Source organism: Streptomyces luteogriseus, from assembly GCF_014205055.1.
GTDB lineage: Bacteria > Actinomycetota > Actinomycetes > Streptomycetales > Streptomycetaceae > Streptomyces > Streptomyces luteogriseus.
Genome location: NZ_JACHMS010000001.1, coordinates 620,962 through 678,632, shown reverse-complemented (window position 1 = coordinate 678,632; position 57,671 = coordinate 620,962). Strand labels below are relative to the sequence as shown.

Genomic DNA, 57,671 nt, shown 5'->3' with positions numbered 1-57,671 from the left:
CACGACCGTCCCGCTCGGACTGCCCAGGCGCAGCTCGACGGTGCCGCCGCCGGTGGCGGAGGCCACGCGCGCAGTGTAGGAGGATGGGCCAGGCCCGAAGGCCGCGCCCTTGACCTTGATGTAGTCGCCGTTTTCGATCCAGCCGACGTTCATTCCGCCGTCGCTGGACCATTCGGTCTCGATCCCGGAACCCCAGGCGATCGTCTCGGCCTCCTGGCGTACGTACGGGTCAAGCGCACCGAGCTGGGGTGCACCGGTGTTCGTCATGTTGATCGTCGGGATCGTTCCGTCAGCGTTGTAGGAGAACTTCTCCACTGCGACCGAGCGGGTGAAGCCGCCGCCGCCCGGGAGGGCACCGTTGTGATAGAAGAAATACGAATTGCCCTGAAAGTCCACGATGCCCGCGTGGTTGGTGAAGCTGTTGCCCTGGGCGGGCATGACTGTTCCACGGTAGGTCCACGGCCCGGTCGGGCTGGGTGCCGTGGAGTAGGCGATGAACTCCGCGCAGCACCTGGCCGCATACACCATGTAGTAGAGGCCGTTCCGCTTGTAGACCCAGGGTGCTTCTTCATACAGCGTGGGACGGTCGGGGTTGTCGGTGCGGGTGCCGAAGCCCTCGGTGGTGAGCGGAATTCTGACGGGGCTGCCTGCGTAGGACGTCATGTCCGCGTTCAGCCTGACATACCACAGGTTCGGGTTACCCCAGTACAGGTAGGCCTGACCGTCGTCGTCGATGAAGACGGTCGGGTCGATCTCACTGTTCTCCACCAGCGGGTGGCCGAGGGCGTCCCGGAACGGTCCGGTGGGGCTGTCCGACACGGCCACGCCGATGGCCATCCGGCCGGTCGCCCGGGCCGTCACCGGCACGTACCAGTAGAACTTGCCGCCCCGTTCGACGGCCTGGCCCGCCCACGCGTCGGCGGACGCCCAGCTGAAGGTGGCCAGGCTGAGCGGTGAGCCGTGGTCGGTCCAGTTGACCATGTCGGCGGAGGACCACACCCGCCAGTCCTTCATCACGAAGGAGGAGGTGGAGCCGTCCTCGTCGTGCCCGGTGTAGAGGTAGACCCGTCCGTTGTGCACCAGTGGGGCAGGGTCGGCGGTGTAGAGGTGCTGCACGATCGGGTTGTCGGCCCTGGCCGCGGTGGGCTGCACCGCGGCGGGAACGACGGCGAACACCAGCAGGAGGCCCACCACCCAGGCGGCTGCCCGGGTGAGTCTCGTACCGGTGGCGGGTGATCTCACTGCGGTCGGGTGAGCCGTTGGCCTGTGGACGGCGGTACTGGCCATGGTGGTCCTTCCTGGTGCTGCGGGTCGGGGACTGAGCAGCTGGTCAGATGCGGGGAAGGGACGTTGCTGCGCTCGGGGTGTGGTCAGCGCGAACCGTGCGATGCGGACGGAGTGGACGTGTTGGGCCAGGCGGCAGCCCGGGCTAGGCACGTGGGCCTGAGGTCCATGGGTGTTCGGTCCTATCCGCCTTCTCCACTAATACATGGGATGAATTAACGGATACGTACGTTGCTGCTGTCTAGTCTTGCGAAAAAATGCCTGGCCCCTTGCGCATGTATGTCCGGCCGGTGCCCTGACACAGAGCCAGACATTGGATGTCCCAAGAAGGCCGTGCACGAGCGGGCGATCGAGCGGGTGCTGCAGTGGATCGAGGACGAGGTGGCGGTGATCCGGTACGGCAAGGACGGCCTCTACCGGGTGCGGCCGCCCGGCGGTCTGGTCGCCGCGCGCTTCCGCCACTACGAGGCGCGCTCCGGTATGCCGCTGCTCCATGACCATCTGCTGCTGTCCGTGAATGGGGCAGCGCCTGGACGGGAAGTGGGGGCTCGATCCACACCCTGCATCACGAGAACACCGTGGCCGCCTCAGCGCTCTACAACGAGCTCGTGGCCGCTGAGGTCTGCGAGGCGCGGAGGCCGACGGCCCGGCGCACACGCCACGGGTGGGTGGCGTTGCTGCCGGGCCGTCAGTCACTCACGCGGTCTCACTTCCCGTGCAAACCCCTGCGGCGACGTCCGCGAAGCACCAGCACGCCGCCGGCAGCGATGACCAGCAGGCCACCGAGGGCGCTGTACGTGACAACAGTGTTGCTCGCCCCGGTGGAGGCCAGGTCGCCGGACGTGCTGCTCGGGGTCGGCTGGCCGACGGGTGCGCCGATCTCCCCCTGCGCACGGCTGCCGATCTTGCCGGCGGCGGAGACAACCGGCGTAGCGGCGGTCGGCGTGGAGGCGGGCGTCGGCCTGTCAGCGACGGCGGTCCCCGACGCGGGCTTCAGCTGAAGAGTCGTGATCGAGTACGGCGGCAGCGTCTGTGCGACCGCCGTGCCCCGCTTCGCCGTCGTCAGGGAGGTGTCTCCCTTGCCATACGAAACGGTCGTGACCGCCCCTGCGGCCGGGGTGAATCCGGCGTACGAGAGCGACACCTGCGCCGCGTCCTTCGGGCTCTTGTTGATCAGCATGACGTTCAGACCGCCGTTGCTGCTCCGCACCGCGTGCACAGCAACCGACGAGTTGCCCGAGGACGACTTGACCATGGTGTCGCCAGGCTTCGCCAGTGCGGTCAGCGAGCGGATGCCCCAGTAGGTGGGGAAGGGCGTCTCGCGCGGCGGTTCGCACTTCCCCCCGGCGCAGGTTCCGGCGGAGAGAATGCCCCCGTCCTGGTAGTCGGTCTCGCCGTGGACGGTGGTGGGTGCTTCGCCCGAGCCGTTGTGCAGGTTCCACCAGTCCACGTGGGTGGCACCCTGCTCGAACCAGGTCATGTAGGTGTCCGGCGCAAACAGGGCCGCGGCCTGGCTGGTCAAGGCGGGCGAGCCGACGGCGTCGGTCTCGGTGACCGCGATCTCCACCGAAGCGGCGTTCGAGCCTGCGTACTTGGCGATCAGCGAGCGCAGCGAGGACCTGGCACCGGCGATCTGGGAAGGGGTGTTCAGCAGGTCGGCCGTGGTTTTGCCGCCCGGATACCAGTGGACGATGACGAAGTCGATCGAGCTTCCCGCGATGGAGAGCACCGTGTTGTTCCAGTCGGCGGTGTCACCGGGAGCCTTCTCCGCATCCGGCCAGAAGCCGGGGGTGGTGAGCACCGCTCCGATCTTCACCTTCGGGTCCACGGCCTTCATCGCCTTCGAGTAGGCTACGAGGTTCTTCCCGTACGCCTTCGGGCTCTTGTCAGCGTGGTTGTCGGTTTCCCAACCCTTGCCGTCGCCGTAGTGCCCGTTGCCGTAGACCTCGTTGCCGATCTCCCAGTACTTCACGCCGTAACCCTTGTCGACGTTGGCGTACTTGACCCAGTCGGCGGCCTCCTGGGGGGTGCCGGAACCGTAGTTCGCGGTCAGGATCGGCTGGGCGCCGACCTTCTTCGCGGTGGCCATGAAGCGGTCGAAGTCGGTGTTGGGTACGATCCAGCCGCCGTTGCCCATGGTGTGGGTCTTCCAGTGGAAGTCGTCCGCGCCGGAGCCGCCGGGATAGCGCAGCTGCCGAACTCCCGCGGCCTTCATCAGCGATGTCACCTTGGCGTCCCCCATGTGCTCGTCGCCGACGCCCGTGTTGAGGCCGACACCACTGCTGGGCACCGTGCCCAAGGAGGTACCGGCATCCACACTGATGCCGACGGTCGCCGCGGCGCCCGCGCCGGGCGCCAGGGCGCCGACACCGGCCGAGGCGGCGAGCACCGCCACCGCCCCCACGACACAACGCCGGAGCATCCGGCTACGGCGGCGGGGCGTGCGACCCCGAGGCATCGGCTGCTCGGCGGATCTCGGGTCGTCTGGTGACACGTAGTGCTCCGATCGGGTGTTGACACAGAGGGCTTAGCGCCGCTGACCACGGCTCGCCCTCGTCGGTACACCCCTATGTGGCCACTCAGAGCGGAAGGGTTGCCATCTCAATCGTTTTTCGCCGAGACCCGGTCGCACCGGGTCACCGGACCCGGTGACCCGGTGACCCGGTGACACGCCCGGGCTCCCTTTCCACCTCGACGGCGCGACCCATCACATGCTTCCGGCCGCACACCGCCCCGCGGTGGCCGAGCGGCTGAAGCCGCACAGGACAGGAAAAGACAGACGGCGGCCGCCGCCACCGCGACGGCCGTATAGCTACCGCCAGGTGGTGTGTAGCGCTGAGTAACTACTTTGAGGGCGCGGTCCAAGCGCGGGGCGCGGGCGGCCAGCAGGCCGACGACTTCCCGCACCCACCGGGTCACGGTGGCGCGGTGTATCCCGTTGCCGCCGGCCAGGTCGCCCGGCCGCCGGTCACAGCGCAGTACCGCGAATACGATGGCGGCGATCTTCCCCGAGGGCAGGGCCCGCCACCGTGATCTGATCTTCTTGCAGTGGCCGCGTATCAGATCGGCGAGCCAGTTCAGGGTGGCACTCGAAAGCGGCAGGCGGACAGTGCAGACAAGGCCGTCAGGGCCCTCGCGGGATGGTTGTCTTTCTTCACACCAAACTCAACTGCCGCCGGGGGAGTGCGAGTTAGGCCTTGTCGGCACCCGCCTCCCTACCCTGCGCGCGTGCGGTGAACCTGCCGTCGGGACGCTTGTGCAGCCAGCCGCGGTCGGCGAGCTTGGTCATCTTCGCCCGCAGCGGCTCCAGCTTGCCGCGCACAGAGGCGTCCGGGCTAGTGCTGTGACAGCGTAGGTTCGCCGGGTTGGTGGTCGTGGCGGTTGGATGTGCGGTGACGTCCGATCCGACCGCTGGAGACGCGGTGGCTGAGCCTGTCCGTGTGCGCAGACTGACCGACCAGGAAGGTCAGCGGCTGCAGCAGATCGTGCGTCGTGGCAGCACGAGTTCGGTGCGATACCGGCGCGCGATGATGCTGCTGGCCTCGGCCGGCGGAACCGCGTGCCGGTGATCGCGCAACTGGTGCAGGCCGACGAGGACACCGTCCGGGACGTGATCCACCGGCTCAACGAGATCGGCCTGGCCTGCCTGGACCCTCAATGGGCGGGAGGCCGTCCCCGCCAACTCAGCCCTGACGACGAGGACTTCGTCATCCAAACGGCCACCACCCGACCCGCCAAGCTCGGCCAGCCCTTCACCCGCTGGTCGATCCGCAAACTCGCCGCCTACCTGCGTAAAATCCACGGCCGGATCATCCGCATCGGCCGCGAAGCATTACGCTGCCTGCTCGCCCGCCGCGGCATCACCTTCCAGCGCACCAAGAGCTGGAAGGAATCACCAGACCCCGAGCGCGACACCAAACTCGACCGCATCGAGCACGTCCTGGACCGCTTCCCGGACCGCGTCTTTGCCTTCGACGAGTTCGGCCCGCTCGGCATCCGCCCCATTGCGGGCTCTGGCTGGGCCGAGCAACGGCGTCCCGACCGGTTGCCCGCCACCTACCATCGCACCCACGGAGTCCGGTACTTCCACGGCTGCTACTCGGTCGGCGACGACCGCTTGTGGGGCGTCAACCGCCGCAAGAAGGGCGCCGCGAACACTCTCGCCGCGCTGAAATCGATCCGCGCCGCACGGCCCGACGGCGCCCCGATCTACGTGATCATGGACAACCTGTCCGCCCACAAGGGCGCCGACATCCGGCGCTGGGCGAAGAAGCACAAGGTCGAGTTGTGCTTCACCCCGACCTACGCCTCGTGGGCAAACCCGATCGAGGCACACTTTGGACCGCTGAGGCAGTTCACCATCGCCAACTCGAACCACCACAACCACACCGTGCAGACCCGCGCCCTGCACGCCTACCTGCGCTGGCGCAACGCCAACGCCCGCCACCCCGACGTGCTCGCCGCCCAGCGCAAGGAACGCGCCCGCATCCGAAGCGAGAGAGGCATCCGCTGGGGAGGCCGACCTCTTCCAGCAGCATCTTGATCAGACAGGAACTTCAAATATGACTTCGAGGCCGTCTTCCTCGTCCCATTGCTCTCCGACCTCCACAAAGCCAAACCCCGAAATCGTGGCCAGGGATGCGGCGTTGTCAGGACTGATCGTCACCCGCACGGTCCCGACTCGGGCTTCGGCAACGGCCCGATGCACCAACGCGGTCAGTATCGCCCTGGCGTAGCCCTGACGACGGTAGACGGGGACCACCGAGTAACCGAGCTCCACCATCCCCGCCTCATCCGGCGGCCCATGGAACCCGGCATACCCCACGACGGCACCTTCCGGCTCGGCCACCACAATCTCAGTGAGCCACCCCGTGTAACCCGGGTCCGAGGTCAGCTGATTGACCCGATACTGCCACACCCACTTTGCCGTGTCGGTGACGAAGTACTCGGTGAGAGCGACACCTGCTTCGGCACTCGCGCGAGCCAGATCGTCCTTCAGCAAGGCCCTCATGGTCGTGCTCGACAACTCAACAAATCGCACGGACTTCGGGCTCGTGGGTGCCGGGGTCCGGCGCTCGACTTTGTCTGTCACAGCTCGAATCGTCGTGGAGAGTCCAGGACGTGTCCAACTGTTTCCACAGTGGCTGATGCATGCCCCGACCAGATCGCGCCCCATCCACTCGTCCCTACCTGCGCCCCGGTGAACCTTCCCGGTCAGAGCACTAGCCGCTAGCCGACCGCCCTGACCTGCACCGGGCCGTCGGCCTCCCGCACGATCGCCAGGACCTTGCGGTAGTCGCCGGGCAGCGCGCCCTCATCGGCCGCGTCGCTGCGGTGCGGGATGAGCAGGACTGCTCGCCCGGGCACTCGCACCCCGCTCGGCGAGTTCTCGACGCCCCCCGGCGCCGCGGACGACCGCCGCAGGCACACGTCGACCGGAGCGGCGTCAGTGAGTGTCACCGGCCCCGCCGCGAGCGCGGGTTGGGCACCGAGCCGAACCGGAGGCTCAGGTGAGTGACCTGGCCGGGGTCCGTAATGATCACCAAGCCCGTGCCCGCACCGCTACCTGCCCCTCAGTCAAAGACCCGCACAACCACGGGACTTGAAGCCGCTGGTTTCAGCTTGCGAACGTTTCTGCCCACGAATTGTGCGAGAAGTATTGACGTCATTCATGGGATGTCTAGCATTCCCACGATCGATACTTCGACCCCTGTTCGACATAACGAACAAGCCGCACTGTACCGGCAGCCGGACAGCCCCTGAGGGGCCAAACCGGAGTCGCTTGCTCAAGGATGACGAGGTCCTTATGCACAGACGTAGTTTCAGCCTCAGACGCGCGTCGGCGGTGCTCGCCGCCGTGGTTGCGGCCCTGGCCGCGTTGGCGGCGCTGCTCGTCGCCGGCCCGGCTCAGGCGGCCACCACCAGCGACGTGCGCGGTGTTGATTCCGGCCGGTGTCTCGATGTGGAGGGCTTCAGCCAGACCGACGGCGCGAACGTGCACATCTGGGACTGCCACGGTGGAGTCAACCAGCGGTGGACGTTGACGGACGGCAACCAGCTGACGGTGTACGGCAACAAGTGCCTGGATGTCCGGGGCGGCGCCACCACGTCCGGGAGCCCGGTGCAGATCTGGACGTGCAACGGCAGTGACAACCAGCAGTGGCGGGTGAACCCCGACGGCACGATCGTCGGCGTGCGGTCGGGGCTGTGCCTGGAGGTCTCGGGCTGGGGTAAGGCCAACGGCACGGGGGTGCAGATCTGGTCGTGCCACGGCGGCACCAACCAGAAGTGGACCGGCCCGTCCGGGACGGGCAACACGTGCGCTCTTCCGTCGACCTACCGCTGGACATCGACCGGCCCGCTGGCGCAGCCGAAGGCGGGGTGGTCCTCGCTCAAGGACTTCACCAGCGTCGTCCACAACGGCAAGCACGTCGTCTATGCCACGACGCACAACAACCTCGCCGGTGACGATGGGCGCTGGGGATTGACGACCTTCAGCCCCTTCACGAACTGGTCCGACATGGCCACCGCCACCCAGCACACGATTCCCTTCGATGGCATCGCGCCGACGCTGTTCTACTTCGCCCCGAAGAACCTCTGGGTGCTCGCCTACAATGGGGGTTGGCCACACAGCTTCTCCTACCGCACCTCGAGCGACCCCACCAACCCCAACGGCTGGTCCGCGCAGCAGGAGTTGTGGACGGGCACCCTCCCGAAGGGTGGCCCCCTCGACGTGACCCTCATCGGCGACGACACGAACATGTACATGTTCTTCGCCAACGACAAGGGCGACATCTACCGGTCCAGCATGCCCATCGGCAACTTCCCGGGCACCTTCGGTTCGGTCACGAAGATTATGAGCGACACGGAGCTCAACCTGTTCGAGGCGCCGGAGGTCTACAAGGTCCAGGGGCAGAACCAGTACCTCATGATCGTCGAGGCCCAGAATTACACAGGATATGGTCGCTTCTTCCGCTCGTTCACGGCCACCAGCCTCGACGGCACGTGGACACCGCAGGCCGACACCGTGACCAGCCCCTTCGCCGGCAGTGCCAACAGCGGCGCGACGGCCTGGACCAAGGACGTCAGCCACGGCGATGTGGTTCGCACCAACCCCGACCAGACCAAGACCATTGACCCCTGCAATCTGCAGTTCCTCTACCAGGGGCGCGACCCCAGCACCGACGGCATGGACTACGGCCTCCTGCCGTACCGGCCGGGGGTACTGACACTGCAGCGCTAGCCGGTGGCGTGACGCAGGTCCTGCTGTTCCTGACGTTCGCGGGCAACGACGCACGCCGAACCGGGTGAGCGTCACAGCGAGCGATCAGGAACAACGGGTGGAGTTGGAGCGGCGGGCTCGGTGCAAGGCCGAGCCCGCCCGTGCACGCGGAGAACCCGGATGGTGGCGGCCTCGTCCCGGTCGACCACGAGACGCGGAACGTCTCAAGCCTGGTGAGTCGGTCGGTTTCAGGGTTTGTCGAGCGAGCCGGGGTCGCCGGCGTCCGAGGACCACCGAACGACGACTGCTGTGGGCGAGCCGCTAACCACCCGTTGATCGCCCGGCGTTGACACCCCCTGCCCCCTCCTGTTTTTCCGTTCGACAGTCAGAACTGATGTCCGATATATCGGTCCCCTTACCCGTGAGGAAGCTGATCTCGCATGTCCTGGCTCCAACACCCCCACAGCCGCCGGAGAGTCATGGTGGTCACCGTAGGCCTGGTCGCGGGCACCACGCTGCCGGCGATGCGCGCGGCGGCGGCCACGACGGCCCAGCAGGAGCGGTTCACCAATCCGGTGATCTGGCAGGACTTCGCCGACCTCGAGGTCATCCGCGTCGGCGACACGTACTACTACACCGGCTCGACCATGCACTTCTCGCCGGGCGCGCCCGTCCTGCGCTCCTACGATCTGGTCAACTGGGAGTTCATCGGCCACTCGGTGCCGGTCCTCGACTTCGGTGACGCGTACGACCTCAAGGGCGGACGGGCGTACGTCCAGGGCATCTATGCGTCCTCGATGCGCTACCGCCCCAGCGACAAGACCTTCTACTGGCTGGGCCAGATCGGCTGGCAGCGGTCGTACGTATACAGGGCCACCGACGCGGCGGGCCCCTGGACCCGGCACGCCGAGATCAGCAGCGGTTACTACGACGCGGGGCTGCTCTTCGACGACGACGGCACCCCGTACGTGGCGTACGGCGTCAACGAAATCCGCGTCGCGCAGCTCTCCGCGGACATGCGCACCGAGGTCAGGTCCGAGCACGTGCTCACCAAGCCCGACGCGTTGCATCTGATGGAGGGCTCCCGCTTCTACAAGATCAACGGGAACTACTACATCTTCGTCACCCGCCCGCCCAACGGCCAGTACATCTGGAAGTCCACCTCAGGCCCCTTCGGCCCGTACGAGATGCGGGAGGTGCTGTTGAACCTGCCCGGCCCGATCCCCGGCGGCGGCATACCGCACCAGGGCTCACTGGTCGACACCCCGAACGGCGACTGGTACTACATGGGCTTCATCGACGCCTATCCCGGCGGCCGCGTCCCCGCCCTGGCCCCGGTCACCTGGAACGCCGCCGGCTGGCCCGAGCTCCAGACCGTCGACGGCGCGTGGGGCGAGACATACCCCTACCCGGTCACCCCGCACCCGCTCCCGCCGATGACCGGCGCCGACACCTTCGAGGGCACGGCGCTGGCGCCGCACTGGGAGTGGAACCACAACCCCGACACCGCCGCGTTCACCGTAAACAACGGGCTCACCCTCAGGACCGCCACCGTCACCGACGACCTCTACAACGCCCGTAACACCCTCACCCGCCGCATCCAGGGCCCCGCCTCCACCGCGACCGTCGTACTCGACTACTCCGAGATGGCGGACGGCGACCGGGCCGGGCTGGCGATGCTGCGGGACTCCTCCGCCTGGATCGGCGTCACGCGGCAGAACGGCGTCAGCAGGCTGGTGATGTTCGACGGCCTGACCATGGACGCCAACTGGAACACCAGCAGCACCGGCACCGAGCAGGCCCGCGCCGACCTCCCCGCGTCCGGCAGCCGCGTCTGGCTGCGCGCCGCCGCCGACATCAGCCCGGGGCCGGGCCGCCAGGCGACGTTCTCCTACAGCACCGACGGCGCCACCTTCACCCGGCTCGGCCCGGCCTTCACCATGAACGAGCGGCCTCATTTCTTCATGGGCTACCGCTTCGCCGTCTTCAACCACGCCACCCGGGCCCTCGGCGGCAAAGTGCGGGTGGAACGCTTCGAGTTGCGCGCGTGCGCGCCGGCGGCGAATCCGGGCGCTGTGGACACGAACGCCTGGTACGTCCTGGTCAACCGCAACAGCGGCAAGGCACTGGACGTGTCGGGCGTGAGCTCCGAGGACGGCGCCGCGGTCACGCAGTGGGCTCGGATCGACGGGACCAACCAGCAGTTCCAGTTCCTGGACTCCGGTGACGGCTACTACCGGTTGAAGGCGAGGCACTCCGGCAAGCTGCTGGACGTCGCCAGCTGGTCGACGGCCGACAACGCCGCCATCCACCAGTGGAGCGACCACGGTGGCGCGAACCAGCAGTTCCGGTTGGCGGACTCACCGGACGGATACGTCCGGTTGATCAACCGCAACAGCGGGAAGGCCGTCGAGGTACCGGGCTTCTCCTCCGAGGACGGGACCGGCATCGTCCAGTACTCGGACTGGGGCGGCGTGAACCAGCAGTGGAAGCTCGTCCGCGTCGGCTTCGTGGGTTTCCCCTCCTGCTGACACCGGTATCCGGTTCAAGCCCACCGAAACTCCCCCTGCCCGCTGGGCAAGGGGGAGTTTCGGTGGGCGCGCGCCCGAGGTCGCACGGCCGACAGCGAGGTCCGAAAAAGACTTGGACCGGGCGGCAATCTTTCCCGAAGAGGATCGAACGCCGGGTTGCCCGGTCCTGACCGCTGCGTGCTGCGCAGCGCGCTCGGGAGACGTGGCGCCGCCCTGAGCCGTGTGACAGGCACGGCAGGCCGCGTTTTCCCCGGAGCGATTGGCCGGCGCACTGCTCGACGGGGTCCGCGAGATCCTGGCCCGGCTCCTGCCGAGACGGCGACGACGCAGCAACCCCCGCGTCGTCAAACGCAAGATGTCCAACTACAAACTCAAACGCATCCCGCACCGGAACTGGCCACAACCCACCCGCGACCCCGCCGAGGCAGTCGGGATCGCACCGCACTGCCGCGCCGTCTCCGCCAACAAGCAGCGCAGACCACTCTAAGTGAGCGTTTGGTTCTCAGTTGTCCGTTTCATTTGGCTTAGCTGTCGCGCCAGTTGGTGGTGTTTTCGTGGGTGAGGCGGCGGGTCATGAGGTTGATGGCGGCGAGTTGGATCATGGCCGCTGAGCGGTGGGGGTGGGTTTCGTAGTCGCGGGCCAGGCGGCGGTGGTGCATGAGCCAGCCGAGGGTGCGTTCGATGACCCAGCGGCGGGGCTGGACGCGGAAGCCGCGGGTGGTGGGGTCGCGTTGGACGATTTCGAGGTCGATGCCGAGGTGGGCGGCTTGTTCGATGGCTTTGGTCTTGTAGCCGTTGTCGCCCCAGGCTTTGGTGATGGTGGGGTGGCGCTCGCGGATTTTGGTCAGGAGTTGGGTGCCGGCGGCGGAGTCGTGGACGCTGGCGGCGGTGACGGCCACGGCCAGTAGGAGGCCGAGCGTGTCGGTGACGATGTGCCGTTTGCGTCCGATGATTTTCTTGGCGGGGTCGATGCCTTGGCTGGTCAGGGGGACGGTGGCGGAGGTTTTGATGCTCTGGCTGTCGATCAGGCAGGCGCTGGGCTCGTTGGTGCGGCCTTCGGCCTGGCGGATTTTGCCGCGTAAGAGGCCGGTGAGCTGGTCAAAGATGCCGTCGGCTTCCCAGTGGGCGAAGTAGCCGTAGACGGTCTGGTGGGGTGGGAAGTCGTGGGGCAGGTAGCGCCAGGGGATGCCGGTGCGGTCGACGTAGAGGATGGCGTTCATCAGGGCGCGTAGGTCGTGGGTGGGTTTGCGGATGCCGTAGCGGGCTTGGCGCCAGGCTTCGAGGGTGGGGCGGATGAGTTCCCAGCGGGCGTCGGACAGGTCGCTGGGGTAGGGCCGTGAGGGCTGCATGATGCCTGGGTATGCGGTGGCGGCCGGTCTGAGCAGGGCGTGGGCGGGGGCGTTGGGTGCATCGGGGCGTGCGTTCTCGATCTCGGGTGAACCGGTAAGTTTCTGAATGAGACAGGAGCTTTGGTAAGGAACCCGGCGCATAACTGGTCTGCTGATTGCCGCAGAAGCCGTATTTCCGGCGGATCGCTTGGTTCGGTGCTCACGCCGGGTCGCTGACAAATCACTATGAACCGCCCAATAGGCGTATCAAACGCTCACTAAGAGAGCATCTGATCAGCGTTCATGTTGTTGTGAGCGGGATGTCCGTTTCGATTCGCCAGGTTGGTGCAGATTCTCCGGTCAGCTCGCGGGACATTTTGTTAGCCATGGCCCAGTGGATCATCGCCCTCGATCTCTGCGGGAGTGCTTCGTAGTCCCGCGCCAGGCGGCGGTGTTGCATCAGCCAGCCGAAGGTCCGCTCGATCACCCACCGTTTCGGCCGCGGCTCAAACCCCTTCGCCCCTGGCCGGTGCACCACCTCGACATCGATGCCCAGTCCGGCGCCGTGGTTGAAGGTGCTGTTCTGGTAACCGCCGTCGGCCCAGACCTTGGTCACGCTGGGATGTGTCGCGGCCAGGTCCTCGAGCAGGAGCTTGCCGGTGGTGTCCTGCACGTTCGCGGCAGTGACGAGGACGGCCAAGACCAGGCCGAGCGTGTCGGTGATCAGGTGCCGCTTGCGCCCTTTGATCTTCTTGCCGGCGTCGATGCCCTGGCTGGTCTCCGCGACGTTTGCCGAGGTCTTCACGCTCTGAGCGTCCACCACAGCCGCGGTCGGCTCAGCACGACGGCCGTGGAATCGGCGGGTCTTGTCGCGTAACAGGTCGTGGACCTGCTGGGTGGTGCCGTGGGCTTCCCACTTCGCGTAGTAGTCGTAGACGGTCTTGTGGAGCGGGAAGTCGTGCGGCAGGTACTCCCACGGAATTCCGGTGCGGTTGACGTAGAGGATCGCGTTGACGATCTCTCGTAGGTCGTGCACCCGAGCTGCCGTGCCGGGTCCGGTCCGTCTCGCCCGCCAAGCGGTGAAGACCGGCTCGATCAAGGCCCAGCGGGCGTCGGACACATCACTGCGGTACGGACGACGAACACTCACGTCCCATGCAACGACCACCCACTGCGCCAGTCACAAAAACATCCCAGAACGCCAACTACCGAGATCAGATGCCCTCTTAGATCGAGGACGGATCCAGACGGACGCCCATGACTTCATGGCGATTGTCCGTGAGTACCGAAACGTCGACGCGGCATCCGCGCGGTCATCCCGCAGCCCGCCGACCAGATCGGCCACCGTCTGCGGCGAGGCCGAGCCGGAGGCCGCCCGCCCGGCTTCGACGCCGAGACATACAAGGAGCGCAATACAGTCGAGCGGTGCATCGCCCGACTCAAGCAGTGGCGCGGCCTCGCAATGCGGACGGACAAGCTCGCCATCGCATACCAGGCCGCACTCCACCTTGCTGCAATCTTCATCTGGACCCGGCGCTGAGCAAGGCGTCCGAAGGATTCGTCAGGCCAGCGCGTGGACGACGAGCCGGTTCTGATCTCCGTCAAAGATGCCGGCCAGAACGTTGTCCTCCCGCCGGTCCCCATTGAAGAGATTCCGCTGGTGGACGTGCACGGCCAGAAGCGTACCCACGATGAGAGTCCACGAACGAGAGGAACCCCAGCCGACGCGCGGCCGGGGTTCCTCAAGGTGGTGAGTATCGGTCAGCGGGTGGAGTTGCGCACGCCGTAGACAGCTCGTCTACGTGTCGGCGGACCGCACCCCATCGCGATCACCGTGGATCAGGCGAGTCAGCGCTGCAGGGTGAGCAGGCCCGGCCGGTACGGCAGTGTCAGGTACTCGGCGCCGTCCGAGGAGGGGTTCCTCCCCTGGTAGAGGAGCTGCAGGTTGCAGGGGTCGATGGTCATGGTCTGGTCGGGGTTGTCGCGCACCAGGTCACCATGGCTGATGTCGTTGGTCCAGGTGGCGTTGCTGTTGGCCTTGCCGGCGAAGGGGTTGCTTTCGGTGGCGGCCTGCGGGGTCCACGGACCGTTCAGGCTGGAGGCCGTGAACGAGCGGAAGAAGCGCTGCTCATTGGCACCCCGAGCCTCGACGATCATGAGGTACTGGTTCTGGCCCTTGACCTTGTAGACCTCCGGCGCCTCGAACAGGTTCTTCTCCGTGTCGCTCATGACCGTCGTGAACGAGGAGCCGAAGCTGCTGGGGAAGTTCCCGATCGGCATGCTCGCCCGGTAGATGCTGCCGTTGTCAGCGGCGAAGAACAGGTACATGTTCTGGTCGTCGGCGATCATGGTCGGGTCGATCGGGGCATCCTTCCGGTTCGGATCGGGGTTCTGGGGGAGGGTGCCGGTGAACAGCGGCTGCTTGGCGGACCAGCCGTTGGGGTTGGTGGGGTCGCTGGACGTGCGGTAGTAGAGCGGCCACTGGCTCCACTGGGACACCATCACCCAGATGTTCTTGGGCGCGAAGTAGAACAGTTCGGGCGCCACCGCGGACTCGTTCATCGGGGTCTGGGTGGCCGACCCCATGTCCGACCAGTTCGTGAAGGGACTGAACATCGTCGAGCCCCACGCCGTTCCGTTGGAGGTGGTCGCATAGACCAGGTGCTTGCCGTTGTACGTGGTGGTGGTGAAGTCCTTCAGTGCGACCTGCCCGTTCGCCGGCTGCGCCAGCGGGCCGGTCGATGTCCAGCGGTAGGTCGACGGAAGAGCGCACGTGTTGCCCGTCCCGGACAGGCCGGTCCACTTCTGGTTGGTGCCGCCGTGGCACGACCAGATCTGCACCCCCGTGCCGTTGGCCTTACCCCAGCCCGAGACCTCCAGGCACAGCCCCGACCGCACGCCGACGATCGTGCCGTCGGGGTTCACCCGCCACTGCTGGTTGTCACTGCCGTTGCACGTCCAGATCTGCACCGGGCTCCCGGACGTGGTGGCGCCGCCCCGGACATCCAGGCACTTGTTGCCGTACACCGTCAGCTGGTTGCCGTCCGTCAACGTCCACCGCTGGTTGACTCCACCGTGGCAGTCCCAGATGTGCACGTTCGCGCCGTCGGTCTGGCTGAAGCCCTCCACATCGAGACACCGGCCGGAATCAACACCGCGCACGTCGCTGGTGGTGGCCGCCTGAGCCGGGCCGGCGACGAGCAGCGCCGCCAACGCGGCCAGGGCCGCAACCACGGCGGCGAGCACCGCCGACGCGCGTCTGAGGCTGAAACTACGTCTGTGCATAAGGACCTCGTCATCCTTGAGCAAGCGACTCCGGTTTGGCCCCTCAGGGGCTGTCCGGCTGCCGGTACAGTGCGGCTTGTTCGTTATGTCGAACAGGGGTCGAAGTATCGATCGTGGGAATGCTAGACATCCCATGAATGACGTCAATACTTCTCGCACAATTCGTGGGCAGAAACGTTCGCAAGCTGAAACCAGCGGCTTCAAGTCCCGTGGTTGTGCGGGTCTTTGACTGAGGGGCAGGTAGCGGTGCGGGCACGGGCTTGGTGATCATTACGGACCCCGGCCAGGTCACTCACCTGAGCCTCCGGTTCGGCTCGGTGCCCAACCCGCGCTCGCGGCGGGGCCGGTGACACTCACTGACGCCGCTCCGGTCGACGTGTGCCTGCGGCGGTCGTCTGCGGCGCCGGGGGGCGTCGAGAACTCGCCGAGCGGGGTGCGAGGGCTTCGGGTGGGCCGTTCACGGGCCCTCGCTGTGGGCCGTCACATGCTCGGGTGGCGGCGTACACCGTCGTCGGCGGCGATCGGGTGTGTGCCGGGGGCTGTTGACGGCGACGTCCCGGACCGGGCGGTGGCTGCCTACCGCGCCGACCGGCACCACGCCACCGACCAGCACCACGGGGGGGGGATCGTCGGCGTCCGCACCCGCAGTGCTGGGCAGGTCGCGCCAGGGTGAGCAGGTGCGGTACTTCCACGCAATAGCCTTAAGGGTCCGGCGATGGTCAGCCCACCGTCGCCCACGGGCCGGATCGGCCGGCATCGGAGGTTCGATCCGGTCCCACATCGCACCGGTGATCACTAATCGGACAGACACATCCGATCAACTGACCAACCTATCAAAGAGACACGCTCTGTCCTGGTCGGCGGCCTCGGCAGCTTCGCCGTCCCCGGCCTGCAGGCACTGTCCGCGTTCGTCGGCGGCGCACTGGCCTTCGCCGCCATCAGCAACACCTGTGCCATGGGCGTGATGCCGTGGAACCGCACCCCGTCGAGTCCTCGCACCGCCGCTACGAGTGCTTTCCCGTTTCCGGTCCTCCGGATCAGCGCAAGACCGAGTGTCTTCACGGGTGGACCGTTCAGCAGATGGCAGACGTGGGTGGGCTACCTGGTCTTGAACCGGTCCGGCCGTACGAAGTCCAGGCCTTCCATGGTCTGTTTGCCGAGCGCCTCGTGTGCGGCGATGTGGCCATAGCCGGTGGCCATTTTGAAGCCCTTTCCGGAGAACCCGGTGGCACAGTAGATCCTGCTGTTCTCGTCCAGCCAGCCGAGGAGGGGATGCCTGTCCTCGGTGAACAGGTCGGGGAAGGCGTCGGAGCGCGCGATGGTGGGGATCAGGCCGGGGAAGAACTCGGTGACGATCTCGGTGACCTTTTCGATTTCTTCCCGGGTGAGTTCCCTGGGCACGGCGTCCGGGTCGGGGGTTGCCCGTGCGCGCCCGGCCAGCGGTCCGTCCACCGATGCCTTGACCGTCACGCCGTCGACGGCGGGTGCGCCGTACATGGAGCGATCCTCGTACCACCGGCTGAAGGCGGGGAAGTTCTCCGGAGAGAACTGCGTGCCGTCCTGGGCGATGAACCAGGTCAGGACGATCCGATGGGCTTCTGTGACGGCCTTGAGGTGGTCGGGCATGAGCCTTCGGGACCAGCCGCCCGAGGCGACGATGACCTTTTCGAACGTCCAGGTTCTGTCGCCCGAGGTGACGACGACGCCGTGGTCGGTTTCGGTGATGCTGTCGACGGGGGTGTTCTGCAGGACGGTGGCGCCGTTGGCTCGGGCCGCCGCGACGGCGGCGCTGACGGCGCGGTCGGTGCGCAGAACGCCGCCGTGGGGGTCATGGACGGCGCAGTCGTCGGGGCGGAGGTTGTGCTGCGGGTAGCGTTCGGCCAACTCCTCCCGGCTGAGGACGCTGTGCTCGGCTCCGGTGATGCGTGTTGCCTTGATGAGGCTGTTGATGTAGCTGCCGTTCGCGGTTCCGATGGACAGGCCGCCGGTAGTGGTGAGGATGTCCTGCCCGGTTTCCGCTTCGAGCTCGGCCCACAGGCCACGGGAGCGTTCGATGATGGGGTAGTACTCGGGCCTGCCGAGGTAGATCATGCGGAACAGGCGCGTGTCCCCGCCCACCGCACTGCGGCCGTGGGCAGGAGTGGCTGCCTCGAAGCCCACCACCGAGCCGGACAGCCGGGAGGCCTGCCACAGGGCCATGCTCCCGATGCTGCCCAGGCCGATGACTGCCAGTTTTGCGTCCATGAGAGCGGTTTCCTTTTCGTCTACTCGTGAAGTCCGGCGAGGCGGCTGCCGAATCGGGCCAGGAGTGAGGTCTTGCTGGAGCCCCTGCGCTCTTCCCACTGGTCCGCGATACCGAAGAGCCGGTACATGGCGTGAACACCCAGCCAGCGGATCGGCTCCGGTTCCCACTTCGGCGCCCGGTAGCCCACCCAGGGAAGCGTGGTCCGTTCGGTTTCCTTCTCGAAGGCGAGCTCCACGAGAGTCCTGCCGCCGACGTAGGCCGACGTGACGCCGTGTCCCGCGTAGCCGGTGGACGATCCGATCCCGGACGCCGGGTCCCAGTGCACGCCGCCGTTCCAGTCACGTGTGACGCCCAGGACTCCCGACCAGGCGTGGTCCACCTCGAAGGGGATGCCCGGGAAGAAGGAACTGAGCTTGTGCGAGATCAGGTCGATGGTGGACTGGGCGGTCGCACCGGCTCCCCCCGTGCCGGACCCGAAGACGTAGGGGACACCACGGCCCCCCCATGGCGATACGGCCGTCCGACGTCCGCTGGGAGTAGATGAACGTGTGAGCGGAGTCGTTGAGGCACTGGGGCCCGTCCCAGCCGATCTGCTGCCACGCCTCCTCTGGCAGGGGCTTGGTCACGATCATCGATGAATTGACCGGGATCAGGCTCCGGCGACCCAGCAGCTGCCCCGAATAGCCTTCGGTGCAGATGAACGTCTTCGCCGCGGTGACACGCCCGTCGGCCAGGGTGAGGGTCTTCCCCCCCGACACTGTCCACGCGGCTGCCCTCGTAGATACTCACCCCCATGGAGGTCAGGGTGTCGGCGAGGCCGTAGACGAGCTTCGCGGGGTGAATCCGCGCGCAGTGCTTGTAGAAGAGCCCGCCGTGGACGGTGGAGATGTTGATCCGGGATTGGAACTCGTCCCGGTCGAACAGGTGGACTTCGTCGTCGGTCAGCCCGTACTTCAGGTCGGCGTCACGCCTGGTGACCAGCCGGCCCAGCCCCGCCCGAGTGTGGGCGGCGACGAGCGCTCCCCCCTTGTGCTGATCTGCATCGATCCCCTCGGCCTCAAGGATGTCCAGGACCGCGTCGACGCCGGCGACGAACTCCTGCTGGAGTGCCCGGCTCGCTTCCAGCCCTCCGCCGGCGCGGGCGAAGGTGGCACGGTTTCCCGGAGGCATCGCCGAGAGCCAGCCACCGTTGCGCCCCGATGCGCCGTAGCCGATCTGTTCGGCCTCGAAGACGGCGACGGAGAGGGACGGTTCGAGCTTCTTGGCGAAATACGCCGCCCACAGTCCGGTGTAGCCGCCGCCGACAATGGCCACGTCGACGAAGTCCTGACCGGTGAAACGAGGGAATGACGGCTTCCTGTCGGCCAGTTGGGCCACCCAGAAGCCGAGTTCTCCGTTTCGGGGTGGTGCCGCGAGCGCGTTCATGTGTGTCCTTCATCTGTCTCTGGGAACCATGGGCCGGTGCTGGAAGGCGGTGAAGCCGCCGTCGACGGGGAGCGTCGCCCCGGTGATGTACAAGGACTCGGACGACGCGACGAAGTGGACGGCGGCGGCGATCTCCTCGGGGAGTGGCGAGGTGCCTGAGCGGGTGCCGGCGCCGGCACCGAGGCCCCCACGCCCGCGGATGGGCGGCTCGGGGCCGCGGGCCTGCGCTGGAAGGAGGCCTTGAAATGTGCGCCGTGACGTATGGCCTGGAGTCGAGGCTGTGCTCGGCGCCGAAGTCCTGCACACGGCTGATGGTTCCCGCATCACGTCGACCGGCACCATCGGCGCTTGGATACGCGCCGCTACACGGCAGTGCAGATGATCTGGATCTCTACGGGACTGTTGAGCGGCAGCCCGGCGACACCGATCGCGGTGCGGGCGTGCCGTCCGTTCTCGCCCAGTACCTCGATGAGCAGTTCACTGGCCGCGTTGGCGACCTGCGACTGCTCACCGAAGTCCGGCGTACTGGCCACGAAGACCAGCATCTGCACGATCCGGACCCGGTCCAGATCGCCCACCGCCTGCACAGCGGCGGCGAGCGCGTTGAGCGCGGCATGGCGCGCGAGCTCCTGCGCGGCCTCCAGCTCCACGTCCCGGCCGACGACACCCTGACCCAGCAGCTCACCGTCCCGGTAAGGCAGTTGGCCGGAGAGGTGGATGGCGGACCCCACCGTCCGGTGGGGCACGAGGTACACGCTGTCGGCGAGGACGGGTAGCTTCAGTCCTAGGGCTCGGAGCCTCTCTGCAGCCGAGTCGCCCTTGACGGTTTGAGGCAGGGGCTGACTCATGCCGTCACCGCCTTGCTGCGCATCACGTTCTCGGTTCTCCGCTCGGGCGTCAGGGACGGGGCAGGCCGAAGAGGACCGGGAGGTCGGCGATGTCGGTGATCCGCTCGTAGCCGAGCCAGTGCTCGTCGTGCTCCCAGCCGCGGTCGACGTACACCTTGTTCTCGATGCCCATGATGGCCGCGGAGCGCAGGTCGTACATCGGGCTCGCGGAGACGTGCACGAGCTCGTCGGGTGTCACGCCGAGCCTGCCGAACATGTACTCGAACGCGTACAGTCGCGGCTTGTAGACACCCATCTCCTCGGCGCTGATGATGACCTCGAAGGGGGCCTTGAGGTTCTCCGCCAGGCGCACGGCGTGTGCGGTGTCGCTGTTCGTGATGATGACCAGCGGGACCTCCTCGGCCAGGCGGTTCAGCGCCTCGGTGACACCGGGGTGCGGGCCCCAGGTGGGGATGCGCTCGTACACCGCCCGCGCCTCGTCCTCGCGGTACTCGAGACCGATGCTGCGCGAGGCGCGTTCCATGGAGCGCGCGACAACCTGGTGAAACGGCTGGTACGCGCCCGTGCACTCGTCGATCCGGTACGCCTTGCAGATCCGCAGGTACTCATCGGCGACCTCGGCCGGCAGCCGGTCACCCAGGATCTCGCGCATCGTGTCGTTGATGCTGAACTTGATCAGCGTTCCGTTCATGTCGAACGTCGCGAACTTGGGCTTGATGTCGAATGCCACTGGTCCTCCTGTGTGCTTAGGTGGAGCAATCTGGTGCGTCGGTCGATTGTCGACCATCTACTTGGTCGATTGTCGACCAAATGTGGCTGAGTTGTCAACGGTGTCAGAGGAGCGTCTTGGGTAGGGCGGCGCTGACCCCTTCCGCCCGCATGAGGTGATCCAGCGGTGCAGCCCACGTCAATGACGTTGATGCAACCGGCGGAGGTATAGTCGACAAACGACCAAGTGGTCGGCAATCACTGAGGGAGGGCCACGGGGTGGACCACAAGTTCGAGTGGCAGGAGCAGCGGACGACGACGCCTGAAGGCGTCTACCGCACACTGCGTGCCGCCATCCTTGATGGGACCGTGCCTCCTGGTGGCCAGCTGCGCGAGGCGCACATCGCCGCGGATCTCGGCATCAGCCGGTCCCCGCTGCGCGAGGCGCTGACCAAGCTGGAGGAGGAAGGCCTCGTCGTGAAGATCCCCTACCGTGGGGCGTTCGTCGTGGAGGTGAGCGCTCGGGAGGTCGCCGAGATCGACTCGGTCCGGCTGCGCGTCGAGCCGTACGCCGCCGAGCTCTCGGCCGAAGCGCTGCGCGGTCCGGAGCGGCCCCAGTTGCTGCAAACCGTCGAGGATCTCCGCCGGGCCATGGAGAAGGACGACATCCCGGCCAGCATCGACGCGCACCTCCGATTCCACAGGCTCTTCTACGATCTCTCGGGTCACGGCGTCCTGCAGAGTCTCTGGAACGGCTGGGAGACCAAGCTGCGCCTCCACCTCAGCGTCGACCACCGCACCTACAGCGACGACCCGCAGCAACTGGTCGTCGAGCACGAGAGGTTGGCCGCCGTTGCCCTGGGCGGCGACACCGACGCGTTCCGTCAGGAACTGGCTGCCCATTTCCCCATGGGGCTCGGGGACCAGGCCGAAGATCCGGGGGAGCGTACGTCCCGGCATGTCTGAGGCCTTGCCGCCTGCGTGAAACATCCAAGCCCGCTCGCCGCGGCGTCGACGCCGCCGCGTTCGGTGATCGAGGTGTGTGACCACGGGCAGGGCGTCGGTGAAGGGTCCGCCGGTGGGCGCATGCCGGATCGAGCGGTTGTGCCGAGTCCTGGGTGCCTCCTGTCGTGCCGCGATCGGTCGGCTTCCGTCGACTCGGTCAGGGGTGGTGGCAGTCACGGCCGGTCGCGGCTGGTGAGGCGCATGCGTAACCGTTGATCGACAAGCGCTGACCGGTCACTCTTCGCGCACCGGTCATGCGATCGCGATCGAATCTCAGTCTTCACTGACCCGCATGGTGCGCTTGTCGCACCGCATCATCGGTCGCCGAACGCGCTGCCAGTCCGAGCGCCCCGTTCTCGACCTGCCCGGATGCCGCCCCGCACACTGGTGCGGCGTCCGGGCCTCTTTCGTGGCCACGGTGAAGGGCCGGCGTCCCTCCTGGCCCGCGAGTGCCCGTAGGCACTCGGTAAGCCCCCAACTCGCCTGGCGTCTCACGCCGCTAGGGGCTTCCCTGAGCGGCCGCTACGCCGCCACATCGCACTCTCGAAACTGATTCTGCGGCCGCGTTCGAGGCTGAAGTTCGTATTGACAGTGCTCGACAGGCGGCCATATGGTCGACAAACGACAATAGGCTGACGGTTTTAAGCCACCATAAGAGGTTTTGTCACCACCATTGCTCGAGAGGAGAGCCGAGTACAGATGATCAAGATTCATGAGACTTCGGCAGCGAACACCGACTCGGCTTCCGATCGGCTGCAGGCCCTGGGGCTGGCCCTTCCCGAACTCCGGGAGAACCCGTACTACGTGCACCACCGGACGGTGGGCTCCAGCATCTACATTTCGGGCCAACTGCCTTACCGGGACGGTGACCTGCTTGGTCAGGGTGTCGTCGGCCGGGACGTGGAGCTGGAGGCCGCGCAGGAGCTCGCGCGCCATGCCGCGCTCAACGCGCTCGCCGCCGCTGTGCAGGCGGTGGGCGATCTGGACCGGGTCCGGATCGTGCAGATGCTGGTCTTCGTGGCCAGTACGCCGGACTTCGGTGAGCAGTCGCAGGTCGCCAACGCGGCCAGTGAACTGCTCATCGAGGTACTGGGCGAGAACGGACGGCACGCCCGCACCGCGATCGGTGTCGCCGGGCTGCCGCTCAACAGTCCCGTAGAGATCCAGATGGTCATCACCGCTGCGTAGGGCGGCCCTAACGGCGGTGTACCCGAGCGCGCGTGACATCGCGGGGCACGCGCCTTCGGCATCCAGGGGGAGTCAGCCACCCGCGCCCCTCGATCGTTCCAGGCAGAACCACAAGGAGGGCAGCGTGAACCAGCTGCAACGAGCACTCGACGCTCTGGTCGAGCGGATCGACACCCCCGCGCCGATCGTCCTCGTCGACGTCATGCAGGGCAACATCGACCGCATACAGAGCTTCGCCGACCAGCACAACATCAAGGTCAGGCCGCACGTCAAGACACACAAGTGCGTGGAGATCGGACGACGCCAGATCGAGGCCGGCGCGGTCGGCATCACCGCGGGAAACGTCGGTGAGGCCGAGGTCTTCGCCGCGGTCGGGTTCGACGACATCTTCCTCGCCTACCCGATCTGGGCCGCGGGATCGAAGAAGCCCCGGATCCGCCGGCTCGCCGAATCCGCCCGGCTGCGGGTCGGCGTCGACAACGTCGCGGCGATCGAGGCCCTCGCCGACGCGATGGGAGACGAACCGGACCGCCTCCAGGTCGTGATCGAGGTCGACTGCGGCGCCCGCCGTTCCGGGGCGCCGCCCGAGCTCGCGGGCGACCTCGCGCTCGCCGCCCGCAAGCGCGGTCTGGTGCCGGCGGGCGTCTTCACTTACCCCGGTCACGGCTGCGCCGACCGGGACGCTCGCCGGCGTGCCGCGCAGGACCAGGAAGCCGCACTCACCACCGCGGTACGCAGCCTCGAAGGCGTCGGGGTCACCGCAGAGGTGGTCAGCGCCGGCTCCACGCCCACTCTTGAGTTCTCCACCAGCAGCAGCGTGATCACCGAGATCCGTCCCGGCGAGTACGTCTTCGGCGATCTGAACAACGCCCGGCTGGGCTCCTGCACGGAGGACCAGATCGCGCTGTTCGTCGCCGGCACCGTGGTGAGCGACTGGGTCCCCGACCAGGTCATCGTCGATGTGGGCAACAAGGCCCTCAGCAAAGAAGGCAGCCCCGAGATCGGCTACGGCGGCATCGCCGGCACGAAGGCGGTCCTGTCCAAGGTCAACGAGTACCACGGGTTCCTCCCGCTGCCGGACGGCGACTTCCGCCCCCGCGTCGGCAGCGTCGTACCGGTGGTGCCCAACCATGTGTGCCCCGTCGTCCTCGGTTTCGAGGAACTGATCGTCACCGACAGCACGGGCACGTCGCTGGAGCGCTGGCCGGTCGACGCCCGCGGATTCCTCAACTGACCGGCATGGAACGAGACCCCGGTCCTTCCCAAGCCCCCACCCCCGACGACCTCTCCCGCAAGAGGAGTGCCTGACATGAGACTCAAGAACGTCACATCCCTGGTGACAGGCGCCAGCAGTGGCATAGGGCAGGCGGTGAGTTCCCACTTCCGCCGTGAGGGCGGGCGGCTCCTGCTCAGCGGCCGCAGGGAGCGGCTCGACAGCGCTGGGCCCGACGACCTGTACGTTCCCGGAGATCTCAACGATGAGACGTTCGTCGAGCACCTGGCCAAGCAGGCCGCAGAGTCCTTCGGCACCGTCGACGTCGTCGTCCTCAACCACGGCCTGCAGGCCGACGGTCCGCTCACCGAGATGGCCTGCGACGACGCGAGGAACGTGCTCGAGAGCAACCTGCTCAGCGCGTTCCTGGTCATGAAGCACTTCGCCCCGCTGATGCCCGAGACCGGCGGCTCGTTCGTCTGCGTCAGTTCACGGCTGGGCATGGTCGGCATGGCCGGGCAGGTCCTGTACTCCGCCGCCAAGGGGGGCCTCATCATGCTCGCCAAGGGCGCCGCGATCGAATGGGCCCCGCGCAACATCCGGGTCAACGTCGTCGCTCCGGGGCTGACCGCCACACCGATCATCGAAGCGGCGTTCCAGCGCAGGCCTGACCCCGAGGGCTACCGCCGCCAGCGCGAGAGCACGATCCCGCTCCAACGCCTCGCCACCCCTGAAGAGGTCGCTGACGCGGTGCTCTTCTTCGCATCGTCGGAGTCGTCGTACGTGACCGGATCGGTCCTGACCGTCGACGGCGGGTACACCGCCGGCTGAGCACCCTGCTGGGCACCACCATCAGCAAGCAATCGAAACCGTGCGCAAGATCTACGTCACCGTGACGTGATGCCGATGCTCGGCCCCGATCGCCTTCCGGGGGGGCCTACGCGAAGCCACCTGCTGAGCAACGACGCCGGGGCCGGTAGACCGCTCGGCCCGTCCCTCAGCCGCAGGCCAGGATCTGTTGCACCCCTCAGCAGAGCCCTCATGCTCCGGCTCTGCTGAGGACCACCCCCACTCCGCTTGTCACCCCATGTCCCGGCCCCGGTTTCCCCACCGCCACCCACCCGATCACCCACGGCGATCGGCAAGGCAAGCGGGCGCTGCCCTGTCCGCGTTCGCCGCCCTGAACGACCCCCCCGCCAGCGATGCAAAGCCCCCGCACAGCTGGTCCCACGCGTCCCCAAATGAGGAGTACTGCCATGAGTGATGCCCAGATCGGTCGTAGAGCGCTCCTGCGAGGAGCAGGCGGTCTGGCCGCCCTTGCCGCTCTTCCCTCCCTCTCCGCCTGCGGCACCGGCTCCAACCGGACAGCCGGTGGGAGTGGTGGCAAGGGCGGCAAGACGGTGGTCGTCCGTGACAGTGGCGGTTCCTATGGTGCGGCTCTGCAGAAGGCGATCTACACGCCGTTCACGCAGGAGACCGGTATCCAGGTGAAGGTGCTGAACCTGGACGACGCCCCGCTGCTGGCCCAGATCAAGCAGGGTCGGCCGCAGTGTGACCTCATCAACAACTCGATGATGTCGCACACCAAGTACGTGAAGCAGGACGCGCTGGAGGCGCTGGACCTCGACCGGATCAAGAGCGTGAAGAGTGCGAAGATCCCCGAGAACCAGATCACCGACCACGCCATCAGCCACGCCTTCTACGGCCAGTGCATCGGGTACCGCACGGACGCGTTCGGGGGCAGGAAGCCGGAGTCGTGGGCGGACTTCTGGGACACCAAGGCGTTCAAGGGCGGCCGTTCGATGTGCAACCCGGACGGTGACCTGCCTGAGTTGGAGTTCGCGCTGCTGGCCGACGGCGTGCCGATGGACAAGCTGTATCCGCTGGATGTGGACCGGGCCTTCAAGGTGCTGACGCGGCTGCGGGGCGACATCAAGAAGTTCTGGGACAGCGGCCCGCTCCCCGGTGTCCTGCTCAGCCGCCAGGAGGTCACGATGTCCACCGTCTGGGACGGCCGGCTCGCCGACCTGGAGAAGCGGGTCGGCTCCCCGGACCTGGAGGACACCGAGCTCGGCCCGCTGGCCGACCACCGTGCGGTGGACAAGGTCCGCCACCTCGTCGAGGATGCCGTGGCCCGGGGCGCCGTCGTCATGGGCAAGGCGGACATCCCTGACGGGCCGGGCCACTGGGCCGCCCCCACCGTGCTGGACCACGTCCCCGCCGACGCCGCGATCATGCACGAGGAGGTCTTCGGACCCGTCGCCGCCATCCACCGGTTCTCCACCGAGGCCGAGGCCATCACTGTGGCCAACAACACCGAGCACGGCCTCGCGTCGTACGTGATGACGTCCCACATCGACCGCGCCCGCCGGGTCGCCGCCCGCTTGCAGGCCGGAATGGTCGGCATCAACCGCGGCCTGGTCTCCGAGGTCGCGGCACCCTTCGGCGGGGTCAAGCAGTCCGGCCTGGGCCGCGAAGGCGGACCCGAAGGCCTCCACGAGTACCAGCAGCTCAAGTACCTGTCCATGCCCGGCTTCAACACCTGAGCAAGGCGGACTCCAGCGCAGGGCTCGCCCACGTGCAGGCCGGGCAACGCAGTGACCGGGATGATGATCCGTTCCGCGACGTCCACCGGCGCGCGGTCGACTCCGGCCCGGGTGGCCAGTCTCCGGCGGCGGCTTGATACCGCCGGCCTGGTCACCGGGACGACCGCTTCAGGGAGAGGGTCTCGACCTCAGTACGCCCTGTTCGGGCCTGGCGCCGCCGAGCTTGCGTACGACCGGCGGGTGGCCCCTGGTTCAGGCGAGGTCATGACGGCCTTCCCGGAGTTGCGCAACGACGTCGTCCAGGGGTACGGCCATGGCCCGCCCGACGTTGATCCAGTCGTCCTTGGCGTGGCCGAGGAGGTAGTCGCGCCGTTCTGGTACGCGCTCCGCGCGCCAGTTCGTGATCAGGGCGCGCAGCGTGAGTCGTGCCAGCGCGGCAATCGGCAGCAGCGGAAGTTCCCAGTCCTGGATAGGGCGTGCCCGTTCGTAGCCGGCGACGAAGGCGCGGGCATCCAGCCAGGGGTGATCCGGCGTCCGGCCGAGCAGGTTCGCCAGGGAGACAGCAGGGTCGAAGATCAGGGCACTGCGCATGGTGTCACCGAAGTCGATGACGCCGGTGACAAAGTCGTCGCTCTGCGGATCCACGACAACGTTGTAAGGGCTGTAGTCGCCGTGGATCACTTGCGTTTCGAGATCCTTCAGCCTCGGGACGACGACTCCGTCGAAAAGCCGGAAGACCTCTTGGGCCAACTGACGGTGCTCGGTATTCGGCGTGTGCTCGACGAGTCCGGTCATCTGGTGGAAATGTCGAATGTCCCATACCAGCCCTCGTCGGTCCGCGGGGTGCTCAAATACTTTCAGCGCCACGTCGACTCGTCCCAGCATCTCGCCCACCTTGGCGAGCTGTTCCGCGGTTGGATTCGTTCGTGCCAGGACCGTACCTTCGACGAAGTCGAACACCCGCAGGACTCGAGTCCTGCCGTCGTTCGTTTTGATGGCCACGCGGTCGTCTCTGTCGACGGTCAGCTTCACCCGCTGGACCGGCATTTCCGGAGCGGCGCCTTCGAGGAAACGCATCACGGCGGTCTGTAGAGCGACAACAATCTCTGCCTCGTCAGGGGGTGAGACCTTCACGAGGTAGTCGTCCGAGCCGGTCCTGAGCCTGAACGTGTCATCCTTCTCCGTCGCCAGTCGCTCGAGACGTCCGCCGACGTGGTAACGCCTCTCAAGGAGGGCGCTCACCAGCATGCCGTCGATGGGCTCGTGAGACGATGCCAGGCCACTCTCCTCGAAGAGTCGTTGAGCGATTTTCATTGCCGGTGAGTTGTTCATGGTCAGTTCCTTGGCCGGCCTGCTACAGACGGTCCTTCGCGACCTCGGAGAAGGTCTCCAGGAATCGGGTCACATCGGCGGAGGTGAAGGCCAGCGGAGGGCGGATCTTCAGGACGTTCGCCGCCCTGCCCGTGCCGCTGATGAGGATCCTACGGTCGCGCATGTCGTTGATGACGTCTTCGGTACGGGAGCGGTCGGGCTCGAGCGTCTTCCGGTCCTTGACGAGTTCCACACCGACGTAGAGACCGCTGCCGCGCACCTCAGCGACGTAAGGGGAATCCTTCGTGATCTCTTGGAGCCCTGTGCGCAGAGCCGTGCCGTTCTCGAGAGCGCGCTGCTGCACGTTCTCGTTCTCGAAGACATCCAGGACTGCGGCGCCGGCGGCCACAGGGATCGAGCTGCCGGCAAAGGTGTTGAAGTAGCGAACGTTCTGTCCGAACTCTTCGCAGGCCTCGGGGCGGAAAGCCACACCGGAGATCGGCAATCCGTTGCCCATCGGCTTGCCCATGGTGACGATGTCCGGCAGCACGGCGTGGCGGGTGAAGCCCCACATCGATTCCCCGAGCCGGGCGAATCCCGACTGCACCTCGTCCGCGATGTAGACGCCGCCTGCCGCGTGTACCTCCTCCACCATGGCCTTCATGTAACCGACCGGGTCCGTGAAGATCCCATCGCTGGAGTAGGCGCAGTCGGTGATCAGTGCCGCGAGCCGGAAACCGTGGCGCTCGAGGTCGTCGATCGCGCCGCGCACCTGGTTGCGCATGTGCTCGGCGAGCGTGGATCCGGGCGCGACGAGGCGCGGGTCAGGAGGATCGATGAGCCGGACGTTCGGTCCCAGCGGTGATCCTTTACCCAGAGTCGGCGAGAAGCTCGCCACCTCACGAGTGAGGCCGTGGTAGGCCCAGCGGGTCACGATGATTCCCTCACCGCCGGTGTGGAACCTCGCCACCCGCACCGCGAGGTCGTTGGCCTCCGACCCGCTGCACGCGAGACTCAGCTTTGACAGTTCCTCGGGGAAGGTCGCGAGAAGCCGCTCCGCATAGTCGACCAGCGACTCCTGGACGTAGCGGGTGTTGGTGTTGACCGCGGCCATCTGGCGGGAGACGGCCTCGGCCACGTGCGGGTGGGCGTGCCCGACGCACGGAACGTTGTTGTACGCGTCGAGGTAGTCGTTGCCGTCGCGGTCGATCAGGTGGGCTCCGTGACCGGAGACGAACTCGACCGGCTCCTTGTAGATGAGCGTGTAGCCAGGACCGAGCACCATGTTCCGGCGTCGGATGGTCTCCTGGAGGTGTTCGGGGAGTTCGCTCAGTCCGCCCGGGTCGAACCGGTTGGGGTAGTGGGCGAGGGCTCGACTCACCGTCGAAGTCATCGTGGGCACACCTTTCGGCCTGGTTCCGTCGGAGTTGCTCGCTGCCGTCGCTGTGACCCTACCATTTTTAGTCTCAGTTCCAATCTGAAACAAAAACGGTCCCGGGCACGGCTCGCTCGGCGTATCGGGCTCGCTATGGTCATGAGGTGACCAGCAACCCCACATCGCGCGACTACAACAAGGCCTCGGTCCTTGATGTGGTCCTGACCCGGGCGCCGTTGACGCGAAACGAGCTCATCGAGCTCACGGGCTTGAGCAAGGCCACGGTGTCCCGAGCCGTAGAGGAGCTCCGGGCGGATGGCTTCGTCATCGACGGCGGAGTCGACGAGGTTGTCGGCCGCGGCAGGCGGTCCACCTATCTGGACGTGCCCGGCACGACCGGGCATGTCGTCGGTATCGGCTTCGGAGCACAGACCACTTGTGTCCTCGTGACCGATCTGCGGGGCCGCGAGATCCACCATGTGACGGTTCCCACCGCGGACCACGACGAGGTCGGGGCCGGCGCCGAATGGCTGGTCGGCATGATCGCGAAGGCCGGTGAGTCCGCGCAGGGGCCACTGCGCCAGGTCGTCGCCGCGGTGCCGGGCCGGGTCCGGAACGGCGAGGAGATCTTCGGCCCGGCGGAGTCGATGAAGATCTTTGTCGGCTCTGATCTTCAGCGAGCCATGGCAGACCTGATCAATGCTCCCGTGCTCCTCGACAGTGACGCCAATGCGTCCTTGCTCGGGATCCTCACCAGCGACGCCACCGTCAGGAACGCCGCGCTCTTCAGCCTCAGCACCAACCTGAACTTCGCCAGCTGCACAGATCGCGAGCTCGCCCGCGGGCGGACGCCTGCCTTCGGGGACATTGGTGTGCTCTCCTCCGGGGTTGACGATGAAATCCTCGATGAGCTGCTGAGCACAAGAGGTCTTCTTCGCTTTGCTCGTGGGCGCGGACTCGACCTGGAACGCATAGAAGACCTCTGGCTGGAACCGCACGAGGAGATGCCGCACGCCGAGGTGCTGGAAGTGTTCACCACGGCAATCGCGACTGCTGTCAGCGTCGTCGCCGTGACGCTGGACCCTGAATCCGTCTACTTCGTGGGTCGATTGCGCCCGCTGGTCGAAGAAGTGCTTCCCGAGGTGCGCAGACGACTGGACCAGAGCCTTCCGGCGGTGCCGGAGGTCAAAGCGGTGACGCAGGTGATCGGTCTGTCGACGGCACAAGGGGCGGTGTACGCAGGCCTGGCCTTGGTTCAGGACCGGCTACGGAACGCTGTCCTCGGGGCGCGTCGGCAGAGCCAACCTGCAGAGCGATCCGCACCAGCCTTCTGACTCTTGACTCCCCCCTGGGCCGCTGCCATTCTCTATGCCAGATAACAGCACGGCATGCCACATTGTGGTACGAGTCACCGCGGGTCGGCGATGCGAAAGGAACGTCTCGTGTCAGCTGCGAGGAAGCGCGTCGCGGTGGTCGGCGTGGGAACGATGGGCAGCCAGGCTGCCTGGCGGCTGGCGGCACGGGGTGCCGAGGTCGTCGGCTACGACCGGTTCGCGCCCGGCCACGACCGCAGCGCCGCAGGCGGTGAGACCCGGGTCTTCCGCAGCGTGCAGACCCACGACGGTCGCTATGTGCCGCTCGTCCGGCACGCCGACGCCCTCTGGAAGCAGCTGCAAGGGGAGACCGGGCGGGAACTGCGCCGTCTGACGGGAGCCCTGGTCATGGGGCCGCCCGACGATCCCGAGATGCGTACCGTCATGGACGGCATCGCCGAGCACGGCCTCGACCACGAGGTGATCGACACCGAGGCGATGACGAAACGTTTCCCGCAGTTCCGTGTCGATGACGGTGACCTGGTACTCCTCGACTCCCACGCGGGCTTCGTCCGCCCCGAGCTGACGGTCCAGACCGCGGCCCGACGCGCCGAGGAACTGGGCGCCCAAATCCGCCGCTACACCCCGGTGCGGGAAGTCACTCCTGTCCCCGGGGGAGGCGTGGAGATCCGCACCGACACCGACACCGAGCGCTTCGACGCCGCCGTCGTCACCCCCGGCCCCTGGGTGGGCGACCTGCTGCCCGACCTGCCGTGGGAAGTGAACGTCTACCGCACGATCAGCGCCTGGTTCCTGCCCCACGAGGACCACCCGGCAGACGCCGAGCGTCCAGCCTTCATCCGCTGCGGCGACACCCCCTTCTACGGCATCCCGTCCCCGGACGGCCTGACCGTCAAGCTCGGCCTGCCCCAGCCCCACCACAAGCCCGTGGACGACCCCAACCGCCTGAACCGGACCGTCGCACCGGAGGAACTGGAGTCCTTCACCACGGCGGTGCGACGCCACCTGCCCGGCCTGAACCCCGATCCGGTGCGCCTGTCCGTCTTCATGGAGGGCTACACCGACAGCACCCGCCCGCTGGTCGGCCCCCTGCCGGGCTGCGACGACATCGTCCTGCTGGCCGGCTTCTCCGGCCAGGGCTTCAAGATCTCGCCCGCCATGGGCGACATCGCCGCGGACCTCGCCCTTGAGGGCCGCACCTCCCAGCCGATCGACTTCATCACCACACACGGCCGCACCGCGGCCTGAGCCCGAACGAGGAAAGCCATGACGCTGACCATCGGCCCGCTGACGGCCGAGCCCGGCCGCCTTGGCCATGTCCGACCGCATCGCGGTCGTGCGCGAATATCTGATCGAGCAGTTCGACGCCTCCCGGTGAGGTGGCCCAGCCAAGCCGGAACGTGCCGGAGACTTACCCCCGCTTGCCGTGGAGGTCTGCAACCTCGACCGATTAGCGAAGGAGATGGTCCGCTGTGGACGCCGTCGACGAGAAGATCATCGCCGAGCTGACCCACAACGCCCGCATGCCGCACTCGGAGCTGGCCGGCAAGGTGCTGCTGTCCCGCAATGCGGTACGCCAGCGCGTCGAACGGTTGGAGCGCCAGGGCCACATCGCCGGATACACCATCGTCCGCGCGGGCGAGGACACCGGCGATGTCGCCTCGGCGCTGGTCCTCGTCTACCGCCAGGACCGCATGCGCGGCGGCGACGTCCTGGCCGCGCTCAAACGCATTCCAGAGGTCGTTGTCTGCGAGATCCTCAGCGGCGACTTCGACATCATGGTGCGTCTGGAGGCGGCCTCGCTCGAACGTGTACGGAGCATCTGGGAGGACATCGCCAAGATGCCCGGCGTACGGGACACGGTCACGGCGCTCACGCTGTCCAGTGTCGTCAACCGCCCGCGACGAGGGCGGAGTTCTACGGCACGGGGGTGAGCGGCGCTCTTGCCTCGTCCCTTTCCAGCAGCCCGCGCTGGACCACGAGGTCGGCTCCATCGCTGAATTGGGCGATGGCAGCCTCAGCTGCGCAGGACCTCTTGCTGACTGATCTTCTGCGCTGCGGAGGCGAAAGGGCGCTTGTGCCCTGGCTGTCCGGCAACGACCCCGCGCTGACGTTCCTGCGGGCCCGCTCCGCCGACCAGGCTCCGAGCTCCCGAGCAGCCGGCCCCCGTTCGGGAGCAACTGGGTCTGGCCGAGGGGCCGTTCACACATCTCGTGCACTGGCTGGGCGGGCTGCCCAGGATCTCCCGGCCCTGCAGACCGCGACACCGGCCCTCATCCTGCTCGGCGTCGTCGCCGGCCTCCTCATCCATGCCCTGCGCCGCGCGCTGCTCGGTCCGGCTCTGCGGGACGGGGCTCTGCCCGCCCTGCACGCACCGCCCCTCCCGCGAGGGCGCTCCACCCGCTGGGCCGGAGCCCGTGCCGTCGCGCTCCTCATCCTGGTCGTCGCCGGACTGCTCCGCGACCCCCTGCACGTGGACACGGCGGCCCGACTGCTCCCGCCCTCGGCCGCGCGCCCGCTGGGTACGGACTCCCTCGGCCGCGATGTGTGCGCCGTCCGACGTCAGTCCGGGTTCGGTGTCCCGTCGGTCCCGTAGGAGAGGTGTGCAGGGGGAGGACAAGGTCAGTGCCGGGCGAACGGAACCCCAGTCGGTTGTACGACGCCGCCACATCAGCCGATGGTCGGTCTGCCGATCGACTTCCGGCTCCAGCGGTCCAGGCGTTCGTGCTCGGTACGGAAGGCGGTCATTGAACCACTTCGCTGATGTGGTTGACGCAGACGACCTTGGGCTGGGTCATCTCCTCGAAGGCGAAGTGCACGCCTTCGCGGCCCATGCTGCCGTACTTGAACCCGCCGAACGGCATGGCGTCGAGGCGGTAGTCGGACGAGTCGTTGATCATGACTCCGCCTGCTTCCAGCAGCCGGGCCGCGGTCAGGGCGCGGTCCAGGCGCGAGGTGAAGATGCCCGCGTGGAGGCTGTAGTCGATGGCGTTGGCCTGCTCGATGGCATCCTCGAAGGACGTGAACGGCTGCAGCACGACGACCGGGGCGAACACCTCCTCCTGCCAGATCGAGCAGGTCGCCGGGACGTCTTCCAGGACGGTCGGCGTGCACAGGGTGCCGGTGACGTCGTTGCCGCACAGCAGCACCGACCCCTCGGCCACCGCCGTGTCGACCTTGGCCCGGGTGGCGGCAGCGGCCTCCTGGGTGATCATGGGGCCGACGTCGGTGCGCTCGTCGAGCGGGTCGCCGACGCGCAGCAGCTTGGTGCGGGCGACGAACGCGTCGCGGAAACGCTCGTAGACCTGGCGGGCGATCAGGATCCGCTGGGTGCCGACGCAGTTCTGGCCCGCGGCCCAGAACGCGCCGGAGACACAGCAGGCCACGGCCTCGTCCAGGTCGGCGTCGTCCATGACGATGACCGGGGAGTTGCCGCCCAGGTCCATGGCGAGCTTCTTCAGGCCGGCCGTGCGGGATATGGCCTCGCCGGTGGTGAAGCCGCCGGTGAAGGACACCATGCGCACGTCGGGGGCGGCCACGAGCACGGCGGCGAGGCCGGCATCGCCGTTGACGACGGTGACGATCTCCTCGGGCAGGCCTGCCTCGATGAGGGTGTCGACCAGGCGCAGCGCGGACAGCGGCGTCAGCGCGGACGGTTTGAGGATGACAGCGTTGCCGCCGGCGATGGCCGGGCCGAGCTTGTGGGCGACCAGGTTGAGGGGGTCGTTGTACGGGGTGATCGCGGCGATGATGCCCAGGGGCTCACGGGTGAACCAGCCCTGCCGCTTCTCCGAACCCTCATAGGAGTCGAAGGGGATGACCTCGCCGGCGTTGCGCCGTGCCTCGGCCGCGGACAGGGAGAGGGTGTTGACCGCGCGGGCGACTTCGTTGCGGGCCTGGGCGATGGTCTTGCCGGCCTCGCTGACGATCAGCTGGGCGAAGGACTCGGCGCGCCGCTCGATCAGACGGGCGGCGCGTTCCAGGACCGCGGCCCGGGAGGCGCGGGAGAGCGCGGCCGCGGTGCGGCGCCCGCACCTGGCCTGCTGCAGGATGCTGCCGATGGCGGTGGCGTCGACGGTGGGCACCGAGGCGATGACCTCGCCGGTGTAGGGGTTGTGCACGGCCGTGGTGTCGGTGCCCAGTTCGAGGCCGGGGGGTACGGCGGTATCAGACACGGTGAGTCTCCTGGAGAACGCGGCGGACGGGGGCGGTCTCGTCGTCCGCGTGGCGCTGGTGGATGGCGATGATGTCCGACAGCAGGGCGTAGGCGGTCTCGACGCGGCCGGCGCCCGGCCCGCAGACCGTGACGGTGCCGAGGAGGTCGGTGTGGAAGGCGACCGCGTTGACCGGACCGGAGATCCCCGCGAGCGGGTGATCGGCGGGCAGGGCGAGCGGGGCGACGCGGGCATCGACGCTGCCGTCCTCGTGGCGGGTGGCGGAGCCGACCAGCTTCCAGCGCAGCCCCTTCGAGGCGGCGTCCCGCACCTCGTGGGGGGTGATCGCGGAGATTCCCTCGCGGAAGACGTCCTCGCGGCGCAGGTCGGCGCCGAGGACCTCGTTGGCCAGGATCATGACCTTGAGCTGGACGTCGTGGCCTTCGATGTCCGCGGTGGGATCGGCTTCGGCGTACCCGAGCTCCTGGGCTTCGGCGATGGCCGCCGAAAGCTCGATGCCCACTTCGAGACGGCCCAGGATGTAGTTCGAGGTGCCGTTCATGATGCTCTGGACGCCGGTGATCTCCAGGCCGCCGAACATGCGCTCGGCGGTGCGCAGGATGGGGGTGCCGCTGAGTACCGAGCCCTCGAACTCGAAGCTGACACCACGCTCGGCGGCCAGCCGCTTCAGCGCCCGGCCGGCGAGCGCGACCGGTCCCTTGTTGGTGGTGCACACGTGCTTGCCCGATTCCAGGGCCCAACGCACATGGGAGAGGGCGGGCTCGCCGTCGCTGGGGTTGGTGAACGTCGCCTCCACGACGATGTCGGCCGGCACCTCGCGGATCACCCACTCGTTGCGCGGATCAGCGCTGCCGCCGGCAAGGCCCGCGAAGCTCAGCTCCCCGGGCTCGGCGGCCAGTAGCGGCGTCAGATCGATGCCGTCGGTGTCCACCAGGGAACCGGCCCGCAGATCGGTGATCGCCACCACCCGCAGGGCGAAACCCAGTTCCCCGGCCAGGCGGTCCCCGCTCTGGGATATGAGCTCGGCAAGCGCGCGATTGACGCCGCCGAATCCGATGAGGGCGAGATCGTATCGGCCCATGAGATCGCTCCTTCACAGTCCGCCCCCTTCACGGTGCGGCTGCTCAGAGCCTCGCTTCTGTGCCTGTCACCTGCTCCATGCCACAACGACCACACGGCATGCCGATCTGCTGTGTCGTAGGGCGATTCGCCCACCCCAGGTCCAGCGGCATCCGGCTCGTTCCAGCTGAAGGCGCAGGGCTGGGGACGAGAAGGTCCCTGCCCTGGCCGAGGCGGTGGAGCCCGTGAAGGACAGCTTGCGGATCCGGCCGCCGCGCAGCAGCGGCTCGCACACCGCAACATGGGCGAGGCCCGCACGGCCGCGAACCGCTTCTTCGTGCACCGGTCGGTGGCCGACGAGTTCGGGCGACGACTCGCCGAGCGGATGGGCGCGCTCGTGGTGGGGCCCGGCACCCGCGACGGCGTGGACGTCGGCCCGCTGATCGACGCCAACGGACGCGCCAAGGTGGAGGAGCTGGTCGCCGACGCGGTCGAGCGTGGCGCCGAGGTGCTCGTGGGCGGTCGGAGGCCGGAAGGGCCCGGCAACTTCTATCCGCCGACCGTGCTGGCCGGTGTCGACTCCGCGAGCCGGCTGATGGACACGGAGATCTTCGGCCCGGTCGCCGCGATCCTCACCTTCGACGACGAGGGCGAGGTCCTGCGCCGCGCCAACGACACGCCCTGGGGACTGGTCGGCTACGTCTTCACCCAGGGGCTGGACCGGGGCCTGCGCGTCAGCGAAGGCCTGGAGGTGGGCATGGTCGGTCTGAACACCGGTCTCGTCTCCAACCCGGCAGCCCCCTTCGGCGGGGTCAAGCAGTCGGGACTCGGACGCGAGGGCGGCCGGGTCGGGATCGACGAGTTCCTGGAGTGCCAGTACGTGGCCGTGCCCGTGCGCTAGCGGTGGAGGGGGCAGCGGCACGCCTCGGCCCTCCGAGCCGGGATTCTGCCCGGCGCCGCGCTTCCGGACCGCCTCCCGCACGCGGGCGAGGCCGACGGCCTCTCCTGCTCCATGGGTTACTGCGGCCACGGCGTCCAGATGGCCACCTCCATGGGCCGCGCGGTCGCCGAGATGATGGACGGCCGCCCGGAGGCCAACCCGCTGCGCGGCCTCGGCTTCCCGAAGGTCCCGGTCCTCTACAACGGCACCGCGTGGTGCCTGCCGTTCGGCGGTGCCTACTACAAGGCGAAGGACAGGCTGCGCGGACCGCCCGCACCACCGGACGGGAGGGTGAGGGAATGAAGACATGAATCAGTCTTCATGTGTTCCTGTATGGTGAGGAGGCCATGCGCCCCCGCCAGAAGGACCCTCGATGACCTCCACGCTCACGCCGCAGCCGGTCGAGCGGGCGAAGCCCGCACGCACCGGCCCGGTGGCCCGGCGGCGTACCCGCGTCCTCGCCCTCCCCGAGGCACGCTGGGCCGCCGCGGCCACCGTCCTCTTCCTGCTCGCGCTGCCCCTGCAGCTGACCGGCGCCCCGGCCTGGACCTGGGGACCGCTGTACGCCCTGTCGTACGTCACGGGTGGCTGGGAGCCGGGGTGGGAGGGGCTCAAGGCGCTCAAGGACCGCACGCTCGACGTCGACCTGCTGATGGTCGTCGCCGCACTGGGCGCCGCCGCGATCGGGCAGGTGATGGACGGCGCCCTGCTCATCGTCATCTTCGCCACCTCGGGCGCGCTGGAGGCACTGGCCACCGCCCGCACCGCCGACTCCGTCCGGGGGCTGCTCGACCTGGCCCCCGCAACGGCCACCCGTCTGAGCCCCCACGGCGGTGAACAGGCCGTCTCCGTGGAGGAACTGACGGTCGGCGACCTCGTCCTCGTACGCCCCGGGGAGCGCGTCGGCGCCGACGGCCGGGTACTGGACGGGGCGAGCGAGGTGGACCAGGCGACCATCACCGGGGAGCCGCTGCCCGTGCCGAAGGAGCGGGGCGACGAGGTCTTCGCGGGCACCGTCAACGGCACCGGCGCGCTGCGTGTCCGGGTCGAGCGCGACGCGTCCGACTCGGTGATCGCCCGTATCGTCCGCATGGTGCAGGAGGCGTCCGAGACGAAGGCGCCCACGCAGTTGTTCATCGAGAAGGTCGAACAGCGCTACTCGCTGGGCATGGTGGCCGCGACCCTGGCCGTCTTTCTGGTGCCGCTCGCCTTCGGCGCGCAGCTCACCGACGCGCTGCTGCGCGCCATGACGTTCATGATCGTCGCCTCCCCGTGCGCGGTCGTGCTGGCCACCATGCCGCCCCTGCTGTCGGCCATCGCCAACGCCGGGCGGCACGGCGTGCTGGTGAAGTCGGCCGTGGTGATGGAGCGGCTCGGCCAGGTGGACGCGGTCGCCCTGGACAAGACCGGCACGCTCACCGAGGGCAGCCCGCGGGTCACCGACGTGCGGCCACTGCCCGGAACCGGCCTGGACGAGCGCGCGTTGCTGACGCTGGCGGCCGCCGCCGAGCGGCCCAGTGAGCACCCGCTGGCCCGGGCGGTGGTGGACGCCGCCCGCGGGCGCGGCCTCGACCTGCCCGATGCGCAGGACTTCACGTCCGCGCCCGGCGTGGGGGTCACCGCCGTCGTCGACGGCCGTACGGTCGCGGTGGGAGCACCGGCCCGGCTGCTGGACGACACCGACGGCACGGCCGCGGAACTTGAGGAGTCCGGCCGTACCGCCGTCCTGGTCGTCGTCGACGGTGTCCCCGCCGGTCTGCTCGGCATCGCCGACCGGCTGCGCCCGGATGCCGCCGCCACGGTCGCCTCCCTCGCCCGGCTCACCGGCAGCGCCCCGGTGCTCCTCACCGGCGACAATCCCCGGGCCGCCGCGCACCTCGCCGACGAGGCCGGCATCGACGACGTACGCGCCGGGCTCCTGCCGCAGGACAAGCTGGACGCCGTCCGGGAGATGGAGAGCGCGGGCCGCAAGGTGCTGGTCGTCGGGGACGGCGTCAACGACGCACCCGCCCTGGCCGCCGCGCACACCGGGATCGCCATGGGCCGGGCCGGCTCCGACCTGGCCCTGGAGACCGCGGACGCCGTCATCGTGCGCGACGAACTCGCCGCGGTCCCCGCCACGGTCGCCCTGTCCCGCCGCGCCCGCCGACTGGTCGTGCAGAACCTCGTGATCGCCGGTGTGTTCATCGCCGGACTCGTCGTCTGGGACCTGGCCGGTGACCTGCCGCTGCCGTTGGGCGTCGCGGGCCACGAGGGCTCCACGGTCCTGGTCGGCCTGAACGGGCTGCGGCTGCTGAGGGAGGGGGCCTGGCAGCGGGCCGCCGCCGGGGAGAGCGGCTGACGAGCGCCCTCAGCGCACCGGTGGGGGACCGCTGCTGGCCCGCGTCACCAGATCCACGGGCACGAGGGTGTCGGCGCGGGGATGCCAGCCCGGGCCGTCGATCCGGTCCAGGAGGAGGCGCAGCGAACGGGTGCCGATCTCCGCGAAGTCGGTGCGGACGGTGGTCAGCGGCGGCAGGAAGTGCGCCGCCTCGGGGATGTCGTCGTAGCCGACGACGCTGACGTCCCCGGGGACGGACCGCCCCGACTCGTGCAGGGCGTGCAGCAGGCCCAGCGCCATCTGGTCGTTGGAGGCGAACACCGCCGTCACCTCCGGGCGCCGGGCCAGCCGACGGCCCAGGTCGTAGCCGGAGTCGGCGCTCCAGTCCCCGACGAGGGGGTCCGGAACAACGGCACCGGCGGCCCGGAGCGTCGCCCGCCAGCTCGTCAACCGGAGGTCGGCGGAGGTCCAGCCGGCCGGGCCGGCGATGTGCCACACGGTGGCGTGGCCGAGGGCGAGGAGGTGCTCGGTGGCCTTGCGGGCACCGGTGCGGGAATCGCCGGTGACCAGGGGAGTGCCGTCGTCGAGCGGGCTCTCCAGCACCACCAGGGGAGTACCCAGATCGGTCGTCTCCGCCAGGGCCCGGCCCACCCACAGCTGCGGCGCGATCGCGATCACGCCGTCCGCGCCCTCGGCCGACAGCCGGTTCACGGCCTCGACGACGGTGGCGCGGTCGGCCGTGTCGAGGGCGATGGAGCTGACGAGGTAACCGGCCTCCTGAGCAGCCGTGTTGATCGCCGTGAGAATCGAGGCGGGCCCGTAGCGGGCGGCGTCGAAGGAGATGACCCCGAGCATCCGGGTTCTGCCACTGGCCAGGGACCGCGCGCTGCGGCTGGGCCGGTAGCCGAGCGTGCGCATGGCCTGCGAGACCGCCTCGCGCGTCTCGGGACGGACCGCCGGATGGTCGTTGAGCACCCGCGACACGGTCTGCTTGGAGACACCGGCCATCCGGGCCACGTCGGCCATCACCGGCCGCGCCCCGGCGAAGTTGCGCCTGCTGCGGCCCTTGGCCACAGGACCGTCGGGGGCGCTCGGTGTCATGGCGGGTGATCCTCGATGTCGGTACGGCGGGTCCTGAACCCGCCCGGCAGGAGCACAGCATAGGCCGGGCGGGTGCCCGGAAGGTCTCAGCCGGCCCGGACGCTCCAGCGGCGCGTGACGACCCATGCGGCGTCCAGCACACGCGCCTCCCGCCATGCGTCACCCGACTGCCCCGGCACGTGCACGGGCGCGTCCCGGGCCAGCGGCAGCACCTCCAGCCGAAGCCCCTCCGTGAGCAGCGTCCCGGCCGGCAGCCGGTCCAGCCCGATGTCCCAGACCCGCCCCGAGTAGAACTGGTCGGCGACCAGGACGTCGCCCACATAGGCCCGTGCCAGGTCCCCCGTCCAGCGCAGCCGCAGCAGCACACCCGCGGGGTCCCGCAGCAGGTCCTCCGGTACGTCGACCCGGTACTCGGCCGCCGCCGCGTCCACGTCCTCAACGGCCGGCACGCTCGCCCGGCCCCGCACACCGGTCACGGGCTCGGGCGCCCTGCCGCCCGGCCTGACGGACGTCACGGTCGCTGTCGTCACCGGGAGGAGAGGCTCGGCCTCGATCGTGCAGCGCGTGAAAACGCCGTCTGCGGCCTGCCGTAGGTGCGCTCCCTCCGCCACCAGGGCGGCATCCGGGGCGGGCAGCACCGCGAACGACGGCTCGGCGGCCGGACTGTGCAGCCGCACCTCGTCACGGCCCTCGTCGAAGACGACACCGTCCGCGCACAGCACCAGCCGCCCGGCGCCCCACGCCGGGCCCCGGTAGACGGTGCGGGCCGTCGCCGGGTCCAGGACCAGCAGGCCGACACGCGAACCGTCGGCCGCCTCCACCTCGACCAGGGCGTCGGTGCCGGGCCGCACCCCGCTGACCAGGACCCGGCCGGCGACCGGCGTGATCTCCCCGGACGGCACGGCCACGGACACCACCGTGTCCGCGTCCAGGGCGAGTTCGGGCGCGATGCCGTCGGTCGCGGCCAGCACCAGGACCGTACGGCCGTCCGCCTCGACGGTGCACACGGGCTGCGCCGTGGCCCACTCCAACCGCAGCCCGGCCACGTCCAGCCGCAGCGGCCAGCAGAAGTACGCGCCGGAGGGGACCGTGACGGCAGTGCTCGGCAGCGTCAGCGAGGGCGCGAGGGGGAAGTCGACCGTGAAGGCCGTGCCGGGGTGGTCCGGAAGCGGCTCGTGCGGCTGGTGGTTGATCACGAACAGGAAGCCGGAGGTGCCGTCGGTCCGCACGGCCCAGCGCAGGGTGTCCCGGTCGTGCCGCCCGGTCGGCGTCTGCTCGGGCAGCACGGACCGCATGGGCGCGATCCGGTGTCCCAGGTCGGCCAGGAGCAGGTGCTGGAGGCGCAGTTCGTGGTACGAGGGCCGCAGCTGTCCGTACTCGCCGAGCGGGGCCTGGAAGTCGTAGGTCAGGACGGGCAGGTCGTTGGGGTGGCCGGTGGCGTGCGACTCCTGGAGGGAGGTCAGCTCGCCGGGCGGGTTCGTGCCGCCGTGGAACATGTAGTAGCCCTGCCACACCGACCCGCAGCCGATCTTCGTGAGCCCGACGGCACCGATGTCGGCGGCCTCCACCCGGGGCCGCCGGTGGTAGGCCACCGCCATGCCGCCGCCCAACTCGCAGGTGGCCCAGGGGAATCGATCGGCCAGGGTGCCGGCGTCCGGCGCGCCCGTGGGCCGGAGGTCGGCACCGATGGCTTCGTCGTCGCGCTGGTGGGTGAAGAAGAAGTGTGTGCGGCAGGTGTCGGGCCAGCCCCCGTCGGCTTCCGTCCAGAACGCCTCGGGGTAGCCGCCGTACAGCGGAAGCAGTTCCTCGCCCGGGAGGCGGACCCCGCCCCACGCGGTCGACGTCCACAACGGCGCGCTCAGCCCTGCCTCCTGGGCCATGCGCTTCAGCGTGCGCAGGTGGCCGGGCCGGTCGTACAGCTCGTTCTCGATCTGGATCGCGACGACCGGCCCGCCGCTCGCCCGTTCCAGGCCCCGCAGTTGCCCCGCGATCTCCGTGAACCAGGTGCGTACGGGCGACAGGTAGGCCGGGTCGTCGGTGCGCGGGGCGGCCGTCCGTGCCAGGAGCCAGTCGGGCAGGCCGCCGTTGCGTACCTCCGCGTGGGACCAGGGGCCGATCCTGGGGATGAAGTCCAGTCCGTGGCGGGCGCACAGCCCGGCGAACCGCCGGAGGTCGCGGTCGCCGTCGAAGCGGACCCGCCCCTCGATCTCCTCGTGGTGGATCCAGATGACGTAGGAGGAGACGGCTGTCACCCCGCCCGCCTTCATCTTCAGCAGCTCCTCCTCCCACGCCCCGTTCGGGTAGCGGGAGTAGTGGAACTCGCCGGAGACCGGGAACCAGGGGCGGCCGCCCCTGGTCAGCCAGCGGCTGCCGACCTCGATCGGGTCGGGCACGCCGGGCGCGTCCGTGAACGGCAGGTGGCCGGTCAGCGGGGGAGCGGCGGGCGGCGGGACGCGCAGGAGATGTGTCACCACGTGTTCTCCGGGCCGAGGTCGGGGGTGTCGGTGAGCAGGGCGCGGGCGGCGGTGGTGCCGTGCAGCTCCAGCAGGACGAGCTCGTTGGAGCCCGGACGCAGCACCGGCGCGGGAACGTACAGCGTGCGCTGCGGGCCGCGGTTCCAGTAACGGCCCAGATGGAAGCCGTTGATCCAGGCCTGGCCCTTCGACCAGCCGGGCAGACGGAGGAAGGCGTCGGCGGGGGTGCCGACGTCGAAGGTGCCGCGGTGGAAGGCCGGGACGATGACCGGTGTCCCGTCGGCCGGGACGAACGGCACCGTGTCCAGATCGTCCAGCGGCAGCGGCGAGCAGTCCCAGCCCGTCAGGTCCGTGCCGTTGAAGGAGACGGGTCCGAGCAGGCCCTTCGGCGCGCCGATGCGGGGGCCGTAGTTGACGCCGCCCATGTTCTCGACGAGGACCTCCAGCGTCGCGCCGGGACGGGGCACGCGCACGGGCAGCGACTCGTCGTGGCGCTCGCTCTCCAGCACGCCGACGGGGGCGCCGTCGACGAAGACCTGGGCGCGGTCGCCGACCCCGCGGGCGAAGTGCAGCACCCCGTCGCCGTCGGTGGGCAGGGTGGTGCGGTAGAGCGCGTAGCCGGTGCGCTGCCCGAGCTCGTCCATGGTCACGGGCGCGTCGGTGCGCACGGCGGGGGCGAGCGAGCCGGCGAACGGCAGGAGATCAGACCTGCTGCTCAACTCGACGGTGGTGGGCGGAAGCTTGGGACCCGGGGCCGGGGCGGGCTCGTCGGGGACGGTGGCATGGCGAGCGATGACCTCGCGGAAGGCGTGGTACTTCGGGCCCGGGTCGCCGCACTCGGTGAGCGCGGCGTCGTAGTCGTAGGACGTGACGGTGGGTGTGTAGGCGTGCTTGTGGTTGGCGCCGTTGGTGAAGCCGAAGTTGGTCCCGCCGTGGAACATGTAGATGTTGACGGACGCCCCGGCGGACAGCAGCCGGTCCAGGTCGGCGGCGGCGTCGGCCGCGTCCCGCACATGGTGGGGGCCGCCCCAGTGGTCGAACCAGCCGATCCAGAACTCGGCGCAGAACAGCGGGCCTTCGGGCCGGTGCTGGCGCAGTCGGGCCAGGGACCGCTCGACGCGGCTGCCGAAGGTGCCGGTGGTGAGGACACCGGGCAGGCTTCCGTTCGCCAGATGCTCGGGGTCGCCCTGGTCGCAGGTGAACAGCAGCTCCTCCACACCGCGGGAGCGGAACGCGTCGGCGAGGTGCTTCAGATAGGCGCTGTCGTCGCCGTAGGCCCCGTACTCGTTCTCCACCTGCACCGCGATGACGGGGCCGCCCGCCGTCGCCATGTGCGGCGCGAGTGCGGGCAGCAGCAGGTCGAGGTAGCGGTCGACGGCCCCGGTGAAGCGGGGGTCGCTGCTGCGCAGCCGGATGTCCGGGTCGGAGGTCAGCCAGTCGGGCAGGCCGCCGCCGTCCCACTCGGCGCAGATGAACGGCCCCGGACGCAGCAGCACCCGAAGCCCCTCGTCCCGGGCGAGCCGCAGGAACCGGGGCAGGTCGAGGAAGCCGTCGAGGACGAGGGGGCCCTCGGGATCGGGCTGGTGGTGGTTCCACGGGATGTACGTCTCGACCGTGTTGAGGCCCATGAGCCCCGCCTTGCGCAGCCGGTCGGACCAGAGCCCGGGGTGGACGCGGAAGTAGTGCAGCGCGCCGGAGATGATCCGGAACGGCTCGCCGTGCAGCAGGAATCCGTCGGACGTCGTCGTCAGGGCGGGCATGCGGAAGGTTCCCTTCGGAAGGGGGGCGGAGTCATCGGGAGCGGGTGCCGCGAATGAGCCAGAGCGTGGCGGCCAGGCAGAGCGCCGAGACGCCGCACAGCAGGAGCGGCACGGCGCGGATCCCGGACCACTCGATGGCCTTGCCCAGCGCGGGCCCCGCTGCGACACCGCCGATCATGGAGGCCGCGATGACCAGGGCACCGGCCCGCCGGGCCTGCGGGGCGGCGCGGTTGAGCCAGGGCAGCCCGGTGGGGAAGATCGGCGCGATGAACAGACCGACACCGGCGTACGCGTAGGGGGCGAGCGCCGGGACGGTCGCGGCCAGCAGGCAGACCGTCATGCCCGCGCACGAGACGGTGATGATGGCCTGTCCGGAGAAGCGCAGCGCGAGCGGGGCGACCAGGAAGCGGCCGGCGGTCATCATCAGCCAGTACACGGAGGTGGCGGTGGCGGCGACCCCCGCGCCGTAACCGACGGTCTCCAGATGTGTGGGCTCCCAGCCGCCGACCCCGGCCTCGATGCCGACGTGCAGCACGTAGAGGACGACGAAGACCGCGAGCAGGGACCCGAGACTCCGGCCGAGGACGGCTCCGCCGCCGGCCCCGGCCCCGTCTCCGGCCGGGGCGGGCACGCGGCCGCGCACGCCCCGCAGGCACAGCAGCAACGGCAGGTTGGCGAGGGCGAAGGTGAGGAAGACGGCCGGGTAGTGCTCTGATCCGACCACGCCGATCACGGCGGGGCCGAGGACGGCGCCGATGCCGAAGTGCGCGTGGAGGATGTTCAGCATCGCGGTCGAACGGTGGCCGAAGCCCACGGAGAACAGCTGGTTGAGACCGTAGTCGATACCGCCGAAGCCGAAGCCCGAGAGCAGGGCCGCCGCCAGGGCGGTGGGCCAGTCGGGCGCCAGGGCGAAGCCGGCCGCGCCCACGGCCATCAGCAGATACGAACTCCCGAGGATGCGCCGGTTGCCGACCCGGCCGTAGAGCCGGTCGAACAGCAGCACCCCGCCCACACCACCCACGAAGTGAGCACTCAGCCCCAGCCCGGCGGCGGAGGGCGAGAGCCCGAACTCCGCCCGGAGCGCCGGGATCGCCGGGCCGTACAGGGACTGCAGCACGCCGATGAGCACGAAGCCCACGCAGGAGGCGACCACGGCTGCCGTGCTGAACACAGGCCCGGAAGGTGCGGGGGAGAGACGGGCAACGCGCTCTTCGGTCACGCGGACTCCGGAGGACGGGCCACCGTGTGGGTGGGCGGAGGGCACAGTCGCGTACGTCTGGATCGGACGCCTGATGTTACCGGTAACATCAGGCGCGTCAACAGCCCGCGACAACCCGGCCCCACCTCGGCGGCGCACCGGCCGACGGGACACCCCGGGACCCCCCCCGGTCCGCACAAGATCTCCCCCGAGCTCCCACCAACCCCGGAGATCCACCAGGGTTGCCCCGTTCCCGTTCGGGTACGCGAGCAGGACCGCATCCGGGCGGATCATGCCCGGGCGGGCCGCACGACCGCCGCTACCAGGGAATCTGCCATGGAGACACCCGCAAACGACCCCACGCCCACGCCCGCCCAGCGGGCTTTGGACGTCCTCGCCGAGAACACCGAGGACACGGCGGCTCTGGACGCGCTCGCCAACAGCGACGTGCTCATCCCCGTGCCCGACGACGCCAACGACTCCGACGCCGCCAATCCCTCGGCGGTGGCGCTGCCGGTGCTGGAGCAGCCGGGCGGCGAACCGGTGGTGCCCGTGTTCACCTCCGAGGTGGAGATGGCCGGGCTGTTGCCGTTCGTCTCCCGCTACCGCCTGGTGCCCCTCGGCGCCCTCGCCGCACAGTGGCCGGCCGACGACCTGTCGCTCACCATCGACGGCAGCTCGGAGCACCGCCTGACCCTCACCTCGGAGGGAGTCCGCACCCTGCTGGCGCGCTAGCGGAGCGACCGACCCGATCCGGGCCTGGGCGGCTCTCCGCCCAGTGTCCGGGACAGGGCTGCCCGCTGCAGCGGCAGCACCTCGGCGTGCAGCTCACGGCCCCTGGACGTCAGAGAGACCCACACCCCCCGCCGGTCCTCCGCGCACACGGACCGCGTCACCAGGCCGTCCTTCTCCAGCCGGGCGATCAGCCGCGACAGCGCGCTCTGGCTGAGATGGACCCGCCCCACGAGGTTCTGCACCCGGCACTGCTCGCCCTCTTCGGGCGCCGCGGTCGCGAGCATGTCCAAGACCTCGAAGTCGGAGGCGCCGAGACCGTGCGGATGCAGCGCCCGGTCGATCTCGCACATCGTGCGCGCGTGCGCCGACAGGATGTCCCGCCACCGGTCCTCGAGCTGCCCACCAGCCGTTTTCGACGCCATAGGGGAACGGTAACACCGGTGCAGGGTTCAATGACCGTGCATGCAGTGGGGGGTCAGCGCCCCCCGGGGCACCGTTCGCGGCTCCGGCTCCGCAGCCCTACGTCGACTCCCGCTTCACCAGTTCCGTCGGCAGGATCACCGCCGCCGGGTCCTCGCCCCCGATCTGCGCGAGCAGCACCCGCACCATCTCGTTGCTGATGCGGTCCCACGGCTGCCGGATCGTCGTCAGCTCGGGACTGGAGGCCACGGCCGCCGGTGAGTCGTCGAACCCGCCGACCGCCACGTCCTGCGGCACCCGCCGCCCGGCCCGCTGCAGGGCCGCCAGCACGCCCTGCGCCATGAGGTCGGAGGCCACGAACACCGCGTCGATGTCCGGGGCCTGCGCCAGCAGCCGCTCGGCACCCGCCTCGCCGCTCGCCCGGCTGTAGTCACCGGAGACGACGAGCCGCTCGTCGGCCTCCAGGCCCGCTTCCGCGAGCACCTCCCGGTAGCCGGCGAGACGATCGACACCACCCGGCGTGTCCAGCGGACCGGTCACCGTGCCCACCCGGCGCCGTCCGAGCGACAACAGGTGGCGCACCATGTCACGGGCCCCGTCCCGGTCGTCGGCGGCCACGTAACTCACCTTGGAGGCCAGCCCGATCGGCTTTCCGCACGCGACCAGCGGTACCCCCGCCTCGCGCAGCTGCTCGGCGGCCGGATCACCGGAGTGACTGGAGACCAGCAGCACCCCGTCCACGTGCCCGGCCGTGATGTACCGCGTGATGCGCCGCCGTTCGCCCTCGGTACCCGCGAGCATCAGCAGCAGCGGGATGTCGTGCGCGGCCAGCGCCTGGGTGCAGCCGCGCAGCAGGACGTTGAAGTTGGGGTCCTCGAAGAACCGCTCCTGCGGCTCCGTGAGCAGGAAGCCGATCGAGTCGGACCGCCCGGTGATCAGGGACCGGGCGTGCCGGTTGACCACGTAACCCGTTCTGCGGATGGCCGCGTTGACCGCCTCCTGGGCGGCCGGACTGACGTAGTGGCCACCGTTGAGGACGCGTGAGACGGTGCCGCGCGAGACGCCCGCCTCGCGCGCCACGTCATGGATCGTGGGCGGCCTGCGCCTGCCTCCCGTAGCGTTCACGGTCACGACTTTACGGCTCCGGAGAGCAGATCCAGACTCCAGAACCGCTGGATGACCAGGAAGAGGGCGACCAGCGGCAGCACCGCGAGGAAGGCTCCGGTGATCACCAGGGTGTACAGGGCCGGGGTGTTGGCGCCCTGCTCCAGCAATGTGAACAGGCCGAGCGTGATCGGGAATCTCTCGTCGTCGCTGAGCATGATGTACGGGAGCAGGAAGTTGTTCCAGATCGCCACGAACTGGAACAGGAACACCGTCACCATCCCGGGGATCATCATCGGCAGCGCGATCCGCGTGAAGATCCGCCACTCGCCCGCCCCGTCCATGCGCCCCGCCTCGACCACGTCGGTGGGCACCGCGGCGGCGGCGTAGATCCGCGCGAGGTAGACGCCGTACGGGAAGAGGATCTGCGGCAGCAGGACCGACAGATACGAGTCGGTGAGGTCGGCCTTCGCCAGCAGCAGGTACTGCGGGACGGCCAGGATCACCGGCGGCATCAGCACACCCGCGAGCAGCACGTTGAAGATCGTCTCGCGGCCGCGGAAACGGTAGATCGCGAGCGCGTAGCCGCTGACCGCCGACACGCACGTCGACAGCAGGGCCCCGAGACCGGCGTACAGCGCGGAGTTGGCCATCCACTGCCAGTAGACGCCGTCGCGGTAGGCGGTCAGGTCCCGGATGTTGGCGGCGAAGCCCGTGCCCGGCAGGAACGTGAAGGTGGAGAACAGCTCGCGCCCGGACTTGGTGGCGGCGATGACCACCCAGGCGACCGGCAGCAGGCAGTAGAGCGCGCCCAGCAGCAGGGTGACCGTGGGAACCAGCGCGATCCGGCGGCGCAGCGGCGGGCGGCTGTCCTGGGCCGCACCGGGCGTGCTGCCCGCTCTCGGCTCTGCCTGGGGGACGGCGAGGGAGCTCATCGGGCGGCCTCCTGCTTCTGGCGACGGTTCACGGCCCGCAGGAAGCCGAAGGAGAGGAGGAGCGTGGCGAAGGCGATGATCACGGCCTGCGCCGCGGCTCCGTGGATGTCACCCTCGCCGAAGGCGTCCCGGTACACCTTCATCAGCGGACTCCAGGTCGTGGACACGGAGTTGGTGAGCGGTTTGAGGGTGGTCGGCTCGTTGTACACCTGGAGCGTCGCGATGATCGAGAAGAAGAAGGTCAGCACCAGTGAGGGCGCCACCATCGGGATCTTGATGCGCAGCGCGATCTGCGTCGGCGTGGCGCCGTCCAGCTTCGCGGCCTCGTAGACCTCCGCCGGGATCGCCTGGAGTGAGGTGTAGATGACGATCATGTTGAAGCCGGTGCCGCCCCACACCGCGATGTTCGACAGAGCGAGGTACAGCGGCCCGCCGTCCAGCAGGTCCGGCTGCGGCATCCCGAGCCGGTCGAGCACGTAGTAGAAGGGACTGACGTCCGGCAGGTAGAGGAAGCCCCACAGCAGGGCGGCCACCACGCCGGGGATGGCGTACGGCAGGAAGATGGCGAGCCGGGTGACGGGTGCGAGCCGCACCTTCTCCGAGTCGAGCATCAGCGCGAACAGCAGGGCGAGGCCGAGCATGACGGGCACGACGATGCACCCATAGCCGAGCACGCGCAGGGCGCCGTGCAGCAGTTCGCTGTCGGAGAGGGCGTCGGTGTAGTTCTCCAGGCCGGCCCATACCTCCCTGCGGGCGCCGGAGCCGAGGCCGAGGCCCGACACCTTCACCTTGCGGAAGCTGAGCCAGACCGCGTAGCCGATGGGCAGCGCGAAGAACAGGGCGAAGAGAAGGGTGGCTGGGAGGAGGAAGAAATAGGGGGCGCTTCGCGCTCGTTCGAGGGTGGTGGTGCGAGACGGGTGGTCGTACGGGGCGCCCCGCACCCCGTACGACTGCCGGCGTGCCGTGCTTTTCACGGAGCGACCTCGAAGCCCTGCTTCTTCATGTCGGCGACGGTGTCGGCCTGCATCTCCTCCAGCGCGGCGCCGAAGTCGGACTTGTTCTTCGCCGCGGCGCCGAAGGCGTCCTTGAACGTGGTGTAGGCGACGTTGACGTTGGGGCCCCAGGCGGAGGGTGCGGTGGTCTCGGCGATGTCGGCGGCCTTGCGGTAGAAGTCGGCCTGGTTGGAGAAGTAGGCCGGCGGCTTGAGGAAGGCGCCGCTGATCTGGGCGTTGGTGGCCGCCGGGTAGATGCCGCTCTCCTTCGCCAGCGCGTTGAGGGCCTCGCTGTCGGTGTTCAGCCAGGTGGCGAACTTCGCGGCGGCCGCCTGGTGCTCGGAGTCGGTGGTGACGGCGGTGGAGGAGCCGCCCCAGCTGCCGGTGCGGTTCTCGCTCGCGGACCACTGGGGGAGCGGGGCCATGGCCCACTTGCCCTTGGTGTCGGGCGCGGCGGTGGTCAGGGTGCCCGGTGCCCACACGGCGCTGATCCAGGCGATCTGCTTGCCGGTGTTGAGCGCCTTGTTCCAGGCCGGGGTGTACATCGGCTGGTTGTCGATCGCGCCTTCCTCGACCAGGCCGCCCCAGAACTTCGCGACCTTCTGGGTGGCCGCGTCGTCGATGGAGACCTTCCACTGGTCGCCGGAGGTCGTCCACCATTTGGCTCCGGCCTGCTGGGCGAGGCCCGCGAAGAGGCCGGAGTCGTTGGCGGAGAAGGTGGTGAGGTCCTTGCCCGGGGCCGCCTTCTTCAGCTTGCGGGCGGTCTCGGCGAACTCGTCCCAGGTCGTCGGCACCGTCAGCCCGTACTGCTTGAACAGGTCCTCGCGGTAGTAGAACATCATCGGCCCGATGTCCTGCGGGACCGCGTAGACCGCGTCGGTGCCGAGCGTGGTCTGCTGCCAGACGCCCTCGGCGAACCTGTCCTCGGCCTCGCCGACGTTCTTCGAGATGTCCGCGAGCGCGTCGTTGCTGACCAGCGTGGGCAGCGCCTGGTACTCCGCCTGCACCAGGTCGGGCGCCTTGCCGGCCTTGTGCGCGGTGAGGATCTTGGTGACGAGCGTGTCACCGGATGCCTGCTTCTTCACCGTGACGGTGATCTGGTCCTTCTTGCCCGGCCCCTTGTTCCACAGGTCCACGACCTTGTCCATGCCGGGCGTCCAGGTCCAGTACGTCAGCGAGGCCGGCCCCGACTGGGCCTCTCCGTCCGCGGATTCCGAGCCGCAGGCGGCGAGGGTGGTGGCGCCGAGGGCGATGGCGACGGCGGTTCTCACGAGGCGGCGGCGCTTCGTGTACGGCATGGATCTCTCCCCTGACCTGGGGTCCTCGCCTGTTGCGAGGACCTGCCATGCTTCTGTGAGCGTTCACAGTAGAGAAACATCCCGGACACTTGTCAATGGTTGTTGCTGTGCGGTTATGTTGGCCTCAGCGCCGCGTCGGCGTGTGTGCACGTTCCCAATTGATCGATCTATCGGGAGACCATCCATGCCGGAGACCACCCCCAGGGGCCTCACCAGGCTCGCCTTCGGTGGGGACTACAACCCCGAGCAGTGGCCGGAAAGCGTCTGGCAGGAGGACGTCCGGCTGATGCGGGAGGCCGGCGTCACCCTGGTGAGCGTCGGGATCTTCTCCTGGGCCCTGCTGGAGCCCTCACCCGGCCGCTACGACTTCGGCTGGCTGGACCGGCTCCTGGACCTGCTGCACGAGCACGGCATCCGCGTCGACCTCGGCACCCCCACCGTCGTACCGCCCGTCTGGTTCTACCGGGCCCACCCCGAAGCGCTGCCGGTGACCGCCGAGGGCGTGCGCTACGAGTTCGGCTCCCGGGCGGCCATCTGCCACAGCAACGCCGACTACCGCGGCGCCGCCGCGACCATCACCACGAAGCTGGCCGAGCGCTACGGCGACCACCCGGCGCTGGCCATGTGGCACGTCCACAACGAGTACGGCGTCCCCGTCTCCGCCTGCTACTGCGCCTCCTGCGCCGCCCACTTCCGCCGCTGGCTGGAGACCACCTACGGCACGGTCGACGCGGTCAACGAGGCCTGGGGCACGGCCTTCTGGGGCCAGCGCTACGCCGCACTCGAGGACATCAACCCGCCCCGGCTCACCCCGGCGGCCGTCAACCCCGCCCAGGCGCTGGACTACAAGCGGTTCGCCGACGCCACCATGCGCGAGAACTTCGTCGCGGAGCGGGACATCCTGCACCGCCTCTCGCCGGGCGTCCCCGTCACCACCAACTTCATGACGGCGCTGAGCCAGTGCGACTCCGTCGACTACTGGGCCTGGGGCCGTGAGGTCGACCTCGTCACCAACGACCACTACCTGATCACCGACGGCCGCCGCACCCACGTCAACCTGGCGATGGCCGCGGACCTCACCCGGTCCGTCGCGGGCGGCGCCCCCTGGCTGCTGCTGGAGCACTCCACCTCGGGCGTCAACTGGCAGCCCCGCAACCCCGCCAAGGCCCCCGGCCAGATGGCCCGCAACTCCCTGGCCCATGTGGCGCGCGGCTCCGAGGGCGCCCTGTTCTTCCAGTGGCGCCAGTCCCGGCGCGGCGCCGAGAAGTTCCACTCGGCGATGGTCCCGCACGGCGGCACCGACACCCGCGTGTGGCGCGAGGTCGTCGAACTCGGCGCGTCGATCGAGGCGTTGAGCGAGATCCGCGGCACTCGCACCGAGGCCGACGTGGCCGTGCTGTGGGACTGGCACTCCTGGTGGGCGCAGAACCTCGACTGGCGCCCCAGCGTCGACCACGAGGCCCGCGAGCGCGCCGACGCGTTCTACGAGGCACTCTACGACCGCCACCTCACCGTCGACTTCGCCCACCCGGAAGCCGATGTGTCGAGGTATCCACTCGTCGTCGTACCGGCCCTGTACCTCATGACGGAGGCCGCCGGGCGCAACCTCAAGGCCTACGTCGAGCAGGGCGGCACGCTCGTCGTCTCGTACTTCTCCGGCATCGTCGACGAGCACGACGCCGTCCACGAGGGCGCCTACCCTGGCCCGCTGCGGGACGTCCTCGGCCTCACCGTCGAGGAGTTCTCCCCGCTGCTGCCCGGCGAACGAGTGCGCGTCACCGGCCCGGACGGGACCGAGCTGGCCGCCGACGTGTGGACGGAGTTCGTGGTGCCGCGCGGCGCCGAGACCGTCCTGACCTACGCCGACGGCCTCGCCGCCGGTCTGCCCGCCGTCACCCGGCACCGCCTCGGCGAGGGCACCGCGTGGTACGTCTCCACCCGGCTCGGTGCCGACGGCCTCGACCTGCTGCTCGGTCGGGCGGGCGAGGACGCGCGGCTCGCCCCGCGTGCCGACCTGCCCCGGGACGTCGAAGTGGTCCGTCGCACCGGCACGTCGGGCACCTACCTGTTCGCCGTCAACCACACCGGCACGGACGTCAAGGTGCCGCTGGAGGCCGCCGGCACCGAGCTGCTGACCGGTGAAGCCGCCACGGGCCACCTGGCCGTCCCGGCCGGAGCCGTCCGGATCGTCCGGCTCGGCGGCTGATACGACTCCCTCCGCCCGCGCGAGCCACGAGCCGCGGGCGGAGGGTCCTCACCTGTCCCCGGGTGGGGAAAGCACCTCCCCACCCCCACGTCGAAGGGACGACGGACGACGATGTTCCATCCCAGACGCACCCTCAGGGCCCTGCTGCTCCCGCTCGCCGCGGGCCTTGCCCTCACCGCCCTGCCCGCCGGCACCGCCCACGCCGCGAGCACCCTGACCAACGGCGGCTTCGAAGCCGACGGCGCGGGCGCCGCGACTCCGAGCGGCTGGTCCGAGTACGGCGACACCGGCGCCTCCTTCACCGAGTCCGGCGGCCACGGCGGCAGTCACCGCCTGAGCCACTGGTCCGCGTCGGCCTACAAGGTGGAGACGTACCAGTACCTGTCCGGGCTCACCAACGGGAACTACAAGCTCACCGCCTGGGTGCGCTCCGGCGGGGGGCAGAAGTCCGCCCACCTCGCGCTGAAGAACTGCGGCGGCGCCGAGCAGCGCACCGATCTGCCGGTCTCGGCCGGCGGGTGGCTGCGGATCGTCGTGCCGGTCCAGGTGACCACCAACCAGTGCACGATCAGCGTCAACAGCGACGCGAACGCGGGCAACTGGATCAACGTCGACGACCTGACCTTCACGTCCGGCACGTCCGGTACGTCGGTCAAGGGTGCCGACATCTCGTCGCTGGCCAAGAGCGAGGCCAAGGGCGGCGTCTACCGCAACAGTTCGGGCACCGCCGCCGACCCCCTGGCCGTCCTCAAGTCGAACGGCATGAACTACGCGCGCCTCAAGGTCTGGGTGAACCCGGCCGACGGCTACAACAACAAGGCCCGCGTCCTGGCAACGGCCAAGCGCGTCAAGGCGCAGGGCATGAAGCTGCTGGTGGACTTCCACTACTCGGACTTCTGGGCCGACCCGGGACGCCAGGACAAGCCCGCCGCCTGGGCCGGACACTCCTACGGGCAGCTGAAGACGGACGTGTACGACCACACGTACGACGTGCTGAACGCCCTGAAGGCGCAGGGCACCCCCGCCGACATGGTCCAGGTCGGCAACGAGATCAACGGCGGCATGCTCTGGAACGAGGGATCCACCTCCAACTGGACGCAGCTGGCCGGTCTGCTCAACTCCGGCTACGACGCCGTCAAGGCGGTCAGCTCCTCCACTACCGTGGCCCTGCACCTCGCCGAGGGCGGTGACCTGGAGGGCACCCGCTGGTGGTTCGACAGCGCACGCTCCCACGGCGTGAAGTTCGACGCCATCGGCCTGTCGTTCTACGGCTACTGGCACGGCACCCTCGCCGACTTCCAGACGACCCTCGACGACGCGGCCGCCCGGTACGGCAAGCCGGTCTTCGTCGCCGAGACCGCCTACCCGTTCCGCCTGGACAGCGAGGACGCGCACCAGAACATCATCGACACCAGCGACGAACTGGTCGCCGGCTACCCGGCGAGCGTGGCCGGTCAGACGCGGTGGATGAACGACATGATGAGCATCGTGGAGGCCGTCCCGAACGGCCGCGGACTCGGCGCCTTCTACTGGGAGGCGACCTGGACCGCGGTCGGCGGCAACGGCTGGGACCCGACCGACGCGGCCTCGGGCAACGCCTGGGAGAACCAGGCGCTGTTCGGCTACGACGACCGGGCGCTCTCGTCGATGTCCTGGTTCCGGCACCGCTGAGCCGGCAACTCCCACCGCTGAGTCCACGGGGAGGGGTCCCGGCTTCCCGGGTCCCTCCCGCTGGTCGCTCGTCTGTCCGAACTCCGCTCCACGGGAGCGCAGTTCGGTATCGGTCAACGATGCCGAAGCCCGGACGCGGCCGCGTCGACTGCGAGACAGTGGGAAGACGCGGTGAGAGGGCGAAGCGGCGAGGCAGGGGCACGACATGCTGAGGACTCCCACGGACGAGACGCGGCTGCGCATCCTGGCCTGGCTGAGGGAACCCGGTCCCGCGGCGGACGGGGTCACCGCGGACGCCGTCGCCGAGCGGTTCTCGCTGTCGCGCCCGGTCGCCGTCACCCATCTGCGGCTGCTGGAGGCCACCGGCATGCTGCGCACCAGCAGGTCGGCGGGCCGCGTGCGCTACCACCGCGACGACATGCGGATCGCCGAGGTCGCCCGGATGTTTGAGAAGGGCTGGTAGGCGACCCGGTACACCGGTATCGCCCCCGACGGTGAAGGACACACACGCGATGGACCGCCCCACGGCACTCGTACCCCGCCACTACGTCGCGGTGGGCCCCGGCCCCGAGGATGTGGTCGCCGACCCGCGCGGCCGCGTCCTCACCGGCGTCGCCGACGGCCGCATCCTGCGGCTCGACGCCCTCGCCGACCCGGTCGCGGCCCGCGTCGAGGTGATCGCCGAGACCGGCGGCAGGCCGCTCGGGCTCGAACTCCTCCCGGACGGCGACCTGCTGGTCTGCGACGCCGAACGCGGACTCCTGCGCGTCGACACCGGCGACGGCACGGTCCGGATCCTCGCCGACTCCGTGGCGGGGGAGCCGCTGCGCTTCTGCAGCAACGCCGTGGCCCTCTCCGACGGCAGCGTCTACTTCACCGTCTCCAGCCGCCGCTACCCGCTGGAGCACTGGATCGGCGACATCGTCGAACACACCGGTACGGGACGGCTGCTGCGGCTCGCCCCCGGCGGTGACACACCCGAGGTGGTGCTGGACGGACTGCAGTTCGCAAACGGCATCGCCGTCGGTGCGGACGAGTCCTTCCTCGTCGTCGCCGAGACCGGCGCCTGCCGGCTGCTGCGCCTCTGGCTCACCGGGCCGAAGGCCGGCCGGAGCGAGCCGTTCGCCGAGAACCTCCCGGGCATGCCCGACAACCTCTGGCGCGGCGCGCCCGACGGCCCGATCTGGGTGGCGCTCGCGGGGCCCCGCCTCCCGGCCCTCGACCTGTTCCACCGCAGCGCGCCCGGCGTCCGCGCCGCCGCCGCGCGCCTGGCCGTACGCGCCCCGTTCCGGCCCACCGGCACGATCGCCCTCCAGGCCTTCGACGACGAGGGCCGCGTCGTGCACCACCTCACCCGCCGCCGCTCCGGCTACCGCATGCCCACCAGCGTCTGCGAAGCGGGCGGGCACCTGATCCTCGGCAGCATCCGGGAACGGGGCGTGGCGGTCTGCGAGCCGCCCGCGGCGAAGTGACCTTCACCGCCGCCTCGGAGTGACCCCGCCCCGCCCCGGGGTTAACCTGAACTCCGGCCGCGACCCCGTCGCGGCGCGGCGGTGGGGCCCGCCGTACCCGAACCGCGGCAAGGACGCCGCCAACGGTCCCTACTTGCGACGGCACGCGCCCGTACGACCCGGGCCCCGGCGAGTAGGAGACGGACCACCCCATGACAGCCCCCGAAAGCCTCCGCGTTCCGGCGACCGCGCCCCACCCGTCCCCGTGGCGTGCCCAGGCGCCCGTCGTCGCCGTCGTCTCGCTCGGCGGGGGAGTGGGCGCGACCGCCCGGTACGCGGCCTCCCTCTGGTGGCCCACGCCCCCGGGCGGTTTCCCCTGGACGATCCTCGGGATCAACATCGCCGGCTGCGCCGTGATCGGCGTGTTCATGGTGGTCATCACCGAGATCCGGACCGCCCACCCCCTGGTCCGGCCCTTCTTCGGCACCGGCGTCCTCGGCGGCTTCACCACCTTCTCGACGTACGCCGTCGACATCCAGAAACTCATCGACGGCGGCCGTCCCGGCGCCGGGCTGGCCTACCTCGCCGCGACCCCGCTCGCGGCGCTCACGGCGGTGTGGCTCGCGGCCGGGACGACCCGCCGTGTCCTGAAAGGGAGGCGACGATGACGAGACTGACCGGCAGGGCCCTGCGCCTGACCGTTTTCGTCGGCGAGCGCGACACCTGGCACCACAAGCCCCTCTACTCGGAGATCGTCCACCGGGCCCACGCTGCGGGACTCGCGGGTGCCAGCGTCTTCCGCGGCATCGAGGGCTTCGGCGCCTCCTCCCTGATCCATACCTCGCGGCTGCTGTCCCTGAGCGAGGACCTGCCGATCGCCGTGGTGATCGTCGACACCGAGCCACGCGTCCGCGCCTTCCTGCCGCAGCTCGACGAACTGGTCGCCGAGGGGCTGGTGACACTCGACGACTGCGAGGTCATCCG

The 57,671-nt window shown here is 69.1% G+C and carries 47 protein-coding genes and 7 pseudogenes (2 of these 54 only partly in view); 25 read left to right on the top strand and 29 right to left on the bottom strand.

Translation table 11 applies throughout. The annotated features are described in order from the left end of the window. On the bottom strand, positions 1 to 1,287 hold the 5' portion of the coding sequence (locus BJ965_RS03160) for a glycoside hydrolase family 43 protein (protein WP_221513040.1). It extends 162 nt beyond the left edge of the window; only the first 1,287 of its 1,449 coding nucleotides appear in the window; it begins with the start codon at positions 1,285 to 1,287; its stop codon lies beyond the left edge, outside the window. A gap of 276 nt (positions 1,288 to 1,563) precedes the next feature. On the opposite strand from BJ965_RS03160, the gene BJ965_RS40330 reads away from it, so the two are divergent. Next, positions 1,564 to 2,055, top strand: a complete 492-nt coding sequence (locus BJ965_RS40330; RefSeq protein ID WP_376777969.1) for a relaxase domain-containing protein — start codon at positions 1,564 to 1,566, stop codon at positions 2,053 to 2,055. On the opposite strand, the gene BJ965_RS03150 is transcribed toward BJ965_RS40330, so the two are convergent. Continuing rightward, entirely contained in the window at positions 1,991 to 3,679 is a 1,689-nt protein-coding gene (locus tag BJ965_RS03150; protein ID WP_184916703.1) for an LPXTG cell wall anchor domain-containing protein, read from the bottom strand. The genes BJ965_RS40330 and BJ965_RS03150 overlap by 65 nt on opposite strands. Before the next feature lie 795 nt (positions 3,680 to 4,474). Next, positions 4,475 to 4,606 (bottom strand): hypothetical protein, encoded by a 132-nt coding sequence (locus BJ965_RS39825; RefSeq protein ID WP_281402483.1) that lies wholly within the window; start codon positions 4,604 to 4,606, stop codon positions 4,475 to 4,477. Between the two features lie 100 nt (positions 4,607 to 4,706). Between BJ965_RS39825 and BJ965_RS03145 the strand changes: the two are divergent. After that, positions 4,707 to 5,827: pseudogene (locus BJ965_RS03145) on the top strand (IS630 family transposase). Here BJ965_RS03145 and BJ965_RS03140 read toward each other — a convergent pair. Together BJ965_RS03140 and BJ965_RS03135 are read right to left on the bottom strand one after the other, a co-directional pair. Further along, positions 5,828 to 6,295 carry a GNAT family N-acetyltransferase gene (locus BJ965_RS03140; protein WP_221513415.1) on the bottom strand — a complete coding sequence of 156 codons (468 nt, stop codon included), beginning with the start codon at positions 6,293 to 6,295 and terminating at the stop codon, positions 5,828 to 5,830. A 218-nt stretch (positions 6,296 to 6,513) separates the two neighbouring features. Then, positions 6,514 to 6,744 (bottom strand): hypothetical protein, encoded by a 231-nt coding sequence (locus tag BJ965_RS03135; protein ID WP_184918046.1) that lies wholly within the window; start codon positions 6,742 to 6,744, stop codon positions 6,514 to 6,516. A 346-nt stretch (positions 6,745 to 7,090) separates the two neighbouring features. Between BJ965_RS03135 and BJ965_RS03130 the strand changes: the two genes are divergently transcribed. From BJ965_RS03130 to BJ965_RS39045, 3 genes and pseudogenes are all read left to right on the top strand, one after another. After that, the gene (locus BJ965_RS03130) at positions 7,091 to 8,527 is read left to right on the top strand and encodes a non-reducing end alpha-L-arabinofuranosidase family hydrolase (RefSeq protein ID WP_184907244.1); all 1,437 of its coding nucleotides are present in this window, start codon (positions 7,091 to 7,093) and stop codon (positions 8,525 to 8,527) included. A 419-nt stretch (positions 8,528 to 8,946) separates the two neighbouring features. Further along, positions 8,947 to 10,548 (top strand): annotated as a pseudogene (locus BJ965_RS03125) (glycoside hydrolase family 43 protein); the annotation flags it as partial. After that, on the top strand, positions 10,525 to 11,037 hold the full coding sequence (locus BJ965_RS39045) for an RICIN domain-containing protein (protein WP_313667708.1): 513 nt from the start codon (positions 10,525 to 10,527) through the stop codon (positions 11,035 to 11,037). The pseudogene BJ965_RS03125 and the gene BJ965_RS39045, both read left to right, overlap by 24 nt. A 524-nt stretch (positions 11,038 to 11,561) precedes the next feature. Here the strand turns inward: BJ965_RS39045 and BJ965_RS03120 are convergent. Together BJ965_RS03120 and BJ965_RS03115 are read right to left on the bottom strand one after the other, a co-directional pair. Continuing rightward, complete coding sequence (locus BJ965_RS03120) at positions 11,562 to 12,386, bottom strand: IS5 family transposase (protein WP_184907242.1); 825 nt, start codon at positions 12,384 to 12,386, stop codon at positions 11,562 to 11,564. A 280-nt stretch (positions 12,387 to 12,666) separates the two neighbouring features. After that, positions 12,667 to 13,515: an IS5 family transposase gene (locus BJ965_RS03115; protein WP_184907241.1), complete on the bottom strand. Its 849-nt coding sequence runs from the start codon at positions 13,513 to 13,515 to the stop codon at positions 12,667 to 12,669. Positions 13,516 to 13,656: 141 nt separating this feature from the next. On the opposite strand from BJ965_RS03115, the pseudogene BJ965_RS03110 reads away from it, so the two are divergent. Further along, positions 13,657 to 13,905, top strand: a pseudogene (locus BJ965_RS03110) (IS5/IS1182 family transposase); the annotation flags it as partial. A 21-nt stretch (positions 13,906 to 13,926) separates the two neighbouring features. On the opposite strand, the gene BJ965_RS39820 reads toward BJ965_RS03110, so the two are convergent. The 9 genes and pseudogenes from BJ965_RS39820 to BJ965_RS03075 form a co-directional block, all read right to left on the bottom strand. Further along, a complete protein-coding gene (locus BJ965_RS39820) occupies positions 13,927 to 14,055 on the bottom strand; it encodes a hypothetical protein (RefSeq protein WP_281402480.1) in 129 nt (42 codons plus the stop codon). Between the two features lie 158 nt (positions 14,056 to 14,213). Beyond that, positions 14,214 to 15,650, bottom strand: coding sequence for a non-reducing end alpha-L-arabinofuranosidase family hydrolase (locus tag BJ965_RS03105; protein WP_184907240.1), 1,437 nt, complete (start codon positions 15,648 to 15,650; stop codon positions 14,214 to 14,216). A 637-nt stretch (positions 15,651 to 16,287) separates the two neighbouring features. Continuing rightward, positions 16,288 to 16,461 (bottom strand): annotated as a pseudogene (locus BJ965_RS03100) (transposase); the annotation flags it as partial. 287 nt (positions 16,462 to 16,748) lie between these two features. Then, the gene (solA, locus tag BJ965_RS03095; protein ID WP_184907239.1) at positions 16,749 to 17,894 is read right to left on the bottom strand and encodes an N-methyl-L-tryptophan oxidase; all 1,146 of its coding nucleotides are present in this window, start codon (positions 17,892 to 17,894) and stop codon (positions 16,749 to 16,751) included. Positions 17,895 to 17,914: 20 nt separating this feature from the next. Further along, positions 17,915 to 18,274: a hypothetical protein gene (locus tag BJ965_RS39040; protein WP_246545829.1), complete on the bottom strand. Its 360-nt coding sequence runs from the start codon at positions 18,272 to 18,274 to the stop codon at positions 17,915 to 17,917. 44 nt (positions 18,275 to 18,318) lie between these two features. Next, the gene (locus tag BJ965_RS03090) at positions 18,319 to 19,320 is read right to left on the bottom strand and encodes an NAD(P)/FAD-dependent oxidoreductase (protein WP_246545828.1); all 1,002 of its coding nucleotides are present in this window, start codon (positions 19,318 to 19,320) and stop codon (positions 18,319 to 18,321) included. A gap of 9 nt (positions 19,321 to 19,329) precedes the next feature. Then, positions 19,330 to 19,461, bottom strand: a pseudogene (locus BJ965_RS39035) (SDR family oxidoreductase); the annotation flags it as partial. Between the two features lie 221 nt (positions 19,462 to 19,682). Beyond that, the gene (locus BJ965_RS03080) at positions 19,683 to 20,168 is read right to left on the bottom strand and encodes a RidA family protein (RefSeq protein ID WP_184907238.1); all 486 of its coding nucleotides are present in this window, start codon (positions 20,166 to 20,168) and stop codon (positions 19,683 to 19,685) included. Between the two features lie 49 nt (positions 20,169 to 20,217). Further along, the gene (locus BJ965_RS03075; RefSeq protein ID WP_184907237.1) at positions 20,218 to 20,898 is read right to left on the bottom strand and encodes a haloacid dehalogenase type II; all 681 of its coding nucleotides are present in this window, start codon (positions 20,896 to 20,898) and stop codon (positions 20,218 to 20,220) included. A 257-nt stretch (positions 20,899 to 21,155) separates the two neighbouring features. Between BJ965_RS03075 and BJ965_RS03070 the strand changes: the two genes are divergently transcribed. The 5 genes from BJ965_RS03070 (at position 21,156) to BJ965_RS39030 (ending at position 26,828) form a co-directional block, all read left to right on the top strand. Continuing rightward, a complete protein-coding gene (locus BJ965_RS03070) occupies positions 21,156 to 21,842 on the top strand; it encodes a GntR family transcriptional regulator (RefSeq protein WP_184907236.1) in 687 nt (228 codons plus the stop codon). A 738-nt stretch (positions 21,843 to 22,580) separates the two neighbouring features. After that, a complete protein-coding gene (locus BJ965_RS03065) occupies positions 22,581 to 23,069 on the top strand; it encodes a RidA family protein (protein WP_184907235.1) in 489 nt (162 codons plus the stop codon). A gap of 124 nt (positions 23,070 to 23,193) precedes the next feature. Then, a complete protein-coding gene (locus BJ965_RS03060; RefSeq protein WP_184907234.1) occupies positions 23,194 to 24,303 on the top strand; it encodes an alanine racemase in 1,110 nt (369 codons plus the stop codon). A 75-nt stretch (positions 24,304 to 24,378) separates the two neighbouring features. Beyond that, a complete protein-coding gene (locus BJ965_RS03055) occupies positions 24,379 to 25,113 on the top strand; it encodes an SDR family NAD(P)-dependent oxidoreductase (protein ID WP_184907233.1) in 735 nt (244 codons plus the stop codon). A 425-nt stretch (positions 25,114 to 25,538) separates the two neighbouring features. Next, positions 25,539 to 26,828 carry an aldehyde dehydrogenase family protein gene (locus tag BJ965_RS39030; protein WP_246545827.1) on the top strand — a complete coding sequence of 430 codons (1,290 nt, stop codon included), beginning with the start codon at positions 25,539 to 25,541 and terminating at the stop codon, positions 26,826 to 26,828. Between the two features lie 252 nt (positions 26,829 to 27,080). Here the strand turns inward: BJ965_RS39030 and BJ965_RS03040 are convergent, their stop codons facing one another. Further along, positions 27,081 to 28,160, bottom strand: a complete 1,080-nt coding sequence (locus BJ965_RS03040) for a phosphotransferase (protein ID WP_246545826.1) — start codon at positions 28,158 to 28,160, stop codon at positions 27,081 to 27,083. 22 nt (positions 28,161 to 28,182) lie between these two features. Continuing rightward, the gene (locus tag BJ965_RS03035; RefSeq protein WP_184907232.1) at positions 28,183 to 29,532 is read right to left on the bottom strand and encodes an aspartate aminotransferase family protein; all 1,350 of its coding nucleotides are present in this window, start codon (positions 29,530 to 29,532) and stop codon (positions 28,183 to 28,185) included. Between the two features lie 146 nt (positions 29,533 to 29,678). On the opposite strand from BJ965_RS03035, the gene BJ965_RS03030 reads away from it, so the two are divergent. The 4 genes and pseudogenes from BJ965_RS03030 to BJ965_RS03015 all read left to right on the top strand — a co-directional run. Further along, entirely contained in the window at positions 29,679 to 30,848 is a 1,170-nt protein-coding gene (locus tag BJ965_RS03030; protein WP_184907231.1) for an ROK family transcriptional regulator, read from the top strand. A 108-nt stretch (positions 30,849 to 30,956) separates the two neighbouring features. After that, complete coding sequence (gene solA, locus BJ965_RS03025; protein WP_313666689.1) at positions 30,957 to 32,096, top strand: N-methyl-L-tryptophan oxidase; 1,140 nt, start codon at positions 30,957 to 30,959, stop codon at positions 32,094 to 32,096. 224 nt (positions 32,097 to 32,320) lie between these two features. After that, on the top strand, positions 32,321 to 32,782 hold the full coding sequence (locus tag BJ965_RS40060; protein WP_184907229.1) for an Lrp/AsnC family transcriptional regulator: 462 nt from the start codon (positions 32,321 to 32,323) through the stop codon (positions 32,780 to 32,782). Positions 32,783 to 33,057: 275 nt separating this feature from the next. Further along, a pseudogene (locus BJ965_RS03015) lies at positions 33,058 to 33,402 on the top strand (ABC transporter permease subunit); the annotation flags it as partial. Between the two features lie 190 nt (positions 33,403 to 33,592). Here the strand turns inward: BJ965_RS03015 and BJ965_RS03010 are convergent. Further along, positions 33,593 to 35,023, bottom strand: a complete 1,431-nt coding sequence (locus tag BJ965_RS03010; RefSeq protein WP_184907228.1) for an aldehyde dehydrogenase family protein — start codon at positions 35,021 to 35,023, stop codon at positions 33,593 to 33,595. Next, complete coding sequence (locus tag BJ965_RS03005; protein ID WP_184907227.1) at positions 35,016 to 36,104, bottom strand: homoserine dehydrogenase; 1,089 nt, start codon at positions 36,102 to 36,104, stop codon at positions 35,016 to 35,018. Before BJ965_RS03005 ends, BJ965_RS03010 begins: the two co-directional genes overlap by 8 nt. A 273-nt stretch (positions 36,105 to 36,377) precedes the next feature. On the opposite strand from BJ965_RS03005, the pseudogene BJ965_RS03000 reads away from it, so the two are divergent. The 3 genes and pseudogenes from BJ965_RS03000 to BJ965_RS02990 form a co-directional block, all read left to right on the top strand. After that, positions 36,378 to 36,983: pseudogene (locus tag BJ965_RS03000) on the top strand (aldehyde dehydrogenase family protein); the annotation flags it as partial. Between the two features lie 138 nt (positions 36,984 to 37,121). Then, positions 37,122 to 37,325 (top strand): hypothetical protein, encoded by a 204-nt coding sequence (locus tag BJ965_RS02995; RefSeq protein WP_246545825.1) that lies wholly within the window; start codon positions 37,122 to 37,124, stop codon positions 37,323 to 37,325. Positions 37,326 to 37,395: 70 nt separating this feature from the next. Next, positions 37,396 to 39,363, top strand: coding sequence for a heavy metal translocating P-type ATPase (locus BJ965_RS02990; protein WP_184907226.1), 1,968 nt, complete (start codon positions 37,396 to 37,398; stop codon positions 39,361 to 39,363). A 9-nt stretch (positions 39,364 to 39,372) separates the two neighbouring features. Here the strand turns inward: BJ965_RS02990 and BJ965_RS02985 are convergent, their stop codons facing one another. The 4 genes from BJ965_RS02985 to BJ965_RS02970 all read right to left on the bottom strand — a co-directional run bounded on the left by BJ965_RS02985 (position 39,373) and on the right by BJ965_RS02970 (position 45,848). Then, a complete protein-coding gene (locus tag BJ965_RS02985) occupies positions 39,373 to 40,443 on the bottom strand; it encodes a LacI family DNA-binding transcriptional regulator (protein WP_184907225.1) in 1,071 nt (356 codons plus the stop codon). Between the two features lie 86 nt (positions 40,444 to 40,529). Next, on the bottom strand, positions 40,530 to 42,917 hold the full coding sequence (locus tag BJ965_RS02980) for a beta-galactosidase (protein WP_184907224.1): 2,388 nt from the start codon (positions 42,915 to 42,917) through the stop codon (positions 40,530 to 40,532). Continuing rightward, the gene (locus BJ965_RS02975; protein WP_184907223.1) at positions 42,911 to 44,677 is read right to left on the bottom strand and encodes a glycoside hydrolase family 35 protein; all 1,767 of its coding nucleotides are present in this window, start codon (positions 44,675 to 44,677) and stop codon (positions 42,911 to 42,913) included. Before BJ965_RS02975 ends, BJ965_RS02980 begins: the two co-directional genes overlap by 7 nt. A 31-nt stretch (positions 44,678 to 44,708) precedes the next feature. Further along, positions 44,709 to 45,848 carry an MFS transporter gene (locus BJ965_RS02970; protein ID WP_184907222.1) on the bottom strand — a complete coding sequence of 380 codons (1,140 nt, stop codon included), beginning with the start codon at positions 45,846 to 45,848 and terminating at the stop codon, positions 44,709 to 44,711. A gap of 363 nt (positions 45,849 to 46,211) precedes the next feature. On the opposite strand from BJ965_RS02970, the gene BJ965_RS02965 reads away from it, so the two are divergent. Next, positions 46,212 to 46,610, top strand: coding sequence for an SseB family protein (locus BJ965_RS02965; protein WP_030844525.1), 399 nt, complete (start codon positions 46,212 to 46,214; stop codon positions 46,608 to 46,610). On the opposite strand, the gene BJ965_RS02960 is transcribed toward BJ965_RS02965, so the two are convergent. From BJ965_RS02960 to BJ965_RS02940, 5 genes are all read right to left on the bottom strand, one after another. Next, positions 46,607 to 47,032 (bottom strand): MarR family winged helix-turn-helix transcriptional regulator, encoded by a 426-nt coding sequence (locus tag BJ965_RS02960; protein WP_184907221.1) that lies wholly within the window; start codon positions 47,030 to 47,032, stop codon positions 46,607 to 46,609. The genes BJ965_RS02965 and BJ965_RS02960 overlap by 4 nt on opposite strands. 97 nt (positions 47,033 to 47,129) lie before the next feature. After that, positions 47,130 to 48,161 carry a LacI family DNA-binding transcriptional regulator gene (locus BJ965_RS02955; RefSeq protein WP_184907220.1) on the bottom strand — a complete coding sequence of 344 codons (1,032 nt, stop codon included), beginning with the start codon at positions 48,159 to 48,161 and terminating at the stop codon, positions 47,130 to 47,132. Further along, complete coding sequence (locus tag BJ965_RS02950; RefSeq protein WP_184907219.1) at positions 48,158 to 49,069, bottom strand: carbohydrate ABC transporter permease; 912 nt, start codon at positions 49,067 to 49,069, stop codon at positions 48,158 to 48,160. The genes BJ965_RS02955 and BJ965_RS02950 overlap by 4 nt, the downstream gene beginning before the upstream one ends. Then, positions 49,066 to 50,043, bottom strand: coding sequence for a carbohydrate ABC transporter permease (locus BJ965_RS02945; RefSeq protein WP_376777895.1), 978 nt, complete (start codon positions 50,041 to 50,043; stop codon positions 49,066 to 49,068). The genes BJ965_RS02950 and BJ965_RS02945 overlap by 4 nt, the downstream gene beginning before the upstream one ends. Further along, a complete protein-coding gene (locus BJ965_RS02940) occupies positions 50,040 to 51,359 on the bottom strand; it encodes an ABC transporter substrate-binding protein (protein ID WP_184907218.1) in 1,320 nt (439 codons plus the stop codon). Before BJ965_RS02940 ends, BJ965_RS02945 begins: the two co-directional genes overlap by 4 nt. A 184-nt stretch (positions 51,360 to 51,543) precedes the next feature. On the opposite strand from BJ965_RS02940, the gene BJ965_RS02935 reads away from it, so the two are divergent. From BJ965_RS02935 to BJ965_RS02910, 6 genes are all read left to right on the top strand, one after another. Further along, a complete protein-coding gene (locus BJ965_RS02935) occupies positions 51,544 to 53,565 on the top strand; it encodes a beta-galactosidase (RefSeq protein ID WP_184907217.1) in 2,022 nt (673 codons plus the stop codon). Positions 53,566 to 53,676: 111 nt separating this feature from the next. After that, positions 53,677 to 55,236 (top strand): glycoside hydrolase family 53 protein, encoded by a 1,560-nt coding sequence (locus BJ965_RS02930; RefSeq protein ID WP_184907216.1) that lies wholly within the window; start codon positions 53,677 to 53,679, stop codon positions 55,234 to 55,236. A gap of 205 nt (positions 55,237 to 55,441) precedes the next feature. Continuing rightward, positions 55,442 to 55,699: an ArsR/SmtB family transcription factor gene (locus tag BJ965_RS02925; protein ID WP_184907215.1), complete on the top strand. Its 258-nt coding sequence runs from the start codon at positions 55,442 to 55,444 to the stop codon at positions 55,697 to 55,699. Positions 55,700 to 55,748: 49 nt separating this feature from the next. Continuing rightward, a complete protein-coding gene (locus tag BJ965_RS02920) occupies positions 55,749 to 56,708 on the top strand; it encodes an SMP-30/gluconolactonase/LRE family protein (RefSeq protein ID WP_184907214.1) in 960 nt (319 codons plus the stop codon). 191 nt (positions 56,709 to 56,899) lie between these two features. Next, a complete protein-coding gene (gene crcB, locus BJ965_RS02915; RefSeq protein WP_184907213.1) occupies positions 56,900 to 57,355 on the top strand; it encodes a fluoride efflux transporter CrcB in 456 nt (151 codons plus the stop codon). Further along, on the top strand, positions 57,352 to 57,671 hold the 5' portion of the coding sequence (locus BJ965_RS02910; RefSeq protein WP_184907212.1) for a DUF190 domain-containing protein. 61 nt of this gene lie beyond the right edge of the window; the window shows 320 of its 381 coding nt (coding positions 1-320); its start codon is at positions 57,352 to 57,354; its stop codon lies off the right edge, out of view. Before crcB ends, BJ965_RS02910 begins: the two co-directional genes overlap by 4 nt.

Coding starts and splice junctions, on each gene's coding strand:
- BJ965_RS40330 (WP_376777969.1), top strand. CDS start 1,564: ATGTCCGGCCGGTGCCCTGACACAGAGCCAGACATTGGATGTCCCAAG.
- BJ965_RS03140 (WP_221513415.1), bottom strand. CDS start 6,295: ATGAGGGCCTTGCTGAAGGACGATCTGGCTCGCGCGAGTGCCGAAGCA.
- BJ965_RS03130 (WP_184907244.1), top strand. CDS start 7,091: ATGCACAGACGTAGTTTCAGCCTCAGACGCGCGTCGGCGGTGCTCGCC.
- BJ965_RS03120 (WP_184907242.1), bottom strand. CDS start 12,386: ATGCAGCCCTCACGGCCCTACCCCAGCGACCTGTCCGACGCCCGCTGG.
- BJ965_RS03105 (WP_184907240.1), bottom strand. CDS start 15,650: ATGCACAGACGTAGTTTCAGCCTCAGACGCGCGTCGGCGGTGCTCGCC.
- solA (WP_184907239.1), bottom strand. CDS start 17,894: ATGGACGCAAAACTGGCAGTCATCGGCCTGGGCAGCATCGGGAGCATG.
- BJ965_RS03090 (WP_246545828.1), bottom strand. CDS start 19,320: ATGAACGCGCTCGCGGCACCACCCCGAAACGGAGAACTCGGCTTCTGG.
- BJ965_RS03080 (WP_184907238.1), bottom strand. CDS start 20,168: ATGAGTCAGCCCCTGCCTCAAACCGTCAAGGGCGACTCGGCTGCAGAG.
- BJ965_RS03065 (WP_184907235.1), top strand. CDS start 22,581: ATGATCAAGATTCATGAGACTTCGGCAGCGAACACCGACTCGGCTTCC.
- BJ965_RS03055 (WP_184907233.1), top strand. CDS start 24,379: ATGAGACTCAAGAACGTCACATCCCTGGTGACAGGCGCCAGCAGTGGC.
- BJ965_RS39030 (WP_246545827.1), top strand. CDS start 25,539: ATGAGTGATGCCCAGATCGGTCGTAGAGCGCTCCTGCGAGGAGCAGGC.
- BJ965_RS03040 (WP_246545826.1), bottom strand. CDS start 28,160: ATGAACAACTCACCGGCAATGAAAATCGCTCAACGACTCTTCGAGGAG.
- BJ965_RS03035 (WP_184907232.1), bottom strand. CDS start 29,532: ATGACTTCGACGGTGAGTCGAGCCCTCGCCCACTACCCCAACCGGTTC.
- BJ965_RS03005 (WP_184907227.1), bottom strand. CDS start 36,104: ATGGGCCGATACGATCTCGCCCTCATCGGATTCGGCGGCGTCAATCGC.
- BJ965_RS02995 (WP_246545825.1), top strand. CDS start 37,122: ATGGCCACCTCCATGGGCCGCGCGGTCGCCGAGATGATGGACGGCCGC.
- BJ965_RS02990 (WP_184907226.1), top strand. CDS start 37,396: ATGACCTCCACGCTCACGCCGCAGCCGGTCGAGCGGGCGAAGCCCGCA.
- BJ965_RS02985 (WP_184907225.1), bottom strand. CDS start 40,443: ATGACACCGAGCGCCCCCGACGGTCCTGTGGCCAAGGGCCGCAGCAGG.
- BJ965_RS02975 (WP_184907223.1), bottom strand. CDS start 44,677: ATGCCCGCCCTGACGACGACGTCCGACGGATTCCTGCTGCACGGCGAG.
- BJ965_RS02965 (WP_030844525.1), top strand. CDS start 46,212: ATGGAGACACCCGCAAACGACCCCACGCCCACGCCCGCCCAGCGGGCT.
- BJ965_RS02960 (WP_184907221.1), bottom strand. CDS start 47,032: ATGGCGTCGAAAACGGCTGGTGGGCAGCTCGAGGACCGGTGGCGGGAC.
- BJ965_RS02950 (WP_184907219.1), bottom strand. CDS start 49,069: ATGAGCTCCCTCGCCGTCCCCCAGGCAGAGCCGAGAGCGGGCAGCACG.
- BJ965_RS02940 (WP_184907218.1), bottom strand. CDS start 51,359: ATGCCGTACACGAAGCGCCGCCGCCTCGTGAGAACCGCCGTCGCCATC.
- BJ965_RS02935 (WP_184907217.1), top strand. CDS start 51,544: ATGCCGGAGACCACCCCCAGGGGCCTCACCAGGCTCGCCTTCGGTGGG.
- BJ965_RS02930 (WP_184907216.1), top strand. CDS start 53,677: ATGTTCCATCCCAGACGCACCCTCAGGGCCCTGCTGCTCCCGCTCGCC.
- BJ965_RS02925 (WP_184907215.1), top strand. CDS start 55,442: ATGCTGAGGACTCCCACGGACGAGACGCGGCTGCGCATCCTGGCCTGG.
- BJ965_RS02920 (WP_184907214.1), top strand. CDS start 55,749: ATGGACCGCCCCACGGCACTCGTACCCCGCCACTACGTCGCGGTGGGC.
- crcB (WP_184907213.1), top strand. CDS start 56,900: ATGACAGCCCCCGAAAGCCTCCGCGTTCCGGCGACCGCGCCCCACCCG.